A 57,671-nucleotide genomic window follows, 5' to 3' on the forward strand; every position below is an offset into this window, starting at 1 on the left:
GCTTTGTCAACAACCTCAGTTGCCGACAGCGGCAACTCTTTTATTAAGATAACCTATGCTAATTTCTTACTTACTTCTTCCTTGCAATGAGTGTTGCAAAATTTAATTTAATACGATTACCTTGTGAATCAGTGCGGTGTAAATGACCAGGGTTTTCGTTATATTTTAAAATATCCCAATCTTTATAATACCCTTCTAGCTCCCCTGGTTTTAAGAAGCATTTAAATGGCACTAAATCCAGCGGTGCATCTGGCGTTTCAACGGCACACACAATAACGTTAACTCCCCCTGGCAGGGTATGTTCTTGCATATTAGTAATAACATTGGCGATTTTTTCTCGCTGCAAAAACATTAGCACGACAGTGGAAATAATAAGTTCGTAGTTCTCTTGTATTTGGTGACTATTAATATCATAAACAGCCGTATGAATATTCTCTACCCCAGCTTGTTTTTTAACGAAGTCAATTGCTTGGATATGCTGAGGGTTGATATCTACCGAGGTCACGTCATACCCCTGCAAGGCAAGATAAAAACTATTACGCCCCCTTCCCGAACCTAAATCTAATGTTTTACATGGCTTACTCAGGTGATTCTCACACAAATAACGCACTTCTGAATGTGGAGTCGTTAACCCATGCTCTTTATAAAATTTCAGTTCTGGTTTGCATAAAAATGCCAGTTGGCATTCCATGTCATCACTACAAGCAGAAATACGATGCCAAACTTGAGGTTCGATAATAGGCGGCTGGTTATGAATATCAAAGGTAAAGTGTTGCTCGCTGCCGTCTTCATTAAAAATGATAAAATCTAAAGAGCCTTTTAGCACTTTCAACTGTGCGTATGTATCCTCTTTTGTATTATGGCGCTCTTGGAACATTAACGGCAAAGAAGCTTTATTCCAAACTGGCATAGTTTTGTAACACACGAGATCATTCATATCATCACCAATAAGTTGCATTTTAAATACATCTTATACCGTTCGTTTGCTATCTGCAAAACATTCATAAATTAATTATCGCGGGCTTGATTCATATCAACCCCCTATAGACCAAGAGGGCTGAAATGCTTCATGGGCTCAGTTAATAACCTAACTGTTCCGCACTTAACCCTAAGAATTCAAAAGGTTTTGTAACTACATAACTGTTGGTCGCATCCCCTGAATAGATATGGCTCTGCTCTTCACCAAGGTCCAGCTTTTTCACTTTTCCAGTTTCCGCTGAAAAGTCAATTTTTGCCAAATCAGTCCAAAAAATATTTGGAGTTAATGCTGACTCGAAAAAGTAGAGCTGGCGTTTATGGTCAACTAATGTCCGCCAACGTGTTGACGATATTTCAGGCGAATTTTCAGACGTCAATCCGTAAGGGACAGACACATTACGTACGACACTGAAAACACTGGCGACCGCTTTATTAGGCGTTGTTTTCTGAGGAATTGCATTAATATAAAACTGCGCGCGAGCAAATCTATCAGCGGAGCGGTTAGTCCCCGGTAACATTACAGTGCCGCCAATTCCTTGCCAATATTCCTGCATTGCTAATTGCTTCTCATAAGTCGGCGAGTTAGTCATAACTTGATACTTGCGACTGTGATGAATTACCTGCTTACCATCGATATATTCAATAATCGCGCTATCACCACTCGCATCTGATAATGATAAATGTAAAGTCGCTAACCTATCTTGTCCTGGCACATTATCTGTTGCGACTACGAGTGGATTCTTTTCTAGCTCAGCAACGGCTTCTTCCACTGTCGCATAGTTATCTAGAACATATTGCGCCCATAAAGATATCGACAACGCAGGTTGCTTATTATCTATTTGAGGATATTTTGATTCCGCGAGCCACAGTAAATTGGCAACCAGACCTTCCTCGTTCACTCCGTCCGTTGTTGAAATATCATAACCCGAGGCTATCACGCTGCCGTATTTTGATTTCCATTTTAAAGAGTTAGGCCCTGCAATGCCATCACGCTCCATCCCTCGAGGAAAGATCCATAGATTGGTACCAATATCGTATTTCCAATCCATTGTTCTTCCGGTCATTATTTGTTCATTTTCACCTAAATAAACAACTCGAGTACAAGCTTGGCTAACTGTAATCGGCATTGATATCGCAGCAGTTGCGGCAAGTGCTACGATACTTTTCTTAATAAATTGCATGCCATCTCCAAAATAGTTAAAAATAAATTTACATAATAAGCATACTACATAAATACGAATTATTTATGCTCAAAGAATAATGTATTAAAAAAAGTGCGATTAACACAATGAAATATAATAAATAATGACACAAAATGGCACCCATATTAACCAGTGCCATTTTGCTGGAAAGAATTAATTATTTACTGATGAAAATAAAGAACGTAGTAATGCAGCTTTTTTCTGATTATCAGGCATAGATAATATTTCATTATAGAAACTAATAGAAATACGGCACGCTAATGCAGGTGATTTCTTCCCTGCTTCTAAATTTCCAAGGATTGCGGTATCTTCACCATACTTTGCAGAAAGCCCACTAGCAAGCTGTGTTAATTCCTCAGAATACTCTTTTGGGGACATCAACGCCTGTTTTACACCAGCTTCACTTGAAATTAAGAGCTCATTGGTCGCTTGGATTTGTTTCAACAAAACAGCTTGGCTTTTTTGTGGTGGAATAATTTCCGCTGTTTCTCTTAAGTGCGGAAACAATGAATAAAAACACGTTTTTCCTGTTGGGTCTTCTTCTAATAAGATTTTCAGGTAATCATTCACTCTGCTAGTAAAATTAATTACGGAATCATCAGAAGCATATTCCATACGTTCTAGCACCAGCTTCATGACATTGCCAACAACCTGATCAAACAGTTGACGACGTAAATCTTCATTAGCTGGGTCGTATTGCGTGATTAGATGCTCAAAACTTTGATAGGTTTCAGGGCTTATTTTCTTCACCGTCGCGATAATCGGCAGTTCTTTTTCAACTTGGGCAAGTGCCTCTGAATGAATTGCACTATTATTTTCTGTAGATAACACATTATTATCTTTACTTAACCAATAAAAACCGAATGCGAATGCAATAAAAATAATGCTAACAATTAATGCGGTTTTACGTGAGTTATTTGTATTCAAAGTTACCCTGCCTTTTCTTAGTAAAACGGTTCCCACAAACACTTTCAAGCTACTTATATACTGTAGAATCCATCGCATATAATGTCATGGCATCTAAAAACAATAGTCATCACGGAGCTAGACTATTAATGCCACGAATTGACCTATAAAAAGTGATAATGTTTATTTTAGCTTGTATCAAAGTCGTCAAGCTATAGGAATAAGGGAAAATGCGAGGCTAAGACGGGAGAATTTGCCATAAATAAACAATTTAGAAAACGCTGGATATAAAAAAACCTTCAAGACTTGAAAGCTTGAAGGTTTATTATGATAAAAATCTTATTTAACTTGAACACCTTCAACTGAAATCAACAGTTGTGCTTCTTGAGATTTAGGACCCAAATCAGATTTGATGTTAAATTCTTTCAGCTTAATATTACCTTCAGCTTCAAAACCTGCACGGTATCCACCCCAAGGATCTTTACCTTCGCCCATTAATTTAGCATCTAATGTAATCGGCTTAGTAACACCATTTAAAGTGAAATCACCTGTGATTTTGTATGTTTCACCGTCTTTCTTCACTTCTGTTGAAACGAATTTTGCTTCAGGGAATTTTGCTGCATTTAAGAAATCACCACTGCGTAAATGTTTATCACGCTCTGCGTGGTTAGTGTCAATGCTGCCTGTCTTAATAGTTACTTCGACTTTATCTTTTGATGGGTCTTTTGCATCATAAGTGAAAGACCCATCAAAGTCTTTAAAACTACCATATACCCAGCTATAACCTAAATGCTGAATACGAAATTCAATAAACGCGTGTTGGCCTTGCTTATCAAATTGGTAAGTTTCTGCTAATGCTGAACCTGCCGTTAAAAAAAGTGCGCCAGTAGCCAGACCAAGAACCGTTTTCTTCAACATAATTATCTCCACGTTACTTATCGGGGGTAAAACCCAACATTCTTTTTAATGTAATATCACGATCAAAAAAGTGATGTTTAAAAGCTGCAAAAGCATGCAACACTGATAATAGAACCACTGCCCAAGCTAAATATAAATGAACTTCACCTGCTGTATCTGCTTGTGTTGCAGCACCAGTAAATAGTGCAGGAACCTCAAACCAATCAAATACACTGATAGGCTGTCCATCAGCGGTTGAGATTAAATAACCACTGATCAAAATACTGAACAAAATAATATAAATCAGAATTTGAACAATAATAGAGCTAGCTTTCGTTAATTTACTGTAGCTTGCTAATGGCTTCGGTGGCGGTGAAATAAATCGCCAAATCACACGAAATGCCATAACAATAAATAATAATATTCCTATACTTTTATGTATCTCAGGAGCTTGATGATACCAACTATCATAATAGCCTAGTGTCACCATCCATAAACCTAAAGCGAACATTCCATATACGACAATTGCGACTAGCCAATGTATGAGCAAAGAGATATGCCCATAACGACTTGCATTATTTTTCCATTGCATGATAAAAACCATTTAGAGAAGAAGGTAATATTTTATTAACTAAGCCGTAATAATCATAAGGTGAAATTAATTTTATTCCTATCCCAAAGTTAAACAAATATTTTGTTGAAGACATTCAAATACGATCAACATAATGAAAAATAGATTACTATTTGATTTTGTCTAGTTTTAATTATAAAAGTTGAATAAAGATTTTTCCAGTTTTGTAAATGGCCGTAACTAAATACTTAGTTCATTTATTTATTAATTTCAATTAAATCTAGCTTATTCCTAATAGATATAAGCTGTTATTCATAAAATAACATTTGTAGGTCTGCCTTTTTCCCCATACATTGGTATTCTTTCTTTTAACATTGCAAACTGATTGATAGGTTAAATACTATGTATAAACTTTGGATAGCAAATAAAAACTACTCTTCATGGTCACTACGTCCCTGGGTTTTACTAAAGGTATTACAGATCCCGTTTGAAGAAAATTTGTGTTTATTTGAAAACGGCAAAAGCAGCCATGAAAAATTCAGTCGTTTTTCACCTACAGGCTTAGTCCCTTGTTTAATCGATGAAAACCAAACAATATGGGATTCTTTAGCCATCTGTGAATATGTTGCAGAAGACTACCCTCAAGTCTGGCCAAAAGAGCGAAAAGCCAGAGCATGGGCTCGTAGTGCAAGCGCAGAAATGCACTCGGGTTTTAGTGCATTACGCCAGCAATGTCCAATGGACGGTACTCATAATTCGCCACTTAACAATATTTCAATTGAATTACAAACCGACTTAAATCGATTGCAGAAATTATGGCAGGATGGGTTAAACCAATTTGGTGGTCCTTGGCTTGCAGGTAGTGAATTTACGGCTGTAGATGCTTTTTTTGCACCAGTTGCCTTTCGAATTCGCAGTTATCACTTACCTGTAAACCCAGCTGCCAAACAATGGGTTGACCGAATTTTAGTTTTACCCGCAATGAAAGAATGGCATGAAGCAGGTTTACAAGAACCCTATATTGAACACTAAAAATAGGCTAATCGGGAGGCATTATATGCCTCCAGCTTTTATTTGATTAGTAAAAAATCACCTGCTCGAACATCAAAATTAATATTTAACCAATTTGTCGGTCATTCAAGCTACATTAGGTTGTTTAACAGACAAACAGCGGGCTATAATTTTTCATTCCACGGGTCTGCGGTCATAATATCGCCAAGTGGTGTGTGTAATGTAACCTGTTCATTTTTAAACCACTCAGCTAATGAAAACCCACCTTTAGGGGTTTCGATATGAATATCAATTGGGCAATAAGGAGTATTCGCCTTAATTGCAAACTCAGCAAAATCTTCTTTTTCTTGACGATGTGGACAGCGAATGACCACATCAAGGTCGCAGTCTGACAACATACTTTGGATATCTGTCGCTAAAGTGTAAGCACAACTCCCTGTTACTCCCCATTGCCAAGGCCATTTAGTCTGTGAAATGATCCATAAAACCTGCACTGGTGGTAAAGCGATAAACATTGAACGTTGTAGTTCCACCGAATTCGCCACCAAGGATTCCACATTCATAATGTGCGTAATTGCAGATTTTTCAATTTGTGTTGTAACGCGTTGGTGTGGCTTAATTCCTCTAATTGCAACAGTCAGTTTATTCTCATCCGCTTTATTTCGGTATACCGTCAACGGTAACTTACTGTTCCACTGTGAGCCGACCCATTCAGGAAGCGATTCTATCGCGACATCATTATTGCTGCCGACCCAAACAAAATCATGAGGATTGATTATTTGCATTTTATTACCTTTATGATTGCTACAACTGCTCTCCCCTATTATGCCTTTTTTGTCACATAAAAACAGAATATCGCAACCAACAATTCAACACATGCCATTTAATGGTAACTTGTCATAAATACTGAGTTCTCACCTTGAAATTTTATACCGTATATTATTTAATTACGTTATTAATTAATAGGTTAAGCCTCTATTTGTGAGCATCGGATTATGAGAACGTTTCCTGCTATCCACGATGGAATTATTTTTACCAGTTGTATGTTTTTTAGCGCCGCAACCGCTTTTGTGATCTTAGATGCACAAGCTGCGATGTGGGCAACATTCTCAACGCTGTATTCCTTTAATTTATTCAATGCAGCAAAAGAATATAAGAATTATGCCTATACCGCTTGTTGTTTATTGATGATTTTAGTCGCTATTTTTATCGGTGATACGTTACGCCTTGGTACCGCATATTATATTTATCTCGCCATTTTTTCGTTCATTTACTACCAATTGTATGGCACAGATCCTGCTATGGATTTAACCATGAAATTTATGATTATCATGTCGACAATTGGTACCATTTTACCTGATATATCCAAAAGCTTAGCGTTAGGGTTTATTATTGGTAGTGGAGTAACGTTAATTACGTATTATGTCCTTAGCCATAAAATGACACGCCATAGTGTAATAACGAGCGCTTTAGTTGAACAAAATTTGTTTACGTTGAGAAAAAATATTATCCCACGCTCAATGATTTATGCTTTGGGGCTATTACTCGCGCTCGCTATTCCTCGCAGTATAGATCTAGGGCACTTTTATTGGACATTACTGACCTTCGTTTTTGTATTGCATCCAAAATCACAAAGTATCGTTAAAATTACTTTGCAGAGGGTCTTAGGCAGTCTTATTTCTGTCTTATTATTGTATTTTTTATTCAATTTACCCTTTATGCCGTATATCGGTTTAATTGCAGTCGTGGTGTTCGCCTTTTTAATGCCGATGAGCTTTCATCACGGATATACGTTTATGACGTTTGTCGTGACAAGCTTAATTTTGTCCATTCTTGAGCTCGTTATATATTGGCGTCACCCAACCTATGAATTATTGTTTGACCGCGTTCTTGAAACCGCCTTAGGAGGAACCATCGCCATTATGACGAGTATTATTTTAAAGTTATTTAGAGAAACGAAATAAAATTAAGCATATTCCCCAATAAGAACGTTTGTTCTATACTCAAAAAGAACACATTGGGAAAACAAGTCTTAGTCCTAAAGCCTAGCCCTATCAGTATCATTATTCTTGAGTGAGGCACTCAAGCAAAGAGGAACTGAAGATGAAAATATCGATTATTGGCGCAACGGGTTTTGTCGGCAGAGCATTAGTCGCTGAAGCGTTGCTTCGGCACCACCAAGTGACGGCTATTTCTCGTCATAGTAATCAATTATTTCAGCACGCTCTTTTAATCACCGCCGCTGGTGATATTACAGATATCTCATGGTTAACCTCTCGGCTTAAAGGACAGGATGTCATCATCAGCGCGTTTAATGGTGGCTGGCAAAATCCGAATTTGTATCAAGATACCGTGGCAGGAAACCAGGCCATTTTACAAGCAGTACAAAAATCGATGGTAAAACGATTTATTGTGGTCGGTGGTGCAGGAAGCCTAAAAATTGCTTCAGGTATTGATTTAATTGATTCCCCCGATTTTCCTGCCGAAATAAAACCAGGCGCTCAAGCAATGAGGGAATTTAAGAACCAATTACAATCCATTGATTCATTGGATTGGACCTACATTTCCCCAGCCGCAATACTCGAGGAAGGAGAAAGAACAGAAACCTTCCGTCTTGGAGGCGAACAATTGCTGATGAATGGCAACGTTCCTGCGAAAATATCAGTTGAAGATTTTGCGGTAGCTGTACTTGATGAGGTAAATAATAGGCAGTTCATTCGCCAACAATTTACTGCAGCATATTAAGTTTAATCGAAAAAAAGCCGGTAAATATTTACCGGCAAAGATAGATAACAGAACTTAATTCACATATTTCTGCTTTAACTTACTTTTCACTATGTTTCGCTGCATAGATTTCACTATTCACCCAGTTATGGTCTTTTTCCCATGTAAATAACCACTTACGGGTTGGCCCTGCCATCACATTAAGGTAATAATTATCATAACCAGCCACTGTCGCCATTGGGTGATACCCTTTTGGTACCATAACAACATCTTTGTTATACACCGCCATACATTCATCTAACTCGCGATCATCCGTGTAAACGCGCTGCATACAGAAACCTTGGGAAGGATTTAAACGATGATAATAGGTTTCTTCTAGATAAGTTTCATTGGGTTCATTATCGGTATCATGTTTATGGCTTGGATAAGAGCTAGTGCAGCCTTCATCTGTAAAGACCTCCACGACTAATAAGCTATCAGCGGCTTTATCATCCGGCAAAATATTATGCACATAGCGTTTGTTATAACCATGGCCACGTTGTTCCGCACCAATATCATCAGGGCCAATTAAACGAGTTGGGTAAGTTCCTTTTCCTTTTGCCCTGCAAACTGCCAATTCAAGGTCGGTATCCGCCATGACCTCAGCAAACTCTTGCGCTGTAACATACACCGCATACGGCTTTTTACGCTCGAAAGGATCCATACGGTCACCAATATTTTCAAACGCTTGATTCGGTGTTTTAATTGTCGCTTTACCCGCCACCAGCACTAAGCACATTTCATTTTCAGAGGCAGGTAAGGAGATAGACTCGCCTTGTTTTAATTCATAAACATCAAAGTGAACATATCCCCAGTTAGCGATTTTCGGAGTGATATGCTGAGTTCGCTTATGTGCATCTGGAGCATGGTATTTCGACAATAATTTTGACATAACTTTCCTCTGACACTTTTTAGGTTCTAGATATGTAATTCTTTTCAGTTACTAACCGTTTCATCAATTAAACAGTTCAGTTTGTGGCTAGAGTCAGCAAACAAAGCTAACAACGCCACAGACTGAAATATGACGACGACGATTTAGATTAAGCCCGCATCCTTAGCAAATTTAGACAAATTGTTGTAACCCAATGTGGCATAAGTCAATGGATGTGCAATCGCAGGGTCTTGCTCTGCTTCGACCACTAACCAACCATTTTCATATTGGCTATTTTTCAATACTTTAAACACTTCTGGATAGTTAACGCAGCCATCACCGGGTACCGTGAACACCCCTGCTAATACTGCATCTAAGAAGCTGGTTTTACGGTTTTTAACATCTTTTAGGACATCTGCACGGACATCTTTGCAATGTACGTGATTGATCCGTTTTGCCCAACGTTTAGCCACTTCAACTGGGTCTGCACCGGCAAAGGTTAAATGCCCTGTATCCAGTAATAAACCGACCTCATCCCCTGTATGTTTCATTAAATTATCCACATCTTCTGCGGACTCGATCACTGTCCCCATATGATGATGATAGGCAATCTTAACCCCTTGAGATAAAGTATATTTTGCGAATTCGGTCAATTTTTTACCGTATTCTTCCCATTGGTCAGCTGGGAACAATGGGCGCATATGAACAGGTTTGTTTTGGTCGCCATGAATACAGTGAGTCACTTCCGCGAAAACCATCACTTTAGCGCCTAAATCACGTAGCAATGCTAAGTGCTCTTGTACCGCTTCAATTTCTTCTTCCACACTGCGAGATAATAATTCTCCCGAATACCAGCCTGAAACCAGTTGTAAATCATGCTGCTTTAAGATCGGCCCTAAGATTTCCGCTTTACGTGGAAATTTATTACCTAGCTCAAAACCAGCGAAACCCGCTTGACGACCTTCAGTTAAACATGTTTCTAGAGACGTTTCTGCCCCTAAAGTGGGTAAATCATCATTCGTCCATGTCAACGGGTTGATACCAAGTTGGATTGCCATGATGAAGCTCCTGTGTAGGTAAAAGTAATATTATTTACGCTGACGCCATAGGGCTATCAGGTTTAAGTAATTGGTTTTGATTTTCTGCACCAGCTCATCGTCATTGATTTCACCTTTCATCCACTCCAACGAAGGCTTACCAAATAAAGTGCGGCCAACAGCAAATCCTTTGACGATTGATTTCCCAGCGGCTGCGTTGAAGCCTGCTTGTAGCTCAGCTTGTGGTGCGTCAAGTCCTAAGAGCACGACACCGCGGCAATAAGGGTCACGTTCTTGAATTAATTGATCAACTGCATCCCAGTTTTCCGCTTGTAGTGGTGGCAATTTCCACCAATCTGGTTTTATACCTAAGTTATAGAAGCGTTTGATTGCGCGTAAATACAGCTCATCGTTGCGTTCCATATCTGCGGGCAATATCACCTCGAGCAACAATTCATGCCCTGATTGGCAGCAAGCGCTATACACTTCTTGAACCGTTTTTTCTTGCTCTAAGCGCAGTGGATGGTTGTCTTCTGGGTGAAAAAATACCAAACATTTGACAATATGCTCTTTTGGCCAGCTAATCAGCTGAGAGCCAATATTCCCATGCTCTAAGCATAATGGTCTTGATGCAGGTAGCTCAATTGGGCGGCCTATCCACCAACCACGGCCGGTTACATCATTCAATACGTCTTGGCCAAATGTACTATCACAGAGTAATCCTGCTTTCCCCTGCAGATTTGCCTCTTCGGCCACTTCACTGCTAGCGCGGTAAATCAATTTTTTCAGGGTTGGAATGCAAGAGATATCAACCCCTGCGAGGCGTGCCATATCAACAAATTGAATGCGGTGGTCAAATGCCATAACACAAAGTTCATTCCATTGTGTGCTACGTGAAGTCACTCGGTGCAAATGGTTAAGCATCGGGTCGAGATCTGGGCGTGGAACTGCAGCTGCACGCTCAAGGTAATTATCCAACTCGATTTTTGTTGGCATTGCAGGCGCGCAGCCGTGGCGCGAAACCACTAAAGCCCCGCAAGCATTCGCATAAGCACAGGCTTTTTCCCAACCATCGCCGTTTAGATAACCGCGAAGTAGGCCAGACATAAATGCATCACCGGCACCTAATACGTTGAGAACTTCAACTCTCACACCATGAACGGTGATCCCTTCGTCCAACGTTTCTGGGATCTCACCACTAAATACCGAGCAGCCAAGAGAGCCGCGTTTACACACCAGTTCCGCATCCGTTAATTGGCGAATGTTCTTAAGTGCTTGTACGGTATCCGTCGTCCCGCCTGCAATATGAAATTCTTCTTCTGTACCGACAATCAAATCGAACATCGATAATACGTCTTGCAGTTGTTGCGTGACACTATCGGAAGCAATAAAACGCGTTTCACCATCACCCAAAGAGGTCAGTCCCCATAAGACCGGGCGATAATCAATATCAATGGCTGTTTTGACATTATTACGTTTAGCATATTCCAACGCTTTTAGTACTGCCGCGCGAGTTTTCGGGTTAGATAAATGCGTTCCTGTAATTGCCAAGCAGCGTGCAGATGCAATATATTCTTCAGAGAAATCGTCTGGCGTAATCGCCATATCTGCGCAGTTATCACGATAGAAAATTAATGGGAAAGTATCCTGATCTTTAATCCCTAAGATAACTAATGCCGTTAATCTGTCTTTGTCTGTAATAAGATGGCTAGTATCACAGCCTACACGCTGTAACTCCTCACGTAAAAAGCGCCCCATGTGTTCATCCCCCACACGGGCAAGCATTGATGATTTCAATCCTTGTATTGCAGTGCCGAATGCAACGTTTCCTGAAGAGCCGCCTAAATATTTGGCAAACGAGCTCACATCTTCTAAACGAGAACCTATCTGTTGTCCGTACAGGTCAACGGCAATACGGCCCATACAGATAACATCTAACTTCTTCTGCTTATCCATTAATTACCCCTTAACTACAACAGAATTAATTGATTTCTTTAACGTTAACCCAACGTTGTTCGTCATATGAACGTGCTATCGCGTCTAATATTCGTGATACTTTCCAGCCTTCTTCAAAATCAGGCCACATTGGCTGCCCTGTTGCAACGCCATCAATTAAATCACGCACTTCAACTGTTTTTTGGTCATTGAAGCCAATACCATGACCTGCAGCATTACAAAATGGTGCATAATCCGGGTGTTCTGGCCCAACAAAAATTGTTTTAAAACCTTGGCGGTTGCTAGGTTCATCATGGCGATAGAGCTTTAGCTCTGCCATTCTTTCTTGAGTGAAAGACAACGTTCCTTTGGTGCCGGTCACCACATAGGTTAGCCCCATTTTACGGCCAGCTGCGATTCGTGAAGTTTCAATGACGCCCATTGCGCCACCAGCAAAACGTACCATGGCATGCGCTTGGTCTTCATTTTCAACCGTAACCATAACGGTTGAACCCGTTTTTTCAGGGCGCTGTTTAATCACAATTTCCATATCACCACAGACGGTTTCAATATCCCCTACTAGGAATTGCGCCATATTGATAATGTGTGCAGACAAGTCCCCCAAAGCACCTAACCCTGCTTTTTCTTTAAAGCAATGCCAGTGAATTGGAGCGCTAGGGTCAGCCATATAATCTTCATTATGAGTGCCATAAAAATGGATAACTTCCCCGATTTCGCCATTTGCAATGATTTCTTTGGCTAGCTGCGAAGTTGGGTTTTTCATATAGTTAAAACCCACTAACGTTAAGACGCCGGCTTGTTTAGCCGCTTCGACCATTTCTTTGGCATCTTCAGAATTGAGTGCTAATGGTTTTTCACAATAAACATGTTTACCATGCTTAATTGCCTCCATTGCCATTTCTTTATGTAGGAAATTAGGCGAGCAAATATCCACTACATCAATATTTGGATCTGCAACTAATTTGCGCCAGTCATCCGTTGCACGATTAAAACCCATTTCCTGAGCTCGGGTTTGTGCTAGCTCAGGGGTAATTTCTGCAATCATTTCGCGAACCAATTTCCCCTGCAATGGAAAAACGGTTGGTGCTTGTGCATAAGCAATGGCATGAGCTCGTCCTATATAGCCAGTACCTATCATCCCGATACGGATCTCTTTCATCTGTTCTACCTCTCGCTCATTTCTTGTAGTGCAATAGCTGGCCCAATATTCGTTCCAGATTTTATTTCAATAATGATGTTATACGGAACATTCGTTTCATTTTCAATATTATTAGAAACATTAATTTCATTATGTGATCTAACGTTAATTTTTAGTGTAATTAATTAATTTATAAGAAAATAAATATTAAATTTAAAGAAAGGAAAAATAATAGAGTCGTGATGAGATGGAATAAAATGAAATAGAATAACTAAAAATGAAATTTATTGAGAATGGGATCTGGCAAAGATCCCATTCTCTCTTCAAAACTAAAAATTAACGATGAAGAATACTTAAAAACTCTTCTTTACTTGAGGTCAGAGACAGTGCATTGGCAATAAATTCGTCACTAAAAATCAACGCAATTTCCCTAAGTACATCAATATGTTCCCTTGATTTTGCAATCACGCCTATGGCAATAAACATCACATTGGTTCTGTCCCAAATAACACCGTCAGGAAATTGAAAAATTTCAACACCGGTATGCAAGATAATATCATTGGCGGACTTAGGTAGATGTGGCAACGTGATGCCATTCCCCAAGAATGTTGATATCTGTTGCTCCCTTTCCGTTAAGAAATGTACACAATCCCTATCAACATAACCTTTATTTTTAAATTCCGTACCAACCATTTTGAGTACTTCAGCTTTATTTCTTGCCTGACAACCTAAATGCAAATTACTTGTGGTTAGTTGTTCTATCATATCCAACCCTCGATTAAGTTAATTAGGTATATTCACACCACCAATAAGTAATAATTACATTGATGAGAGCTCTTCTTCTAATTGCTCTAATGATTTGTTTGATGTTTCTGGCAATAACTTCACGACAAAAACGATAGCTAAGTAGTTTATTACCGCAAAAATTAAGAATACCGGACCTAAACCAAGTTCTGCTTGTAATACAGGGAATAAATAACTCACAATCGCATTCATAATCCACATAAAAAAGACCGAGATCCCCATGGATAACCCGCGAATTTTAAGTGGGAATAGCTCAGCAAGTACCACCCACGTTAAAAAGCCCATCGTTCCTTGCATAACCCCAACAAACACCGCGCCAAGTAACCAAATTAATGTTGCTTTAACATCCCCGGTTAAAAAGTAGTCTGTAGCTGCAATTAATAAGTGTAACGATGCCATTAGCGCAAAACCACCAACAATCAGTGTCTTACGTTTAAATCGGTCAACAAGGAATAACACCCCTATCACCATACCACCAACAGAAAAAACACCATTTAATACGTTGAAAACTAAAGATGTTTGCTCAGAAAAACCCGCTGTTTTGAGAATTTCTGTGCCATAATACATAATAACGTTAACCCCAGTTGTTTGCTGTAATGCCGCCCACACCATCCCAATTAAAACCAATTTAAAAATCCAAGGTGTATTAAAAATTAACGCTAAATTTTGTTTATTGGCATTCGGATGACGTTTAGCTTCCGCAGCTTCAACATCTAATAACGTCACGATATCTTCATATTCTTGAATTGCACGTTTTTCAGGACGAATTTGCTTCAGTATTTTCAAGGCTTCTTCACGACGGTTTTTACTCATTAACCAACGTGGGCTTTCAGGCGCTTTCCACATACCAAATAGCAAACACAACGCGGGCACGGCTTGTACTAACAGCATATAACGCCAAACATCAGGAAGATGCCCCCAAATTGAACCGATAATCGCATTAATAGCAAATGCTGCTAGCTGCCCGATAACAATAGCAACTTCATTTAACCCAGTGAGTTTCCCCCGCATTTCAGTCGGAGCCACTTCAGAAATAAATGTCGGTGCCGTCACAGAGGCTCCACCCACCGCAAAGCCCAATATAAACCGAGCAATAAGAAGAACTTCAATATTTGGGGCTGCCGCAGATAAAAATGCCCCAAATAAAAACAGAAATGAGAGGTAAAGCAAATAAGTACGGCGCCCGACAAAGTCTGCTACACGTCCGCCACAAACACTACCTAATGCTGCGCCCACTAATAGGACACTCATTACCAGCCCTTCTGTGGTTGGCGTTAAGCCCATGTTTTCTTTCAGTGATGAAAATGCACCGTTAATGACACCAGTATCATAACCAAATAGTAATCCACCAAAGGTTGCAACCAAGGTTATTTGGTGCAACCTTTTTCTCTGTTGTTGATTGAGATTCATGATTAATGACATATTATTACCTTATTATTTGAATCATTATGTCTTACCAAAAAAACAATTTTTCAATATTTAAATAAATGTTTAATGTTAAATATTAAATAATGAAATAAGTTTCTGGCACTCTGGTTTGAATCGCTACTTTGCTAGCTTTAGGCCTGATCGATAAACTCTTTGAAAATAGATTTCGCAAATTTAAAACGATGAATACATCAGTTAAATTAAAGAAAGTAAGATTATAAAAAGCCTCAATTAATCTCGGAATATTGAAAGCCTAAAGAGTATTAAATAAAATGTAATATCAGTATTTTATATACTCATTAATAAATGAATATATTTACTATTGCGGCCAAAAATTAATTTTTAACCGCAAGTCTATAATCAAGTTAAATAGTATTACCGCATTAATTACAATTTAACTTCTTTACCTGTTTTGAGTGACTCCAGTGCTTTGTCTGCAAGATATAAAGCCAATTCACCATCGGTCCCTGTCGTTTCAGATTCCGCACGGCCTGCTAAGATATCAACAAAATGCTGCCACTCTGCTTGGTATGCTTCGTGGTAACGTTGTAAGAAGAAATACTCTGGCTTGGCCGATAAGCACCCAACTTCACTTAACAGCGCAACACTATTCTCTTTAATATTACCAGCCGTTAATAATCCTTTTTCACCATGTAATTCAATGCGTTGGTCATAGCCATAACCTGAACGACGGCTGTTAGAGATGGTCGCCATTGCGCCTGATGGGAATTTTAAGATAATAAACGCGGTATCAATATCACCTGCTTGGCCGATCGCAGGGTCAACAACATTGCTGCCTTGTGCGTAGACAGAGCAAGGCTCCTCGCCAATCATAAAGCGCGCCATATCAAAGTCATGAATAGTCATATCTCTGAACATACCACCGGAGACTTTAACATATTCTGCAGGTGGTGGTGACGGGTCACGAGATGTGATAATTAAAGATTCTGCTTTACCAATAGCGCCTTGTTGGAATAAATTTTTCAAGTGGCGAAATTGAGGATCATAGCGACGGTTAAAACCAATAAACAGTGGAACGTTATGTTCTTTTACGCTTTTTAAACACTGCTTCACACGCTCAAGGTCGAGGTGAACAGGTTTTTCACAGAAAATCACTTTTTTATGTTTGGCTGCTAGTTCGATTAGATCAGCGTGAGTATCTGTGGCTGAAGCGATTAAAACACCCTGTATATTAGGGTCTTGCATTGCTTCTTCTGTTGTCTGAACTTTGGCTTGGTATTTTTCAGCCAAGGCAACCGCATTCGGTTGATAAGGGTCGATGACAGAATAAAGTTTGGTTTCTTTATGGCCGGCAATATTAACAGCATGAACCTGTCCGATACGTCCTGCGCCGAATAGTGCTATGTTGAACATTCAAATGCTCCTTGATACCTTAAATCCACTATTTGGATATTACGGAATATACCAAATAAAACGTTCATTTCAATTTATAATTTTTTGAAAATTATATTTTTGGGCTCTAGATAACAAATGTTATATTAAAGTGTATTTTTAGTGTTATTCAGATCACAAATTGACAATGCAAGCGAATAGCATTTAACAATAAAGTCTGTGTTTGTCGGCATATTAAATTTCCATAACTTCTTTTTTTGTTCTTTCCCTACCTCGCAATAAAACATATATTTCAATAAATAAATTTTTAAACTATAAAAACCATAAAAAAACCCAGCCAAAGCTGGGTATATAATCCAAAATGATTCGAGTTGTATTGGCGATGAGCGTAACGCTATCCCCATTTAACTTGAAGTATGACGAATATAGAACGGCAAGTGATAACCACTATGCAAATAAAAACCAAAGCAATCCCTGCTAAGTTTCCAGTAACTACCCTACTTAGTTACACATCTGACTCATTAAGAAAACGAAAAACATTCCTCGACGGTAAAACACCGTCGAGTTATTTTGACACTATAAGGCACTAGCGCAATATGTTGATTAATAAAGACGAACTTTATGTTCAACCATCTCTTTAATTTTTTCAGCGGAAGCAACTATTTGAGGCTTTTTAGAAACTTGAGCCGTTCCTGTGCGCCACCAAGCTTCATAACCATCGGTCATTGTTTTCGGAAGTACTTTAATATCAATCAATACACAGCCCGAATGGGACTTCGCGTCTTTCAGTGCGGCAATCAATTGTTCCTCATCATGTACCCGATAACTTTTACAGCCATAGCTTTCTGCGTTTTTAGCAAAATCGACCTTCACTAACGGCCCATCCATCAACCCCGTCTGTGGGTTTCGATGTCGGTTCTCTGTACCAAAACTTCCCATGCCTTGGCTCATCTGCAGGTTATTAATACAACCAAATCCCGCGTTATCAAACAATAAGATGGTGATCTTAATGTTCTCCTGAATCGCGGTTTGTAATTCACTGTGTAGCATTAAATAAGAGCCATCTCCGACCATCGCATAAACCGGTTGTTTCGGCGCTGCAATTTTAGCACCAACAGCGGCGGCAATTTCGTACCCCATGCATGAATAACCATATTCAAGATGATAGGTATCTCGCTGTTTTGGTAGCCAAATACGTTGTAAATCTCCCGGTAATGAACCTGCTGCCCCCACAATAATGGCATCGTCTTCCATGTATTGCTGCATCAAGCCTAGCACCCGTGTTTGTGCCAGTTCTGTACCTAGCGTTTTACGGTATTCTTCAAGCTTATCATCAAGATGGCCTGCAATTTCAGGGACAAAATCTAATGGTCGATACTGTATACTAAACAAGCGCTCCAGCTCATTTTTCCACTGTTGTTTAGACTGCTGAATTTCATCCCCCCACTGAGCTTCATAGTGAGAATCTTTCAGCTTTATATCCAGTGCTTGAAGTGCTTCTTTGGCATCTGCAACCACTTTCAAAGCATCTAACTTACTTGCATCGAATTCCGCAACATTGATATTTAAGAAGGTTACATTTGGATGACTAAATAAAGATTTAGATGCGGTGGTAAAATCCGTAAAGCGGGTGCCAACACCAATAACTAAATCAGCCTCTTTAGCTAACAAGTTTGCGGCTAACCCACCTGTAGTGCCAATTCCACCCATATTCAAGGGATGACTGGCAACGACGGCACTTTTACCCGCTTGAGTTTCACCAAATGGAATCTGGTAATCTTCAGCAAACTGTAAAAATGCCTCGTGAGCTTCGGAATAACGTACGCCACCGCCACAGATGAGCAATGGTTTTTTCTTACTGCGGATCAGATGAACGGCTTCTTCGATACTCACCGTTGTCGGTGGTCTACGTTCAATACGATGGATTCGTTTTTGGAAAAAATAATCGGGGTAATCCCACGCCTCGCCTTGAACATCTTGAGGTAGGCAAATGGTTACCGCGCCAGTATCCGCAGGATCCGTTAACACCCGCATGGCATTAACCATGGCTGCCATTAGCTGTTCAGGCCGTGAAACCCTATCCCAATAACGTGAAACTGGGCGAAAACAATCATTAGTACTGATAGTCCCATCACCGTATTGTTCGACTTGCTGCAATACTGGGTCGGGCTGACGTGTTGCAAAAGTATCGCCAGGTAGTAATAACAGTGGGATGCGATTCGCCGTAGCTGTTGCGGCAGCTGTGATCATATTCGCAGCACCTGGGCCAACAGAGGACGTAACCGCAAAAATTTGTTTACGTTTTTTTTGTTTGGCAAAGCCTGTCGCAATATGTGCCATGCCTTGCTCGTTGCAACCTTGATAAACACGTAGATGCCCAGGCGCCTCTTCGAGCGCCTGACCTAAACCCACAACGTTACCATGGCCAAAAATCGTAAATACTCCCTGAATAAACGGATACTGCTCACCATCGACATCAACATATTGTTGGTTTAGAAATTTAACCAACGCCTGAGCGGTCGTCATTTTCTGCTTATTCATACGGGTCTCCGTTTATTCCATGGTTGGCATTGTGAAACTACTTTCATGGTGTTCTAAGCGAACACTTGCAGGCCAGCGACTAGTGACTGTTTTCATGCGAGTATAGAAGCGAACACCATCATTTCCATGTACATTTAATGGACCAAAAATAGAACGTTTCCAACCACCAAAACTGTGGAATGCCATCGGTACTGGAATCGGTATGTTGATCCCAACCATTCCAGCTTGGACATTTTCTTGGAATTCACGAGCCGTTTCACCATCACGGGTGAAAATAGCCGTTCCATTTCCATATTCATGTTGGTTAATTAGTTTCAAACCCGTTTCGAAGTCTGGAACACGCACTACGGCTAAGACAGGTCCAAAAATTTCTTCTTTATAAATGTCCATCTCAGGAGTGACATTATCAAATAATGTTGGCCCTACAAAATAACCATTTTCGAAGCCTTTCACTTTAAAATCACGGCCATCAACTAATAACGTCGCACCTTGTTTTTCACCGCTAGTAATATAGTCACAGATTTTAGCTTTGTGCTGTGCTGAAATGACGGGACCCATATCATTTTCTTTGCCTTGCGTAATACCTGGCCCGACGGACATTTTAGCAATTTGACCTTTCAGGTTAGCAATGAGCGCATCTGCTGTTTCATCACCGACGGCTAAGACTACAGATAATGCCATACAACGTTCGCCCGCTGCACCAAATGCCGCGCCCATAATGGCATTAGCCGCCTGCCCCATGTCCGCATCCGGCATTAAGATACAATGGTTTTTCGCACCACCGAGTGCTTGACAGCGTTTGCCATGAGCAGATGCCGTCGTGTAAATATGTTCAGCAATAGGTGTTGAGCCAACAAAACTAACGGCTTGGACTTCTGGCGCAGTTAAGAGCACATCGACAGATTCTTTGTCCCCTTGAACAACGTTAAATACGCCATCAGGTAAACCTGCTTCTTTTAATAATTTAGCTAATCCTAATGCTAAAGAAGGGTCTTTTTCTGATGGTTTTAAAACAAAGGTATTGCCTGTTGCAATAGCCACTGGGAACATCCACATCGGTACCATTGCTGGGAAATTAAATGGTGTAATTCCCGCACATACCCCCAGAGGTTGCATTAATGAGTGGCTATCAACACCGGTAGCAACATTGGCTGAGTGCTCACCTTTTTGTAAGTGAGGGATACCACATGCAAATTCAACGACTTCCAAACCACGAGTTAATTCACCTACCGCATCAGAAAAAACTTTACCATGTTCTCTTGAAATTAAACGCGCCAGTTCATCCATATTCTCTTCCAGCAATGTTTTAAATTTGAATAAGATCCGGGAACGCTTCAAAGGGGAAAGTTTTGACCATTTAGGGAATGCTTTATTCGCAATCTCAATTGCTTTTTTTGTTTCATCGGCACTGCTAAGTACAACCTGAGCAATTTGCTCACCCGTTGCTGGGTTGAATACCGGTGCAAAACGCCCACTTTTGCTGGATACTATCTCACCACCAATGAAATTATGAATCTGTTCCATGTTGCCTCTCTTTAGCTGACAGAGTTACCTTGTTACTCAATGTATATGAAATATTTGTTTCATTTACAACTAAATTTGAAATAACATTCAATTTATGTGATCTAGACAAAGTTTTTATGAAATTTTTAATCGCGGCTAAAAAACACCTATTTTAAACTTATGTCCATCACTTATTTATTGGCTATTTTTCCTTTGTATTGGGCTAAACATGGCTTTCTTTCCATCAAGAAAATAAGAGAACAAATTGATGTAAGCTGTTCAATTTATTATCCCAAATTCAAATTATTTTAAGATCCTAAAAAAAGAAAATTTTTAAATATGAACTAAGTGTTTCAAAAAGATTCGACTAACGCCGTAAAACAACTACAATTAGAGCCAAATTCTGGAGGTTATATGTCAAGTGCATCAAATTTAAATGAGTTTCAAGAGCAAGTTCGCTCAAGGTATGACGAATTAAGTAAACGGCTACAGCAAGTAGCACGCTATGTGTTAGATAATACGAATAGTGTCGCATTTGATACAGTTGCCGTCATTGCGAAAGAGGCTAAGGTTCCGCCTTCGACTCTAATCCGCTTTGCAAATGCGTTTAATTTCAGTGGGTTTAATGAAATGAAACAATTGTTTCGTATGAACCTCGTTGAAGAAACGGCCAGCTACACAGATAGAGCCCGCATGTTTCGTGAAATGGACGGCTCCCAAGAACTGGGAGATGACCCTTCCCAAATTTTGAAGGAGTTCGCTCATTCTAACGCCCAAGCTTTACAACAAATGGCAGCCAGAACCCCTGCTGAAGATATCGAAAAAGCCGTATCGTTATTAGCAAATGCACAAAATATCTATATTATCGGTTTGCGTCGCTCATTCAGCGTTGCAACGTATTTAAGTTACGCTCTTAGCCATTTGGAATGTCGCCCAGTACTTATTGATGGGCTTGGCGGAATGTTCAAGGAACAGATCAGCAGGATCAGTGAAAATGACGTCGTTATTTCAATCAGTTTCACGCCTTACGCTTCGGAAACTGTCATGGTAAGTGAGAAGGCGGCCCAAGCAGGTGCGCAGCAAATCGTTATTACTGACAGCCAAATTAGCCCTTTGGCAAGTTTTAGCGATGTTTGTTTTGTTATCAAAGAAGCCCAAGTAGATGCATTTCGTTCGCAATCAGCCACCTTATGTTTAGCACAATCACTGACCGTTGCATTAGCCTACCGTCAGGGCAGCAGCTTAGTCTAAGATATATGGCTCTGTAATTAAACACCTCCATTAATTCAGAGCCTCTTCCAGTCCTTTCTCTAATTAACGTAGACGTCATTATTAAAAACTAATTAAGTTTCATTTTTTTCTTTAATTTGTGAGTCTCATCAGAAAATACAAATTCTAAAAAGACAATGAAATGAAATTATTATTTCACCCTGCTATGTTGGGATTATATCTCGTGTTAGATAAAACCAAGAATAAGGGCTAAGCATGTTAAATACACACTTTCTTTATTTACTCGGCCACCTTCGTTTACTTGAAGAGCAGCATTCTGTCACGTCACTTAATCGCTCTGGTATTGGTTTAATCGGCACTGCACCTTATAACCAACTTTATATAAATGCGATAAAATGCTGCGCTCATCATAGTGAGCTAAAGTCAATTTGCCATTTGTCTCCATCTCTACCTTCTATGACTTACTTTATGTGTCAAAAGAAAAAGATAGAAGAGTTGATCAATAATGATGACGTTGACTGCATTATAATGACATCCACTTGCAGTGATGAGTTACTAAGATTTGCAATTCAGACTGCGGTATCTGCCGGAAAAGATATCCTATTGAATGATATCCCCAACTTTAGTGAAAGCGAATTGAAGGAGGTATTAAAACAAGCAATGCGCCATGATGTATTGATTGATTATAACCAACCTCTTAGCTTTGATAACCAGTTCAATCAAATAAAAGCGTCTTTAATGTCTAAACGTGGTACCGAAACAGGGTTATTGCGTATCACAGCGCACCGAATAATAGAAACTGAAAATCAATTACCATTCAATATACTAAGAAACACCATCACAAAAAACATAGAATTATTGTTATCCTTGATGCCTGATTTTGTCCTTTCATCCCCCGCTATTCAATACTCACATCCCTTTACTAAAAGAACCGATGGCGATGTATTGATGATTAATTTACGCCAAGAAAACGGTTTATTGGTTTCATTTGAAATCTTTTTCAATACGGGGAAGATTTTAGACAAACTGTCATTAAAACAATGTAATAACCGATATGAGATAAAGGAAAAACTCTCTTTTAATGAAACATATCAAGAGATTAATCAAAATAATTTTATTGTAGAGCAACTCGACCAATTTGTTTTAAGACTCGGTAGCAACACAAAACTAGCCAAAATTAATCAATGGAGTCGCGCCAATAAACTAACAGATATAGTAATAAAACAGCTAAATACTTATGGATATATTTGATTATTACGAAATATAAAGATAATTCTGATAGTAACAGTTAATATTATTATAATCACGAATGGTATAACAATACTATACCGCTTAATGTTACATTCTAAAATTACTTATAATCAGTGTATTGAACTACATGTGCCACTATTCACATTGACAACGCCATATAAAAAAGAAGCGGGATCAACATTGAAAAGATAAGCAAATTGAAATAGTGAATCGACATCAATACAACTTTCTCCAGTCTCAAATCGACTCATTTCTTCTTCTGTTACACCAATTAAACTCGCCATTCGTTCTATCGATATCTTATGGTTTTCTCGTTGTTTTCGGATTTTTATCCCTAGCATTTTAGCAATGTTTTCCTTCCCCATAATAACCTCTATTAAATATTAAAATGAATATTATTAACCGGTGCGTAAACTATCACCAACCATAAATTTATAAATTGACTTATAATAATAAAACTCTAACTAAACAAGTCATTTAAAGACAATCCATTAATGAATTAAAAAATCAACAACCATATAACATACTGATATGTATGGCTATATCGCTTTCTTATTAACTGTGATTCTGATCACGTTATTTTTATAACCTAATAGGTATAGAAAACTACACGGTAATAAGCCAACGACTTCAAAATTACATTTTCAATTTAACCAAAATTCTAGCTTACATTTTCAATTTAATAAAATTATCTTGACTGATTTAATGTTATAACCTTAAGAAATTCGTGACAATTTGTATTCATGCGTATCAATAAGTTTCCAGAACATAATTATAATAAAGAAATTTTTTTTCAATCATAAAAAAAGGCGCTTTTTTTATTTATTAGTCGAATAACAACATTAAATTTAGGTATTAAATATAAAAATTTTCATATTAGTCTATAAAGCTAAATCACCTTTTCATATTAGTGCCTTACATTAACCTGCTCTTATTCTGAATATCTAAAATTAATTATCACACCTGGCTATTTTCGGTAAAAAAATTCACTCCACTGCATTTATGCCATGTTCATTACCTTCAGTCTATACCACAATACGTAAAAATTAGACAAATTATGTAAACGCCAGATAGGTGTACTCAAGCAATCTACCTATGTTTCCACCGCCCAATACTTACTTAACTTCACATCTTTTTAATAAAATTGTCAGTTAGCATGGTATCCTATTACGAGCACCTATGAGTACTTACAATTCATAACATTGCTATATTATATGGCTTGCTATTTTGTTGGTAAGTAAAAGAGACCTGAAAGGATAATCATGCTACAAGAAAGTGTTATCAGGGAAATCATTCTCTGGATAGAACAAAATTTAGAATCTCGCCTATCCCTAGATACTGTTGCCGATAAATCAGGATACACCAAATGGCACTTTCAGCGCCTGTTTAAGAACCAAACAGGGCTCGCACTTGGTTCCTATATCCGAGCAAGGCGCCTTTCTTGTTCTGCTGTCGCACTACGGCTAACAAATGACAGCATAATGGATATTTCTCTGAGGTACCGTTTTGACTCACAACAAACTTTTTGCCGTGCGTTTAAAAAACAATTTAATCTGACCCCTTCTGAATACAGAAAACGACAGGGTTGGAAAATTGAAGGGTTTTGCTTACCTCTACGAGAGAATAAAGAGCTCAGTGTTCAAGTTAAATTGGCTCAATTGCCAGCCATCAATTTACTCGGAACTAAACATCGTTACACTAAAGATATTAATGAGTGGAACCTAAAAACGGATGAGCTACGCCGACACTATTGGATGGATTTTTTCAATAAAAACCATTATGTCACTCAGCATTTATACGCCATTCACGGTGTTGACCAAAGTACTAATGCAGAAGGCCATTTCCTATATACCACGGCTCTAGATGAACAAGATGTTGATATTGCACTTCCGCAAACAACCAACTTACAGTTGCCCGCAGGAAATTATTTAGAAATCAAGATCACCAGTAGCCTTCATGGTATAGATTACAATGATATTATTTATACTGCTTATGGGAAGGTACTTGCTGAAATGGATATCGTCCGTGGTAAAGGGCCTGATATAGAGCAATATGTCCTAAAATCCAAACCCACTTATGAAGCATTCATTAATGATTCACGCAATTTCATCCAAGAGCTAAATTACTATATTCCTGTTATTATTTAACGACTAGCAGCACCCCATACGAATACTGTATGGGATGCTGGCCTAACAATTAAAAACTCACATTAATTTTTGCCCAGAAATTTCTCCCTGGTTCATTCACTGGTACATTGGATGAATAACCAAAACCGCTATTTCCAGCTAAATTAAGGTGCTCGCTATAGGTTTTATCAAAAAGGTTATCAACGCCTGCGCTTAATTTCATATTTTCATTAATTTTATACGCTGCATTTAATGAAAATATTGTGAAACCTGCACTCTTGCTAAAATCTTTCCCCACCACATTACCATCATTAATCGCAACACGATTTTGACGGCTAACAACGCGTACTAAACCTGTCGTAGTCCAATCACCTTTTTCCCATGATAAGCCAAATCGGCTTTCCAATGGTGGCATTTGCGGTAACGCTTTGCCATCTGTACGATTTTCTCCCCAAGAGTAAGCAAGACTTGCATCGGCTTTCCATTCATCACTGAGTTTCTGTGCTATACCGAGCTCTCCGCCCATAATTAATGCGTTAACATTTTCAACTTGGCTCATTCGCGGGTTTGTCGCGCTATAACGGAAGAGAATAAAATCATCAACACGCCCCACATACGCAGAAACCCATGCATTGGTGTCTTCATGGCTATATTTAGCACCAATATCTAACTGAGTCGTTTTTTCTGTTTTTAGCTTATCAAACACATTATTGCTACCATCTGGTCCGAGTTTAGGCGAAAACAACTCCCAATAATCAGGAAAACGTTCAGTATAGCCGACACCAGCATATACCATAACAGGTGTACCAGATAAAGAATGCTCATAACGCGCAAAGCCCGCTGGCATCACCGTATTACGCCCTGAAGAGCCTACGCCTGTATTATTTTCAACTATGACACGATCTAAACGAGCCCCGCTAACAACTTTACCTTGCTCAGTCGCATGCCAAGTTAGCTCACTAAAGACACCATAATCTTGGAATTGTGCATCTTTTTTCCAGCTATTATTATTGTTTTTACGATGTTTATTGGTCTGCATGTCAGCCCCTGCACGCAGTTCATAGTCTTTCCATAACCATGTTCCCATGGTACGGCCGCCCATGGTTTCACGGTCAACTCGCATTTTCATTGGCATATTCATCATACCGTGACCTCCATGCCCCATATGCCCGCCCCCCATTCCACCGCCTGATGGAGTACGAAGCGAGTAATTATCCATAATATGATCAGCGTAATTGTAGTAAACATTTGCTTCAAATTTATCTAAAACATCACCGATATTACTCTTTTCAAAGCGTAATCCTAAGCTTTCACGTTTAAACTGAGAGCCATCCATTCCCCTCCCTGCATAACGAGCTTCGCCGTCGCCTTTACCAGCGGTTAATTCTAATAATGTATATTCATCTGGCGTCCAGCCGATAGCAATATCAGCGTTCCACTTATCCCATTTAGAGGGAACCTTATCACCATTGCCATCTTTATAATCATTTGAACGTGATTTATTACCAATAACACGAACATAACCCGTTTCATTACCTAAGCTAATATCAGCATTACCATCCCAGCGCTCATTAGATGCCGTTAAGGCACTTGCGTTGCCTTTAATACCTGCTTCAGTAAATAGCGGTTTTTCGCGCTCAAACCGGATTGTTCCTGCTGAATTCCCAGGCCCCCATAAAACAGTTTGTGGCCCTTTAATCATATTTAATACATCAAAGTTTTCCGGTGAAATATAAGAAGTCGGTGCATCCATACGAGAAGGGCATGCACCCAACATTTCACTATCATTGGTTAAAATACGCAAACGAGACCCAAACATGCCACGAAAAACCGGATCTCCGTTAGTTCCACCGTTACGTATCTGTGAAAAGCCTGGGATCGTTTTAAGGTAATCAGAACCATCACTCGCAGGGACGGGCTGCCTTGGTGTTTTAGGGGATGTCGTAATAGTCAATGGTGAATCGACTGGCGCAGTAACAATCATCACTGAGCTATTTGAGATTGGGCTTTGGTTAATTTCAGTTTTAGCGACTGTAGGTGCTGTAAAAATCGCACTAATAACCAGCGTTGCAATAGGAGCCACTTTAAAAACGTATTTGTTCATTTTTTACCTGTTTCTTAGAATATAGGTACGCTGCTTTCGCCTCTTAGCTTGCAAATGCATTTTCAGCCCCCGAGGGTGAACCTCTTAAAAATCAAAGAAATTCAAGATGAACGAAAACGCTTTGCACAATAAAGGCAAAAATAGCAATTAAATTAATTTGTAAGATTTATCATGCTAAGACATCAGTAAATAGGCGGGGCTCTAGCGAGATGTAATGACCATGGTCTAAATAACCAAATGTGAACGTAGCGCTCAAAAGGAACAAATAGAGTCAGCGTGGCGAGTTGTCGAATAACCGCAGCAATAAATAAGATAAGAAATGGAAAGTGGACCAATAACTGACAGTAACCACATGCAATGTCTTCCATCGGAGACTGCCCCATCCCCGTCATTAACATATGATTCATTGGTGTAGAAACGTCACAATTTTCAGGCATTGGCATACTATGATGCGAATGCATCGATTGGTCTGCCATTGATAAATGCTCAACTGCACTATTAGAGCTAGGGCTCACGCAGTGTTCCATCAGCCTCATCGATTTAGAGAACAATGGAGCAATAAACAGCATAGCCACAGCCAATAATGCAAGGTAGGCAGCAAATTGTCTGATTGAAGTGCGCAGGTGCAACGTTTTTCCGTCATCTGAGTACGAATTTATAGTGCAGAATTGTATCTTATTTAGATACCTATTGTTATTGATATTTACCGCAAATGTTAATTTAAGATGAACTTTATTGATAAAATTGATTATCTATCATCAATACAAACCCATTGAAAAATCAATCAATTGACTGATTTATAGCGTCAGGTAATTTTTTAAGTCATCAAATTGTTTTAGAGGTCCCATAGAAAAGCAGCAACCACAAGTGATTGCTGCTTTTCTATTCAAATAATTCTAAAAATAACAAAGGGTATTCTATGCTAATAAATTCGCTGGGTTATCAATACAAAGGCGGTTAATCATCGATTTATCTACCCCTTTCTTGGCCAATAAAGAGAGAAAAACATTGGGTACAAACCCCCAACCATTACCGCCATTTTTTGCCCACATTTGTTTGAGAAAAACATCATGGCTTAACACAATTTGATGCCCATAACCCATTTCAATCAGTTTACAGACCGCATCCGCGGTTTCTGTCACCGTAGGTGCAACACCTTCTTTTGGAAATGAAATATCTAGCCCAATCATGTCAAACTCAAGCCAAACGCCTCTATCAAGCATGCGGCGTTGATAGTCAAAGTCTTTACCTGACGGGTCTGAGTGCGCCAATGAAATTTTAGCAGGATTAACACCCATCTCTTTGATTAAAATATCGAGAACTTCATCTCCCCGACGTTGCCAGCCTGGCATATGAATATTCATTGAAACATGGTTATTCGCCAATTGTGCTACTGATGCCGCTCTTAGACTATTCTTTTCACCATCCGTGAAAAAAGGCGACACCCCGATTTCACCAATCATTCCTGCGCAAATATCCGTTCCATCAATCCCTACATTGAGCTCATCATCAATCATTTTAGCCATAGCATCGATATCATTAACTAAGCGGTCACCTTCAAACTTTTCAATATACAAACCAGAAGAAGCAACCACATTAATACCAGTTTTAATGGCAACTTCGCGCAGTTGATGTACATCACGGCCAATAGCTTTGGAACCTGTGGCATCTACCAATGTTTTGCCACCGAGTTCCTTAAAATTATTGACTTCATAAATCACATCTTCAATTGGCTTTTTATCCATATTGTCACAGCAGCAATATGGGTCGTGCTTCAGCCCCCATTGAATATCTGCACTGACTTTTTTATCAACCAACACATGTGAGAAGTCATAAAATGGCTCATCGACAACTGTTGATAAATCATTAAACAGATGTTCATGTGGTAATGTCAGTCCCATATCTTCTTTTTTAACAGGTCCTGTCACCGTTTGGATATAACCTTTCATTTTTATACTCCTGCGGCTTTTGTCGCTTTGGCTTCTCTAAACTCAGGAATGGTCGTAATTATTGCGCCGACTAATGCAAATACTGTTCCGATAATAGTCACTAAGTACACGGTATTGCCCAAAGAAGGTAACAATAGGTCAATGAGTACTGAACCTAGTAACTGCCCTGCTGTTGAAGCAACACCGAGCATTAACAGGCCTAAACCGCGGACTAAAATTGCCATTAACGCGATTGACATCAAACCTAACGGGCCACCTAGATACATCCACCAAACACCTGGTAAGTCTAAAGTGAGATGACCTAATGCCATACGGATCACGAGAGCTATCGTCAATACGGTAAAACCAACAATAAAGTTCCACGTAATAGAAACCATCATTGAACCTGTTGCTTCTGCAACTTTTGAGTTACCTGCAGGTTGCCACCCTGCTAACAAACCCGCTAAGAAAGGCAAAATAGCTAAATAAATGGCAGAACTTGAATGCCATTGTGGTGAAACTACAAACAAAGTCGCGACAACCGCAAAAATAGCACCTAATACACGGAAGATAGTGAACGGTTTTTTCTCATCGATACCAATACCAAAGCGGTCGCACAGCAAGCCTGATAATAGCAACGCAGAAATCAATGCAGTTTGGAAGGTTGCAATACCTAATGCACTCGCAGATGCACCTTCAGAAAACACCACCATCGCACCGCACAGGCCAGCAAACCAGTTCCATAATGGGATTTTTTTATTTTTAATTAAGCTAGGAATTGCTGCAAATTGTTGCCTAGTTTGTTTCTTCGCAATAATGATAAAAAACATCACCACCAAACCACTGGCAAATGAAATAACGGCACTCGCATTTCCATCTTTTAATACATCACCCAGTTGCCCATTCACTGCAGATTGCATTGGCGATAACATACCGGCTAATACCGTCGCTATCATTAAAAAAGGGGTAGAATAACTTTTAGCACTCATAAAATATTCCTTTTGGATTTTTGACTATGAGTCATTATTTTTGTAATCGGCTTACAAGGTGCTGAATTAACTCAGCACCTATTTTCTTTATTTTAATTTTTTACTTTTAAAGAATTAATTAACGAGCGATTTGCTTAAGAATATTTACCCACATATCTGAATAATGTTCCCAAGCCATAAACTCACGGCTTCCCCAGTGTGGCGAGCAGTCACTCATAAAACAGCCTGTTTTTCCTTTGTCATATTCACCAAATACCAGCAATGGGTCTTCACCAATATTTAAAACAACTTGTGTATTTTCTTTGGCAACAACTTTGTTATAGCCTAAAAACATTGGCCAATTACCAAAGTTTTTAATTGATTCATGGCCTATATTGACCGGTGTTGCAAAAACTCCCTCAGGGGTTTCAACACGGTCGTCACCATCTAACATTTCAACCGGTAATACATCAGCTAATAATGTATTTTTATAATTAGCTTTGGCTTCAATTCCCATAAATGACAAGTAACCGCCAATCATTAATAGACCGCCACCTTGGCTAACATATTGTTTAATTAACCCAAGTGCGTTAGGTAATACTTTCATATTATAGAAAGTGTCATTTTGTAATAAGAAAGTATTGGCACCAATGTCACTAATGACTACAACATCATACTTCTCTAACTCTTCTACAGTTTTAGGGAATGCCATTTGCACGGTATGTGCAGGCATGTAATCAATTTCAACGCCTTTATTTCTTAAACATTCTAATAAGAACGTTGCGCCTTCTTCATATTTACTTGAAGTAAAACTGTCATAACCTTTAGTGTGGATCATATGGATATGCCATGATTCACCAATAAATAAAATTTTCATTTTTTTCCTCTTTTCAGAATATTAATTTATTCAGGGGATTGAGTTACAACCTGAGAATAGGTTGTTTGATTAATACGATGCATAACATTAATATCTTCTGGCATTTCTGAAGCATTACTTGTTTCAACAGCAAGGGATGAAAATGCCGATGCATAGCGTAAGGCATAAGAAAATTGTTTGCCTTTAGCCAAAGATGCAGCAAGAGCCCCATTGAATGCATCACCTGCACCCGCCGTATTCTTAACAACAGCTGTATAAGCCGGAGAATAAATAAACTTATTACCATCAAATGCAATAGAGCCTTTACTTCCAAGTGTAATGACCACCTTTTTTACCCCCTTGTTATAGATAACTCCAGCCGCTTTTTTAGCGCTTTCTAAATCGATAATATTAATGTTAGAAAGCAAACTTGCTTCAGTTTCGTTAGGGGTTAAAATATCAATCTTTTCAATTAACTCATTAACTATGTCATTATAAGGTGCTGGATTCAAAATAATTGGAATATTATATTCATTACCAATATCAATAATTTCCTTTAACGCTTCAATATTAGTTTCCAACTGAAGAAGAATAATATTTGAGTTAACAATTTTATCTTTTTGAATCTTCACTTCGTCAGCAGTAATATCCATATTAGAACCTGGATATATTGAAATAATGTTTTCACCACTATTTTCAGAGACAAATATAGATGCAGTACCTGTTTGATATTTTTCAGTTTGGTATATTGTTGACGTTTTAATTTTAGATGACGATATAAAGTTTATTGCATATTCACTAAATTGATCTGTTCCTATTTTTGTAATAAAGTGGACTGGTGAATCTGAATAACTCGCTGCTAATGCTTGGTTACATCCTTTACCACCAGGAGAAAAAATAAATTTATTTGATAATAATGATTCGCCTGCCTCTGGTAACCGAGGTAAGTAACTAATCATATCTACGTTAAATGAACCTAATACACATACTTTACCTAACACGGCATCATCCTTATCTGTTCTTTCATTAAAACTTTCATTGCACTCAAGAAATTGAATTATTTCTTTTTTAGCAACTTTATCTAGTGTTTCAAATTCGATGTATGCTCCACCATGGCAACGGCTAATAATTCCTTTTTTTGCTAAATAATTTAAATCTGCTCTAATGGTTTCTTTAGTGACATTAAGTTCTTTCGATAAAACAGAAACTTTGGCTGATCCAGTATTTTTTAAAATATTAATTATTTTCTTATGTCGTTCTGCTTTCATGCCATTTTACCTCATGGCATTTACTCTAATTTATACCTTGTTACATTAATGTGATTGTACTCATAGGTTCCCCCTGCAAAGCAAAAAAAAGCAAAAAGCATAAAAGTAAAAACAAAAAAAACCAAAAAAAAATAACCAAAGGTAAATCTTCTATTGTTATCAAAATAATATAAGAATTGATTAGTTTACTTTATGGAATTTAAACTAAGAAGGGAGTACATAAGTAAATATAATAATTCGGATTATTTATTATATATTTCATAAATATAAAAATTTAAAAGTAAAATAAAGTTAAATTAATAATTTATATTTAGAGTTTAATTAATTGAATAAGATAAAAAATCCTGATTAATCGTTATAATCTATTATGGGTAAAATAATGATGAATTGAGAGAAGGATCACAATTTGAACAAATAGGTTATTTGCTAGGTAAACAAAAGGGAGCAGTTGCTCCCTTTTAGTCATAATAATTAGACTGCCATTAACTATTCCGCTTTCGCTGGCAGCCCTTTCTTTTCGTGTACCATCATCAGTGCCTGTTCAACACTACGCTCGATAATAGGACGACGTTGGTCATTCTCAGGCAGTAGTTTTAACATCATTTGCCAAGCCGAGATGGCCTCTGCATAACGCTCTTGCTCAAATGCATTGAATGCAAAAATGCTTAATGCTTTCACATTGGTACGGTCTTCAGCAATCAGCTTTTTAAGTAGCTCTGCACCTTGACGGTTATCTTCTGGGTCAGAAGAGCGCGTCAAAACCTCCGCATATCCCATCACTACATTTTCATTTTTAGGGGCTAGGCGATAAGCACGGCCATAGGCATCGGTTGCCATAGTCGCATTCCCCAACACCATACCAATACGGCCTAGCATTTCCCACGCTTCTACATTTTGCGGGTCTTCCTGGAGGCGAGTACGTAGACCTAAAGCGAGGTGTTCCATTTCCGCATTATTGAGTGGTGGCTCAGACGGGTCTAGCGCTCTGTCTAACAAAGCGGGAGCTTGTTGATAAGCATTATTCCAATCTGCCACTTTCTCGTAGCTACCTACCTGATAATAAGCCCCCCCCGCAACACCTAATGCAATGATAAACCCGGGTAAATAAACCCAGTTGCTAGTGCGAGAGGCCTCAGGTAATACTTCTTCATCGCCCTGCTCAACCTGTTTTAATCTAACGCGTTTTTTAGAACGGGTAAAGATGATCCAGCCGCCTACCGCTATCGCAACAAACGGTAACCCCCACAGTACAATCGTTAGCGGCGTCAGTGGTGGGTTATAAGTGACGAAGTAACCATAACGTGCAACCATGTAATCAACGATTTCATCACGGTTTTTGCCTTCTTTCATTAACTCATACACTTTTTGGCGCAAGTCCAGTGCAATCATTGAATTAGAATCCGCAATGCTGTTGTTCTGGCATTTAGGGCAACGTAGCTCTTCGGTTAATTTACGAAATTGCTGCTCTTGCTGTTCATTATCGAAAGTAAAGACTTCTGTCGATGCATATGTCACCGTTGCACTTAACGCTAACATCAATAAACCTAATAAATACCTCATTGGTTCGCCTCCTGATTATAGCGCTCCCAAAGGGGTTTAAATTCTTTTTCCCAGACGCGCTCATCCATTGCCCCTGCGTGACGATAACGGATCACACCATTACCATCAATTAAGAACGTTTCAGGTGCACCATATACCCCTAAATCAAGGCCTAACATACCTTCACCATCAAATAAGCTTAGGGCATAAGGGTTGCCTAACTCACGCAACCACACAATGGCTTTATCCCGTTTATCTTTATAGTTCAACCCAACCACACGAACACCCTGTGCAGACAACTTATTCAAATATTGATGTTCTGCACGGCATGTAGGGCACCATGTTGCCCAAACATTCAACAAGATAGGTTGCCCTTGTGTTAATACATCGGATTCGTAGTGCTGACCTGGGTTTTCTAGTGATTCAAGGCGAAAAACGGGCACTGGCTTACCAATTAAAGCGGATTCTAATAAACGGGGATCATCCCCTTCTGCATTACGCATCAATTGCCATAACAGGACCGCAGCGATTCCTGCAAAAATAATAAAAGGAATTAAGAAGACTTTGCGGTTCATGCTGTTTCCCCTTGTAATTTACGGCGACGATAACGTGGGTCAAACAAGCAAAATAACGCACCAATAGCCATTAATACGCCACCAGACCAGATCCAACGAACAAATGGTTTATAATACAAACGCATAGTCCACGTATCTTTAGCGACTTCCTCACCCAATGCAGCATATAAATCGCGAGTAAAACCACCATCAATCGCCGCTTCGGTCATAACAGCTCGGCTAACGCTATAAAAACGTTTTTCTGGCATTAAAACACCGATGACTTTGTCTTTCTCTTTCACTGAAATACTGCCAATGACACCTTGGTAGTTAGGGCCATCAGCCTCTCGTACGCCATTAAATACAAAGGTATAAGCACGAATTGAAATGCTATCACCCGGCTTCATTTTCACATCACGCTCAATACTGTAATTTTGGCTAAAGGCAATACCGACGATGGTTACCGCCAAACCTAAATGCGCCAGTACCATTCCCCAGTAACTTGGCGTGAGCTTGATTTTCTTACTGATGCGGACTCGCATTTCTGCGAAGGCAAGAATTGCTATCCAGCACGCCATCATTAAGCCGACAACCGTCAACGCTTCTACCCTATCTTCCATCAGTAATGGTAGGGCAAAAGAAAGAATAACGGTTAATACCGTTGCAATGATTAATAACTTTTTGATAGCCGCAGGGCGGTCACGTCCCCAACGCACGAGTGGCCCAATCCCCAGTAATAAGGCAAATGGCACCATCAACGCTATAAACATGGTATTAAAGAACGGTTCACCAATGGAAATCGTACCCAGGCCAATTTGTTTATGGACTAACGGTAGCAATGTACCGAGTAACACAACTAGCATCGCTGCTGTTAGGATAACGTTATTACCCAATAACATGGATTCACGCGACCATAAGGCATTGTTAACCCTTGAGCGTACCTTGTGCCCACGCAGTGCAAACACCAGTAAAGAGCCGCCAATCACTATCACCATGAAGGCTAAGATAAATAACCCTCGAGATGGGTCTGAGGCAAAGGCGTGTACCGAAACCAGTACCCCTGAGCGAACTAAGAAAGTCCCGAGTAAACACAATGAGAAAGCAAAAATCGACAATAATAGTGACCATGCTTTAAAAGTGGCTCGCTGTTCAGTAACGGAAAGTGAGTGGATCAATGCCGTTCCCACTAACCATGGCATAAAGGAGGCATTCTCTACCGGGTCCCAGAACCACCAGCCCCCCCAGCCTAATTCATAATAAGCCCATGCGGAACCTAACATGATCCCTAACGTTAAAAAGAACCAGGCTGCCATCGTCCAAGGGCGAGCAAAACGTGTGAAAGAGCTGTCTAACCGGCCACTTAACAATGCCGCAATCGCAAAGGCAAATGCCACTGAGAAGCCGACATAGCCCATGTATAACAATGGTGGGTGGAAAATCAGCCCTGGGTCTTGTAGTAATGGGTTGAGGTCACGCCCTTCAATCGGAAAAGCGGGCAGCGTGCGCGAAAATGGGTTTGAAGTAAAGATGATGAACAGCAAAAAACCAACGCTTACCATCCCCATAACAGCTAAAACACGGGCAACAATGTCGAGAGGCATACGGTAACTGCAAATTGCCACCGCAAATGTCCAGCCACTCATTAATAATACCCATAGTAATAATGAGCCTTCGTGAGCTCCCCATGTTGCCGCAACACGATACCAAATAGGTAATTGCGTATTAGAGTTATTGGCAACATACGTGACTGAAAAATCATTAACAACAAAGGCATTCACTAATACTAGGAATGCCCCTGTTACACAGAGAAAAAGTAACCATGCTAATGGACGTGATGATGCCATCAAGCGTGCATCATTGCGTGCCACCCCCCATAGCGGGTAAAAAGACAGCAAAACGGCAAGACCTAATGCCAAACACAGTAAAACGCTACCAATTTCAGGGATCATGATGCATTGTCCTTATAGGCAGCAGCTGGCCTGCGATGGTTTTCTTGCATCGCCTTTTCAACCTCTGGTGGCGTATAGTTTTCATCATGTTTAGCAAGCACTTCTTTCGCTAAAATATGATTATTCTCCTGTAACTCCCCTTGAACAACGACACCTTGCCCTTCTTTGAATAAGTCAGGCAAAATTCCATGATAACTTACGTCTACTTCACCTTCGGCATCATAAACAGTGAAAGTGATATTGACAGCATTAGAGACTGGGTCAGAATCACGTACTACACTACCTGGCATGACCATGCCACCGACACGTAAGCGTTGCCCAACTTCAGGGATTTGCTGAGTTTCTCGCTTACCATAGATGATTTCACCGGGGGTATAAAACAAGTCAATACTTGAGCGCAATGCGTAGAGAATCAATGCGAGGGTTAACCCCACGCCAACCAATATGGAACAGATCAACCAAAGTCGGTTACGACGACGAATATTCACACTCCCTCCCTACGCGCTCTTGCTGCTTTTTGTCTTACTTCACGAGCTTGCTGTTGAATAATTGCATTTATTATCATTTTTCTTTGTATGTATGTATGCAAACAGAGTAACAAAATAGGTATTAATGTCAGCGCAACCGCCAGCCATACATAAAAACCATAGCCGCCCATCGCCCAAAATTCACTCCAAGATGCAAATGCGCTAGTCATGATTGACGTCCTTTTTTATTCACAATATCTAATACCCATGGACGGTTACGTTCTAACAACAATAATTGACTACGTAAACGAATTAACGTTAATGAGATAAAGAGAAATAGGTAACCAAGGATAGCTAAACGTAGTGGCGTACGCATAGCTGGGTTGATACTTTCTTGCATACGCGTCGAAGGTTGATGCAAAGTTTGCCACCATTCAACTGAATAATGAATAATAGGTAAGTTAATCACACCAATTAATACTAAAATCGCAGCGGCCTTTCCTGCTGTACGGCGGTCATCAAAAGCATGCCATAAAGCAATAATCCCCACATAAAGAAAAAATAGAATTAGTTCAGAGGTTAAACGTGCATCCCATACCCACCATGCACCCCACATTGGTTTACCCCATGTCGCACCTGTCACCAAGGCAATAAAAGTAAATACCGCCCCTATCGGTGCCATTGCCGCTATCGCCAATTCAGAGACTTTCATTTGCCAGACAAGACCAACAAAAGCAGTAATTGCCATTGTGGCATAAATGCCCATCGACCACATCGCGGCAGGAACGTGGATATACATAATACGATAACTTTGGCTTTGGACTTTATCGGTTGGCGCAAAGCCAAATCCCCAAATCCACCCCACCGCTAAACAAATTACACTCAATATAATAAACCACGGTATTAGACGCCCACATAACCGGTAAAGGTTAACTGGGATGGCAAGTTGATGAAGCTTTTTCCACATAGTTTAATTACCCTGATTTATTATATTGTTAGTAAATGCTGCGTGACAGAATCATACAATACACATTAAAAAAGCAAATATATTGATTTAACACAAATATAACTTAGGCTGATCATACTCAAACGCATAACCAGCCTATTTATTGATCATTACTTATAATTTATCGGTATAACTCATCATAAAATGATTACCTTAAATTAAAAGCCAGGTTCAACTTCACGCATGTCCGGCAATTTATGGGCAATTCCTTTGTGACAGTCAATGCAAGTTTTACCATCCGTGATGGCTTGGTCATGCATTTTAGCTGCAACCCCTTTTTGTGCCGTGAAATCCATATACTCAAAATTGTGGCAGTTACGACACTCTTGTGAGTCGTTATTTTTCATCCGTCGCCACTCACTTTGCGCCATCGCTAACCGGTGGTCTTCAAATTTTTGAGGTGTGTCAATGATGCCAAAAATTTTCCCGTATAGCTCCTTACTCGCTTGAATTTTACGCACCATTTTGGGGCCGAACTCATGCGGTACGTGACAATCTGGGCAAGTTGCGCGAACACCGCTACGGTTAGTATAATGAATAGTATCCATATATTCTTCATAGACATTCTCACGCATTTCATGGCAGCTAATACAAAACTCTTCCGTATTGGCCATTTCCATACCCGTATTGAAGCCGCCCCAGAAGATAACACCACTCACAAAACCAATCAGCAATAAGGTTCCTAATGCTAAACGGCTTGGCCTACGCCACCACCGCCATACTCGGCCGAGTAACCCAAACAAGCCCTTTTTCTTCGGCTTGTCATCATTTATTTGCTTATCATTGTTATTTGACATAATTCCCCCTTATTTCCCAAAACCTTTGGATGGGGTAAATGTGTTATCAACAATCGGTGCCGTGTCTGATTGTGGCACGTGGCACTGTAGACAGAAGTAGCGGTTTGGTGCGACTTCGCCAAGAACTTTGCCTGTTGCATCCATAAAGTGCGTTGGGCTAACTCTTGGTGCCCCTGTGGTGCGATAATTTTCCACACCATGGCATTGCAAACAACGATTAGTATTAGTGGTAATTTGATAACCTTCAACACTATGTGGGATCATTGGCGGTTGATTCACATAGTTTAATGCCATTCTTTCTTGCTCTTTCGGAATATGAATGCTTCCTTCTGACGTACCGGATACTTCTGGTGATTGGGTCAGGTCTACACCATTAGCAGCCCAAACAAGACTGCTTACAACAAAGGCCATTCCAGCCACCCAACGGCTGATCGTCTTTTTCAGGACAGGATTTTTCATGATTTTGCTCCCGAACTCCATCTTAGTGTTATTTTAAAAACATCCTCAGAACAAACATCAATGCAACGACCGCAAGTGATACAATCTTTATCTGATATCTGTGCTGGAGCTTGTTTATCTAGGACCGGTGCACGCAGAACTTGCGGCTCCGGACAAATGTGGAAACAGTCCATACAACGGCTACAGTTTTCTTTATTTTCCGCTGTAACAACTAGTGCGCCCTTACACCCTGCCACGCCATATAGCGCACCTAATGGGCAAAGGTGACCGCACCAACCATGTTCCACAACTAATAAATCGAATAAAAACAGTGCAACTAAAACCAATGCACCGCTGCCAAAACCAAAAATTAAACTGCGCCCCATTAATGAAACTGGATTAAGCCATTCCCAAAGTAAGGTTCCTGTAATAGCAGAACCGATCAGGATAACCACCAGCAATACATAACGAATATTGCGTGGTATCGTTGCGGACTGGTTAAAATCAAACTTACGTCTTAACCACGCCGCGGCATCCGTCACTGGGTTTACAGGACAAACCCAACTGCAGAAAATACGCTTACCCAACAGTGCATAAACCCCGAATACGATAGCAGCCCCAACTAATGCTGAGATCCCCGGTAAGTAACCACTTGCTAAGCTCTCTAAGGTGATTAATGGGTCAGTCAAAGGTACGGTATCTAACAATAAGCTACTGCTGTAGTTACCATGTAAAATCCACACCCCAAACCATGGCCCACTCAAGAACATCGCTAACACCAGCAATTGGCTTATGCGTCTAAATACCAACCACTTGTGGCTCTGCCACCAACCTTTTTTTGCCTGAGCTTCACGTCCGGCATCACGTTTACGATTCGCCATTGTTACCCTCCAGCCAACCAAAGCGGTAATGGTGTCCTAACTCACCTTTTGCTAACGACCTTGGTAATACCTTGATAGCCGCCTCTTCCAATACACAAGCCTGTTCACATTTACCGCATCCCGTGCAGTAATTGCTATTGACTGTGGGTAAGAAGCGCGCGTGCTTACCTGTTCGGTGGTTTTGTTCAAGTTCCAATGTGATGGCTTCATCAATCAGTGGACATACGCGGTAACATACATCACACCTTAGCCCTTGAAAGTTCAGGCAGTTTTCCTGATCGAGTAAAACGGCTAACCCCATGCGTGCATCGTTAATCGACTCAATGTCTTTATCCAATGCACCACTTGGGCAAACTTTGGCGCAAGGAATGTCCTCACACATTTCACACGGGTTTTCTCGAGCGATGAAGTACGGCGTTCCTGAAGCCAAGCCTGATGCCAATGTCGCTAATTTCAACATGTCATACGGACAGGCTTGAACGCATTGCCCACAACGGACACATGCACTGGCAAATGCTTTTTCATCAAGAGCTCCCGGCGGGCGAAGCTTAACTCCACTCGCACGGGAAGTTTGTTGCTGAAGCCCCAGCACCACACCAACAGCCGCCAACCCACCCGCAGTGCGGGCGACATCGCGTAAAAAGCGACGACGACTGTTCTGGGACTTAGCCTGTTGAGACTTAGCTTTCTGGGGCATGAGCAATTACACCTTTTCCAGTTTAACGGCACATTTTTTGTAATCCGTTTCTTTTGAAAGCGGATCGGTTGCATCCAGTGTTAAGTTATTCACTAGCTGCGCAGCATCGAAGAACGCCATGTAAACTAAGCCTTTTGGTGGTCTATTACGGCCACGAGTTTCAACAATCGTGGTCACATCACCACGGCGTGAAACTACTTTGACTTTATCACCACGGCGTAAACCTCTCTCTTTCGCATCGATTGGATGTATAAACACAAGAGATTCAGGGAAAGCACGGTGTAGTTCAGGAACACGGCGTGTCATACTACCGGTATGCCAATGTTCTAATACACGGCCTGTTGATAACCATAAGTCATATTCTTTATCTGGCGATTCAGCAGCAGGCTCAAATGGCAATGCAAAAATGACCGCTTTACCATCGGGTTTACCGTAGAATTGATAACCCGCGCCAGCCTTAACGTAAGGGTCATTTCCTTCGCTATAACGCCACTTCGTTTCTTTGCCATCAACCACTGGCCAACGGATACCGCGCGCTTTGTGGTAATCATCAAAATCAGCCAAGTCATGACCATGACCGCGACCAAAGCCAGCGTATTCTTCGAACAGCCCTTTTTGTAAGTAGAAGCCTAATTCACGTGATTCATCGTTAAGTTGGTCTTCGGCTAACTCGCTAACAGGGAACTTCGTTACCGCTTGGTTAGCGAATAACACGTCATACAGCGTTTTGCCGCGTAATTCAGGCTTTTTCGCTAATAACTCTTCAGGCCACACTTCATCCGTTGTAAAGCGTTTAGAGAACAACACCATCTGCATTAAGTCAGATTTCGCTTCGCCTGGTGCTTTAACTTGCTGACGCCAAAACTGAGTACGACGTTCCGCATTACCGTAAGCGCCTTCTTTTTCTACCCACATTGCTGTTGGTAAAATCAAGTCAGCAGCTAACGCACTAACTGTTGGATAGGGGTCAGAAACCACAATAAAGTTGCGAGGGTCACGCCAACCTGGCATACGCTCTTGGTTGATATTCGGGCCCGCTTGCATATTGTTGTTACACATTACCCAGTAAAAATTCAATTTACCGTCTTTTAAAGCGCGGTCTTGGGCAACAGCGTGTAAACCGACTTTTTCAGGGATCGTCCCAGCAGGCAACCCCCACACACCTTCCACTTTCTCACGGTGTTTTTCATTAGTAACCACCATGTCCGCTGGTAAACGGTGTGAGAACGTACCAACTTCACGAGCGGTACCACACGCTGATGGCTGACCGGTTAATGAGAACGGCCCACAGCCAGGTTGAGAAATTTTCCCTGTCAGTAAGTGCAGGTTATACACTAAGTTATTTGCCCAAACACCGCGAGTGTGCTGGTTAAAGCCCATGGTCCAATAAGAAACCACTTTAGTTTTAGGGTCTGCGTAAAGTTTAGCGAGTTCTTCTAACTGATCTTTTGGAACCCCTGTCATTTCTACGGTTTTGTCTAAAGTATATTCCGCAACAAAGGCTTTATATTCATCCCACGTCATTGGCTCAGATGCATCAGAACCTGCATTTTTCGCTTTTTGTTCGAGTGGGTGAGTTGGGCGTAATCCATAACCGATATCTGTTGCACCACGACGTAAATTCACGTGTTTATCAAGGAATTCCTGATTAACTGCATTATTTTGAATAATATAATTCGCAATATAGTTCAGGATCACTAAGTCAGATTGTGGTGTAAAAACGATACCGTTATCCGCTAATTCAAAGCTACGGTGTTTAAAAGTCGATAACACGGCAACACGCACGTCAGGGTTAGACAGACGGCGGTTGGTGATACGAGACCACAAGATTGGGTGCATTTCTGCCATGTTTGAGCCCCAAAGGACAAACGCGTCAGCATGCTCAATATCATCATAACAACCCATTGGCTCATCCATACCGAAAGTACGCATGAAGCCCACTACCGCAGAAGCCATACAGTGGCGTGCATTAGGGTCTAAGTTATTAGAACGGAATCCACCTTTGAACAGTTTTGATGCTGCATAGCCTTCCCAAACTGTCCACTGACCCGAACCGAACATACCGATCCCTTCAGGGCCTTTTTCTTTTAATGTGGTTTTGACTTTTTCTTCCATAACATCAAAGGCTTGTTCCCACGTGATCGGTGTGAACTCCCCATTTTTGTCATATTCACCGTCTTTCATACGCAACATTGGCTGCGTTAAACGGTCTTTTCCGTACATGATTTTAGGTAAGAAATACCCTTTGATACAGTTTAGACCACGGTTTACAGGCGCTTCTGGGTCACCTTGGCTGGCCACGATGCGACCATTTTGAGTTCCCACCAATACCCCACAGCCTGTACCACAAAAACGGCAAGGGGCTTTGTCCCATTTAATACTTTCTTGTTGGCCAACCACTGCTTTCGCAATGCTTGGTGCGCCAATACCTGCCGCCGCAGCAGCGGCCGCTATCGCATTGGCTTTCATAAAGCTACGACGACTGAGTTTCATAATCTTCCTCACCTTGCTCTTCCTGCTGGTGGTAAACCAGCGAAACATCTAGTACGCCGTCAATATCGCGTACTAAATCAATAGTATCTAACAACGTTCTACTACCTTGCCCTTCAACAACCACAATCAGTTTTCCGTTTTCTGGGGCGCTTAACGCCACCTCACAATTAGAAAGTTGATTAATTTCTTCGGCCACAGTAGACAGTCGTTCACTTTTTACTTGTACTATTAAACTGCACACTTGATAGTTACTGTGCATGTTCATGCTCCACGGTAATGGCTGAAACTGGGCAACCTGCGACACAAGCACCACAGCCTGTACAACCTGGTGTTTCTACTTTTGGCTGGTATATACCGGCCATTGACGGACGAAAAGAGATGACTTCAGGCTCACAACTGTCTTGGCAACGTCGACATTCAATCGAAAGATAAGCAAGACAATTTTGGCCAATCGAAATTGAGATATCCCAAGGTTGGGAATGTTTTGGAAGGAAAATAGGTTCTGGACATGCTGTTGCACATGCATAGCAAAATGTACATTCACCACGCTTAAAATCAACAACAGGGTAGCCCCCTGCTCCCGGTTGGATAATTGCCGTTTCGCAACTCTCAACGCAGGCATTGCAACGGGTACACAATTCAATAAATTGCGTTTCACTACCACTCCATGGCGGCCGAACCACTGGGGCTGCACTACGCCACGCACCAGTTAATACTCCCCGACGGGTGAGATCAACCATGTTTTTTTCCTTTACATTGCCAACAAAAAAACTAAAACGTATTGATAAACCGCATTTTTTATATGTGTATTTATGAGAAATATTAACGATAGAGGTTATAAAAATACATACTACCAAGTGGGTAAAAGAGGTAATTCCCCGTATACGACTAGAAATGACAACATTTACGTTATTTACTCGCCATTAGCTAAAAATAGCATCAAAATGATAAACAAACAGGCCTTTTTAATTATTTGTTAACATTTTTTTAATATGAATTATTAATTTAAACTCAAGTTTTAATTTTTTAAATTATAATACCAACCAAAAACTACCACTAAAGTAGTATGTGCAATGTCATTTAGAAAAAAAATATCTGTGTTTTTTTTGATATTAAACAAATTTCATTTCTAACTTTATTTTAAAAACAACCATTAAATATTAAACATAAAAAAATTATTTTAAAATCAATAAAATAGAATTGGATAACGCTAAGCATCAGAATAAGAATCATTATTAATTAATTATTGAAACTAACAATTTAAAACTATTGAAAAATAACTATATCAATTTCAATAATACCTATTTTTTATTATTTCTTCACATTCTATTTCCTTATTACAAATTAACTTTTGATCAAAAACAATATTTTTAGTGTGGTTTTTTGTTACACATATAAATTGGCAATGTCTTGGTAGTATCTGTGCGCTTACTATCAAACCTAAATAACAAAAAGATACCCAAAATAGTTCGAGTCATAGGTCACAATACAAACACAACTCGAAAAATGAAGGGATGACTGGCTAAAATTACTCGAGGCCCTTTTTATGGCAAACATAAGAAATAATGCACTATGCTTATTGAGTCTGGTTGCAGGAATATTTCTCTTTACCTCTGTTCATGCTCAAACTCCTACTAAAGATAGTACATCTACCATCAATGCTCGAAATGAAACTTTCGAAGCCGCTCACCCTGACCAGTACCACTCTTGGCGAGCAACATCCGAGCAATCAAACCGTGAAGATGCATTAGCGGAAGACCCTCGCTTAGTCGTACTGTGGGCTGGATACCCATTCTCACGCGACTACAACAAACCTCGTGGTCACGCCTATGCGGTCATCGACGTCCGTGAAACCTTACGAACCGGTGCTCCTAAAGACGCCCAAGATGGTCCACTTCCGATGGCATGTTGGAGCTGTAAAAGCCCCGATGTGGCGAGGCTAATCCAAGAACATGGCGAAGATGGCTATTTCGAAGGTAAGTGGGCAAAAGGTGGCCCCGAAGTGGTTAATGTCTTAGGCTGTGCAGATTGTCATAAAACAGACTCTGCGGATTTTGCAAAAGGTAAACCAGAGCTAACGCTTTCACGCCCTTATGCAGAGCGTGCAATGGAAGCGATTGGCAAACCGTTTGATAAAGCCAGTCGGTTCGATCAGCAATCCATGGTGTGTGGCCAATGTCACGTGGAATACTATTTCTCTGGCGATAAAAAATCAGTGAAATTCCCATGGGATAACGGTACCAAAGTCGAAGATATGGAAGTCTACTACGACAACATTGGTTTCTCTGACTGGACCAACTCATTGTCGAAAGCGCCTATGCTAAAAGCCCAACACCCTGAATATGAAACTTGGAGTGCGGGTATTCATGGCAAAAATAACGTGACCTGTATTGACTGCCATATGCCAAAACTGCAAAACGAAAAAGGCGAACTGTACACCAGCCATAAAATTGGTAATCCATTCGATAATTTCGAACAAACTTGTAGCACTTGCCATACCCAAAGCAAACAACAACTGCAAGATGTGGTTGCTGAACGTAAAGTCGCTATCCAAGAGATGAAAATCAAAGCGGAAGATCAATTAGTTCGTGCTCACTTTGAAGCAAAAGCTGCATGGGATGCAGGCGCAACAGAAGATGAAATGAAGCCAATTTTGACTGATATTCGTCATGCACAATGGCGTTGGGATTTAGCTATCGCCTCCCACGGTATTCATATGCACGCACCGGATGAAGGCCTGCGTATGTTAGGTGGTTCGATGGATAAAGCGGCAGATGCACGAACCAAGCTCGCTCGCCTGTTAGGCTCAAAAGGCATCACCCATGAAATTGCCATTCCAGATATTTCAACCAAGGAAAAAGCGCAACAAGCCATTGGTTTAGATATGCAAAAAATCAATGCGGAAAAACAAGAGTTCTTAAAAACTGTGGTTCCGCAATGGGATGACCAAGCTCGTAAAAATGACCTATTAGCCAAATAACCATGATTTGCCCCAAATAATGGGGCAATACAACCAATGGAGTGAATATGAGCGCACTACGTTCGTTATTAACTGCTGGGGTGCTGGCAACAGGCTTATTATGGGCAACAGCCGCATCCGCAACCCCACAAATGGCCCAAGAAAATGCAGAAGGCCGTTGGGTTGTCACGCAGCAACGCAGCGCTGACAAAGCCTGCTTAGACTGCCATAAACCTGACCAAGAAGGCATGCATGGCACTCACGCAGAAGTGGTTAACCCTAACAATAATTTACCCGTGACTTGTACCAACTGCCACGGTAACCCAGGGCCTGATCACCGTGAAGGTGTCAAAGATGTCATGCGCTTTAACAACCCAATGTATACCGTTGAGCAACAAAACAGTGTCTGTCTATCATGTCACTTACCGGAGCAGCTGCAAAAAGCGTTCTGGCCTCATGATGTTCACGTCACCAAAGTAGCCTGCGCGAGTTGCCATGACCTTCATCCGAAACAAGATACGATGAAGGTGCTGACTGATAAGGGCAAAGTAAAAATATGTGTCGACTGCCACTCAGATCAACGCAATAACCCTGATTTCAACCCAGCAGCGGTGAAATTGCGTAAGGAGCAGCCATGAGTTGTTCTCGTCGTCAATTCATTATCTACTCAGGAGCACTGGCGGCGGTAGGAGGAGTTGCTAGCCATACGCTAGCTAACACCATGAAAATAGATGGCGTTCGCTACGGCATGGTGCACGATGAAAATCTGTGCATCGGCTGTACGGCGTGTATGGATGCATGCCGAGAGGTTAACCAAGTCCCAGAAGGTGTTTCGCGGTTAACTATCATCCGTAGTGAGCCTATTGGCCAGTTTCCTGATGTTAAATACCGTTTTTTTCGCCACTCCTGTCAACATTGTGAAAGTGCACCTTGTGTCGATGTTTGCCCTACTGGTGCCTCTTTTATTGATAAAACGACAGGGATTGTTGATGTCAACCCTGACTTATGTGTCGGCTGCCAATACTGTATTGCTGCCTGCCCTTATCGCGTCAGGTTTATTCACCCCATCAATAAAACCGCGGATAAATGTGATTTCTGCCGTAAAACGAATCTAAAAAAGGGCAAGCAGCCGGCTTGCGTCGAATCTTGCCCGACCAAAGCATTAACCTTTGGTAATTTAGATGACCCTAAGAGCGATATTTCGTTGATGCTAAAAGAAAAACCGACTTATCGATTCAAAATTGCACTCGGTACTCACCCCAAAATGTATCGGGTTCCGTTCAAATATGGGGAGGTTAGCCAATGACAACAGCTTCTGCTTTCCATTTTGAATCCTTAGTGTGGGACTGGCCCATTGCGGTTTACTTATTCTTAATTGGTATTTCGGCTGGGCTTGTGGTACTTGCGGTACTTATGCGCCAGTATTATCCCACTTCGGCTGACAGTGATAGCACTCTAATGCGCACAACACTGATTTTAGCTCCGACGACGATCATCTTTGGGTTATTGATCTTAATTCTCCACTTGACGCGTCCATGGACGTTCTGGAAATTAATGTTTCATTACAGCCCGACCTCAGTTATGTCGATGGGTGTGATGTTATTCCAAGTGTATATGGCAGTGCTTGTTATTTGGCTAGCTAAAATCTATGAAAAAGAACTCATTGTTTTACAGCAAAAATGGCTGCCCAAATTTACCATCATCCCAAGAGTATTAACCCTGCTAAACCGTGCAATGCGTTTTCTGGATATTGTGATGCTCATATTGGCCGTTTTGCTTGGGGCTTATACCGGTTTTTTACTTTCAGCATTAAAATCTTATCCATTCTTAAACAACCCATTATTACCAGCTTTATTCCTATTTTCAGGAATATCTTCAGGTATTGCGGTATCACTCATAGCAATCGCATTGCGCTACCGCAAAAATATTCATAACGGCGAAACCGCATTTTTGCACCGTATCGAAAGCTTTGTTATTTGGTTGGAGATATTCCTATTAGCGGCCTTTTTTGTCGGGTTAGCTTTAGGAGACGATGGGAAAATCCGTTCATTAATTGCTGCATTAGGCGGTGGTTTCTGGACTTGGTGGTTTTGGATTGGTGTTGTCGGGTTTGGTTTTATTATTCCACTTCTATTCAAGAAATGGATGGACAAAGGACAAGGCGCAGCAAGAGTATTGATTATCAGTGGTGCAAGCTTACTGGGTGTCTTCTGCTTACGCTTCTTTGTGTTATACGCAGGGCAGTTGACCGTCGCATAACTCACTAAATAATAAGGGTAATCATTGGAACTCATACTCCCAGAAATTGGCTTTCTCTGCCTTGCATTGGCACTGTGTATTGCCTGTTTTCAAGTATCATTCGGAGTTATTGGTTTCATCCGCCATATTCCGAGGCAAATGCCTCGGAATATTCTTTGGACCTACTTACAATTTCTTTTCTTGCTCGTTGCTTATATTTGTTTAACTATCAGTTTTATTCAAAGTGACTTTTCGGTCGTATATGTGGCGCAACATAGCCATCGGCTATCGCCGCTATATATTAAAATTGCGGCAGTATGGGGAGGCCATGAAGGGTCAATATTTCTTTGGCTGCTGTTTATCTCAGCTTGGAGTTGTCTATTTGCATGGCGTTATCGCCAGCAAACTCATCTCGTGTTTCCTCTCACACTAACGCTTCTTGCCATTATCAGTGCGGCATTATTACTGTTTATCGTCTTTTATTCTGACCCCTTTGTTCGCATTTTTCCTCCCGCTATTGAAGGGAGAGATCTCAACCCAATGCTGCAACATTGGGGATTAATATTACATCCCCCTCTACTTTATTTAGGCTATAGCGGGTTAATGGTCGTAACCGCCTTAGCGCTTGCATCTACACTTTGCGGGCAATTTAACCAAACTATCGCCGGGCTCTGTTGGCGCGTTGTCGTTCCTAGTTGGTGCATACTCACTTTGGGTATCACTCTTGGGTCATGGTGGGCATACAGTGAACTTGGTTGGGGTGGTTGGTGGTTTTGGGACCCTGTTGAAAATGCGTCATTATTGCCATGGCTAAGTGCAACTGCCCTATTTCATAGCTTAACAGTCTCACGCAAAACTGGGCACTATCGCCACTGGTCTATATTGCTGGCAATTCTTACGTTTATTTTATCTTTATTAGGCACATTAATTGTACGCTCAGGGATTTTAATGTCTGTCCATGCGTTTGCTTTGGATAACGTTAGGGCTGTCCCCCTCTTCTTATTATTCAGTTTTCTGAGTTTCGGGGCTTTATGTATATATGGTTGGAAAGCTAAAAATATCGATAATTTACCAACTAACATGAATCGCCGTCAGCTTTACTTATTACTCACTTTAATCCTATTTTCTACTGTATTATTTATTGTTCTGACGGGCACGCTTTACCCAATGATTTACACGCTATTTGGTTGGGGGAAAATATCGGTTGGGGCACCTTATTTTAACCAAGCGTTATTACCATTTGGTATTTTAATGCTAATCATAATGGCAGTGAGTGCCATTTATCCTCTTAGTAAAACTCGCATTAAACCCCAATGGCGTATTCTTTTAATTCTACTTCTCAGTGTGTTATTAAGCTTCTTTCTTTGGTCTAAAGGACTTGTTATCGCCCTTTCTTGTGGCTTTTTATTTGCAATTTTACTTATCTTTTGGCTACGTCCTATCGATGCTATTTGGCAACATTTCCCTTCCCTTATCGCTCATACAGGAGTTGTAATTTTTGCTGCTGGTATTGCCTTGTCAATTGGTAGCCACCACGAAACGAGTGTTAGTCTTTCTGTTGGGCAATCTATTTCACTCGCCGGTTATCAGTTCCAATTCAACGAACTGCAACTTGAAGCTAAATCTAATTACACGACCGAAAAGGCTATTATACAAATTAGCAAAGCTAGCCAGCCATTACACCAGTTAATCACCGAGCGCCGCCTTTATACCGCTCGCCAGCAATTAATGATTGAACCTGGTATATATTGGGGATGGTTACGCAATTGGTATGCGGTATTAGGTGAGAAAACAGGAACAAATAGCTACGCGATACGCCTTTACGTGCAAGATGGCATTCAATGGATTTGGGGCGGTGCGTTTGTGATGTGTTTTGGCCTATTAATAAGCTGGGTAAAAGGGAGAATAAAAAATGCTTAGAATCCTATTAGCACTATTTTTCCTATTTTTCTCTTTTATATCCAATGCTCAAATCGTTGATGTGTGGGAATTTAATTCCATTGAAGAACAAGAGTATTCCTTGCAGATCGCCTCACAGTTACGTTGCCCGCAATGCCAAAACCAAAATTTACTTGAATCTAATGCCCCCACAGCAGTAAGTATGCGCCACCAAGTTTTTAAAATGGTTGCTGAAGGGAAAGATAAAGCGCAAATCATGCACTATATGACTGAACGATATGGTGATTTCGTGCTGTATAACCCACCGCTAACGATTGGAACTGCGCTGCTTTGGGGATTGCCTGCTATTGCTCTGATTGGCATTTTTTATTTCATTTTCAAATTTACTCGGTCACAAAAACAGCAACTTATAGAGAACAATTTTAGCCATCGACAAATATCCGAGCAATTATTACCCCCAGATATAACAACACCCTCGACTATCCTGCAATGGCATTTTAATAAATTACTTGCCATATTAATTGTGTTGGTTGTTATTGCTTACTTCTTCTCACCTCGATTTGAATTAGCTTATCAGGAATATCAACGTATATCCGATCCACTGCTCTCATTCACACCATTGCAGCAAGAACAAAAGGATTTATTACGCTTACAGAATGATATTCGTCAATCGCCTAAAAATAGTGAGCTTTGGGCTATACTGGGTGAATATTATCTTTATCAAAACAGTTATGATAATGCGTTAATTGCTTATCAAAGAGCACTAAAATATGGCGGGGAAAATGCTCAAATATACTCTGCTATTGCAACCGTTTTATATTACCAAGCAGGTCAACAGCTAACCGAAGATATCAGAGCGGTAATCAACAAAGCATTAACCCTTGATAATCAAGAAGTTACCGCATTAATGCTAGTTGCTTCTGATGCCTTTATGAATGCAAATTATGAGCAAGCGATTGATATTTGGCAAAAGTTATTAGATAGTAATAGTTCTCGTATTAATCGCTCTCAGCTCATTGAAGCTATTCATATGGCAAAAATAATGAAGAATAAAAAATAATAATCTTATCTTTATTATTAATTTTATTACGCTAGGGATTAATACATACTAAATTATCACAGTAGTGATAAAATATTCTTTTATGAATGTCTATTTATTTAAATGTGTAATTTTTCGTTTCTTATTGATTACCATTGTGTCCCCCCTATATTACTTCAAATAATCTTATGTTAGATTGGCAACAGTAAATTATCCCAAATGTAATCCAAGTATATCTCCGTAAGTGAAATTATCAATTGAAATTTAGCTTATGGTGATAAATTTTATTTACTTTTATATTTTGGCATTCATTGGGAAGTTCAAAAATAATAACATAAGAAATAAACACTATGAAAAATAAAATATTTTCATTTTTAGTTATTGGCCTAATTGCAGGCGCGTCCTTTATAGGAGGCGTTGTAAGTAACTATACACCTGATTTAGACATTGTAGAAAAATCTCAAAAAGCGGTTGAAGATTTTTTAGCATTTCCCAAAACAGCCGAGTATAAAAATGTTAAATATCATGAGATAAGAGAAACCTTAGACCATGGTATGCTAGGCTATGTATGCGGTGAAGTACTTATTTTTACTAGCCAAAATTCATATTCATTTAAACGTTTTGTGGTCAAAACTTATCTTCATAATGATGGACGTAATGTTGTTTCCATTCCATTAATCGATAGAGATGATAAAGAATTTCCTGATAATGACTTTAATGTTATTTGGAATAAGTATTGTAATAATTAAGTAAATATAAAACCCAACTGTTTAAATAAGATATTTCCGAGCCCTTTAAAATTTCATTAATATATCAAAGGGCTCAAATTAAATATTACATAAAAAACTATATTCTCTTTAGATATCTGTCATTCCGTAAATCAATCCTTTAATGATGATTACATTTTATCGCGGAGACTCTGTACTAACAGAGCATCTAGGCAAAATGCGATCAATTCAGACTATCTCCTTTTGAGCTATCCCTCATATAGAATTATTTTTCAATAGTAATTCATCCCTGCTTGATATAAAGTCTCAGCCTTTTTTCAAAATAGTTACTCTTGGAGGAGAAATGTTTATCGGTTTTGATTACGGTACATCTAACTGCGCTATTGCGGTCATGAAGAACGGGATACCCACATTATTACCATTAGAAGGCGATAACGTTTATATCCCATCAACCTTATGCGCACCGACAAGAGAATCAGTCTCTGAGCATTTATTTCGCCATTGTAAAATCGCCCCCTCGAATGAAATCGGGCAGCAAATTTTAAAAAGATCTATCGCATTTAACCGTGATGAAGAGATCGATTTAATGCCTGAAGACATCGTATTTGGGCAAGCCGCTTTAGATTTATATTTAAGTGATCCTAGAGATGTATATTATGTGAAGTCCCCTAAATCATTTTTGGGAGCATCTGGCTTACATGAGACTCAAATTAGTTTTTTTGAAGACCTTGTCTGCGCCATGATGAAAAATATAAAGAATACCGCAGAAAATAATTTACAACAGATTATTGATGATACTGTGATTGGACGCCCTATTAACTTTCATGGTCGTGGAGGGGAACTCTCGAACCAACAAGCAGAATCAATACTCTATCGCGCGGCAAAACGCGCAGGATTTAATCATATTACTTTTCAATTCGAACCCGTAGCCGCAGGGCTTGAATATGAATCAACATTAAATAAAGACCAGATTATCCTAGTCGTTGATATTGGTGGTGGAACAACGGATTGTTCATTAATCCAAATGGGGCCCACTTATAGAAATGCACAAGACAGAACACAATCCTTACTTGCTCATAGTGGACAACGGGTGGGTGGAAATGACCTTGATATTTACCTTGCATTAAAACAATTGATGCCGCTTTTTGGGATGGAAAGCCAATCTTTATCAGGCATTAAAATGCCATTCCTGCAATTTTGGAACCCTATTGCTATCAATAATGTTGAAGCACAAAAAGAGTTTTATTCAAGACAAAATTTGACAGCGTTAACACGCTTAAAACAAGATGCAAAAGAACCTCAAATAATATCTCGATTACTAGAAGTTTATAATGAAACATTAGGTTATAGCTTAGTACGTAAAGCTGAAGAAGCTAAAATTGCTTTATCAGACGCCTCAAGCTATTTAGCACAAATTAAATTAATTTCTGAAAAATTAGAAGTGAATATTCCCCATGAACAAATGGTGGAATCAATTGAATCACCAAAAAGTAAAATGATTGAATTGGTTAAAGAAGCAGTCAACCAAGGCGGGGTCAAACCTGATGCTATTTACGTTACAGGTGGGAGTGCTCGCTCCCCAATATTACACCAAGCTATTAGCCAAGAATTACCTAATATTCCGATAGTACGTGGGGATGATTTTGGTTCCGTTACTGCAGGGTTAACGCGTTGGGCTGAGACTTGTTTTAAATAAGCGACAGAAACACTAATAGCGCAGAATAAATAAGATTCATATTTAGACTGCGCTATTGGTACAAAATATTATTTCTTAACTTTATGAACAATATCAAAGTACTTATCTTTATTATCTTGCTCTGGATAAATACGATATGTGTATTCTTCTGGGGTTACTGTGACATTTTCAACAACACGAGTAAACAAGACTTTACCCTCGTCATCTTTCGCTGTTAATGAGCGAGTTTTGCCATTTTCATCAAATGACCAGTCACCTTTCATTTTAGGTTTTCCATCAAACGTGGTCATATTAAATGTACCGTCTGGATAATACTCAGCTAAACCAAAAAAGTTAGCGACTTGTTTATCATCTGCATTAACTTCTTTTTTATCTTGATCTAAAGCTTCTGTCGTTGTCCATACTTTGCCTACCATAATTTCTTCGTAAGCATTTAATTTATGTTCCGCATTCTGTGATTGGCTTGCTGCTGGAGTTGTAGCTGCTTGAACAGCAAATGACATAGTAGATACAACAGCAAAGAGTGTAGGTACTAATAATTTTTTCATTTTTATCCTCTAATAAATTAACTCAAACAACAATTTGATTAAGTTAAGATTAGCGATATAAAACCAATTTTGAAAATTATATTACGTTTATTTACAAGATAATATCTTATTACAATTAGTAAATACTATTTTACAATAAAAAATATATCGAAAATTCATGAATTTTAAAATTAATACTCTTAATTTTAGCTATCAAGCAATTTATTAATCAACCAGTACCCCGCTTTTCCGGGTGGATTATTCTTAGACCAAACTAAATCCACATCAATTTTACGTGGCCATAAATCATAATTAATACTCACTAAACGGTTATGTCCAAATTGCTTAACTAACCATGTTGGTAATATTGCCCATCCAGCCCCTTGTTCTGCCATTTCTAATAATAATAAATAATTAGGTGCAAACCAGTTCTTTTCACTATTAATAATAATTTGGCTGCTACTGCTTAGCCGTAATTGACGAGTCATCGTTAAATGTTGATAAGTTATTTTTTTCTCTTTAGCTAATGGATGACTATCTAATACATATAAACCTAATTCACCTTGAATAGGTAAACGAGAAAAAGAAATATCCGCAGGATATTCTGTACGGGACTCCATCATACCAACATGGGCTTGTTGGTTCTGGATCATTTCGATAACAGCATTATTTTCTGCAATTAAAAACTCAAACTCAAGATGCGGAAATTGCCTATCTAATGTTGTTACAATATGCTCAGCATGAGGTGGCTGATAGGTATCTGAAAAAGCACAACTTAACCTAGGCTCAATATCAGGGAGCAACTCAACTCTAAGCGCTTGAAGACGCTCATCTGCTGATAAAATATCCTCAACTAAGCTCAAAACTTTTCTACCTGCAAAAGTCAATGTTGATTCACGCCCCTGCCTATCAAATAACGCAAACCCCAAATCGTCTTCAAAACCACTGATTGTCGTACTGACAGTTGATTGGCTTTTATTTAATTTACGTGCCGCAGCAGAGAATGACTTTAAGGATGCCGCTTCCACAAAGGTACGCAATGTTTCTATAGAATAGTTCATAAGGTATCGCTTTTTTCGATGGCTGCCATTTTGTATATATATAAAAAATAGCAAATAATTGCACCCGATTTTTACCTAAAAATTAATTTTCTATATCTTTGAGGTAGTTATGAGCAAGTATACAAAAACATTAACTGAGCGAATTTTTCATGCAGTTTCATTTGAGGTCATCGCAATTGCGATAACTGCACCGGTCAGTGCGTGGCTTTTAGGACGCTCAATTTTCCAAATGGGAACAGTAGCTATTGTCTTATCGACGCTGGCAATGCTATTAAACTTATTTTATAACATGGCTTTTGACCGTTATTGGCCTTTATCCAAGGGGTCTCGCCCAGCCAAAGTGCGTGTTTTTCATGCTGTTGGTTTTGAATTAAGCTTTGTGATCATGGGTGTCCCAATGCTGGCGTTTTTACTTCAAATGTCATTCTTAGATGCATTCTTACTTGAAATCGGCTTTTTTGTCTTTTTCTTATTTTATACTTATGCGTTTAATCTTGGATATGACCTTTTACGTGTCCGTTGGTTTGCAAATAGAGAGAACGCTGTAAGTATCTCTGAAGCGGTAGCTAAACGCTCTTAATTTTACTCTTAATAAATATTCGAACACCGTGTTGCTTATCTTCACGGTGTTCTTTGTATATTAAAACCCCTATAAACACGCCGAAATAATCCTCTTTTTTTTGCAAAAAATAAAATAGAGAATGATATTTAACTAATTTATCACACAATTAACCTCATTAAGGCTTGGCTACTCACCAAGCCTTTTTACTTATAAATAATATTTCATTAAAAATCAAAATATTAACAAATTATAATATGCACCCACCAAAGTTGATAATAACTATCATTTGCAATTGATAATTATTAACATATAATTCGAATCGTTATTTTACCTTATGAGTCATAACTCAAACATAACTACTTAATACCTGAATTGGTCTCCCCTCTTTAGGTTCAACGAGAAAGAATATTGAGGTTTTATGATGAGTCGAAAATTAATCACTTTTATGCTATCCATAACACTTCATGTTCTTGTTATTGGGTACTTAACCTATGTTACGGCTCAATCATTATCCTTAAAAAACCAAGCACAACAGGATGCGCCTATTATATCGATCGCATTGACTCAAGCTGTCAACGTTGCAGAACCTGAAGAGCTCCCCCTTCCTATAGACACACCTAGTGAGGTAAAAATTGCTTCCAGCCCAATAGTTGAACACGCCGTCATTGTTGCGCCTAAAAAGCAAAAAAAGGTGATCAAAACCCCAAAAGAACCTGTGAAGCCCAAAGAACTCACTAAAAGAACTGAAAACGCTCACAAACCAGCTAATACAGAAATTAAAAATGATTTGCCAATCGCACAACAACAAAAGGCTGGAGCCCTTGTATCGTCTCAATCCGCAGGAATAAAAGGCCCCAAAAACCAACATGCGACTAGTGATACTAATAGCCAATTAATTAATGCTTACCGTGAAAAACTACGCCAAGAAGTTGAGAGAAATAAACAATACCCTCGCCGCGCGAAAAAAATGAAAAACCGTGGTATTGCAACAATACAATTTCAATTAAGCCAAAACGGGGAAATTAGCTTAATTCGCTTAGCAAGTAGCTCAGGAAATGATTTATTAGATCAAGCTGCTTTGCTTGCAGTACAAAAAAGCCGCTCTGTAGGTAAACCACCTGCAGGTTTTGCTCAATCTATAACACTTAATATTGAATTTAATTAACCTCAGTTGAAAATAAATATTATTCCCACTAAGAAGTTACGTCTTAATTAGGTATTAGATATTCATCTAATAGACAGTTATTCCGTATTTGCTTTTTATTCCGAAAAATAATGATAATCTTTATTGATTTTTTAGAACAATTAATGACTCTAGAGAAATTTATTATTATTTTCCAACTATACTGCTAGAAATATTCTCCCTATTTTTCGAAAACTCCTCACCTAGAGAAATATTTTCTCTACAAAACCAAATATTAACATTTCTAAATTTTCAACCTCCAGCAAGG

General features: G+C 39.7%; 53 protein-coding genes. 16 read left to right on the forward strand and 37 right to left on the reverse strand.

Translation table 11 applies throughout. The annotated features are described in order from the left end of the window. Positions 1-70 precede the first annotated feature (70 nt). The 5 genes from tehB to PSF31_RS00025 form a co-directional block, all read right to left on the reverse strand. Positions 71-958, reverse strand: a complete 888-nt coding sequence (gene tehB, locus PSF31_RS00005) for an SAM-dependent methyltransferase TehB (RefSeq protein WP_004262097.1) — start codon at positions 956-958, stop codon at positions 71-73. A 121-nt stretch (positions 959-1,079) separates the two neighbouring features. Continuing rightward, positions 1,080-2,159, reverse strand: coding sequence for a linear amide C-N hydrolase (locus PSF31_RS00010; RefSeq protein WP_004262105.1), 1,080 nt, complete (start codon positions 2,157-2,159; stop codon positions 1,080-1,082). A gap of 174 nt (positions 2,160-2,333) precedes the next feature. After that, positions 2,334-3,107 carry a hypothetical protein gene (locus PSF31_RS00015; RefSeq protein ID WP_036958473.1) on the reverse strand — a complete coding sequence of 258 codons (774 nt, stop codon included), beginning with the start codon at positions 3,105-3,107 and terminating at the stop codon, positions 2,334-2,336. A gap of 318 nt (positions 3,108-3,425) precedes the next feature. Further along, the gene (locus PSF31_RS00020) at positions 3,426-4,004 is read right to left on the reverse strand and encodes a YceI family protein (RefSeq protein ID WP_004262112.1); all 579 of its coding nucleotides are present in this window, start codon (positions 4,002-4,004) and stop codon (positions 3,426-3,428) included. A 13-nt stretch (positions 4,005-4,017) separates the two neighbouring features. Continuing rightward, positions 4,018-4,575, reverse strand: a complete 558-nt coding sequence (locus tag PSF31_RS00025; RefSeq protein ID WP_036958474.1) for a cytochrome b — start codon at positions 4,573-4,575, stop codon at positions 4,018-4,020. A 381-nt stretch (positions 4,576-4,956) separates the two neighbouring features. Here PSF31_RS00025 and PSF31_RS00030 point away from each other — a divergent pair, with 381 nt between their 5' ends. After that, the gene (locus PSF31_RS00030) at positions 4,957-5,586 is read left to right on the forward strand and encodes a glutathione S-transferase family protein (protein WP_004262116.1); all 630 of its coding nucleotides are present in this window, start codon (positions 4,957-4,959) and stop codon (positions 5,584-5,586) included. A gap of 143 nt (positions 5,587-5,729) precedes the next feature. Here PSF31_RS00030 and PSF31_RS00035 read toward each other — a convergent pair whose 3' ends face one another. Beyond that, positions 5,730-6,350: a malonate decarboxylase holo-ACP synthase gene (locus PSF31_RS00035; RefSeq protein ID WP_004262117.1), complete on the reverse strand. Its 621-nt coding sequence runs from the start codon at positions 6,348-6,350 to the stop codon at positions 5,730-5,732. Between the two features lie 210 nt (positions 6,351-6,560). On the opposite strand from PSF31_RS00035, the gene PSF31_RS00040 reads away from it, so the two are divergent. Next, positions 6,561-7,529: an FUSC family protein gene (locus PSF31_RS00040; RefSeq protein ID WP_004262118.1), complete on the forward strand. Its 969-nt coding sequence runs from the start codon at positions 6,561-6,563 to the stop codon at positions 7,527-7,529. 139 nt (positions 7,530-7,668) lie between these two features. After that, positions 7,669-8,310, forward strand: a complete 642-nt coding sequence (locus PSF31_RS00045; protein WP_096863199.1) for an NAD(P)-dependent oxidoreductase — start codon at positions 7,669-7,671, stop codon at positions 8,308-8,310. 79 nt (positions 8,311-8,389) lie between these two features. Here the strand turns inward: PSF31_RS00045 and iolB are convergent, their stop codons facing one another. The 9 genes from iolB to PSF31_RS00090 all read right to left on the reverse strand — a co-directional run bounded on the left by iolB (position 8,390) and on the right by PSF31_RS00090 (position 20,980). Beyond that, on the reverse strand, positions 8,390-9,220 hold the full coding sequence (gene iolB, locus PSF31_RS00050) for a 5-deoxy-glucuronate isomerase (protein WP_004262120.1): 831 nt from the start codon (positions 9,218-9,220) through the stop codon (positions 8,390-8,392). Positions 9,221-9,363: 143 nt separating this feature from the next. Beyond that, positions 9,364-10,257: a myo-inosose-2 dehydratase gene (iolE, locus tag PSF31_RS00055; RefSeq protein ID WP_096863200.1), complete on the reverse strand. Its 894-nt coding sequence runs from the start codon at positions 10,255-10,257 to the stop codon at positions 9,364-9,366. A 30-nt stretch (positions 10,258-10,287) separates the two neighbouring features. Then, a complete protein-coding gene (locus tag PSF31_RS00060; RefSeq protein WP_094961344.1) occupies positions 10,288-12,192 on the reverse strand; it encodes a bifunctional 5-dehydro-2-deoxygluconokinase/5-dehydro-2-deoxyphosphogluconate aldolase in 1,905 nt (634 codons plus the stop codon). 25 nt (positions 12,193-12,217) lie between these two features. Beyond that, positions 12,218-13,351, reverse strand: a complete 1,134-nt coding sequence (locus tag PSF31_RS00065; protein WP_004262126.1) for a Gfo/Idh/MocA family protein — start codon at positions 13,349-13,351, stop codon at positions 12,218-12,220. Positions 13,352-13,666: 315 nt separating this feature from the next. Further along, on the reverse strand, positions 13,667-14,095 hold the full coding sequence (locus tag PSF31_RS00070; RefSeq protein ID WP_004262128.1) for a PTS sugar transporter subunit IIA: 429 nt from the start codon (positions 14,093-14,095) through the stop codon (positions 13,667-13,669). Between the two features lie 54 nt (positions 14,096-14,149). Then, positions 14,150-15,556, reverse strand: coding sequence for a sugar porter family MFS transporter (locus tag PSF31_RS00075; protein ID WP_004913304.1), 1,407 nt, complete (start codon positions 15,554-15,556; stop codon positions 14,150-14,152). 393 nt (positions 15,557-15,949) lie between these two features. After that, positions 15,950-16,936, reverse strand: coding sequence for an inositol 2-dehydrogenase (iolG, locus tag PSF31_RS00080; RefSeq protein WP_004262138.1), 987 nt, complete (start codon positions 16,934-16,936; stop codon positions 15,950-15,952). Positions 16,937-17,518: 582 nt separating this feature from the next. After that, entirely contained in the window at positions 17,519-19,456 is a 1,938-nt protein-coding gene (gene iolD, locus PSF31_RS00085) for a 3D-(3,5/4)-trihydroxycyclohexane-1,2-dione acylhydrolase (decyclizing) (protein ID WP_096863201.1), read from the reverse strand. A gap of 12 nt (positions 19,457-19,468) precedes the next feature. Next, positions 19,469-20,980 (reverse strand): CoA-acylating methylmalonate-semialdehyde dehydrogenase, encoded by a 1,512-nt coding sequence (locus tag PSF31_RS00090; protein WP_096863202.1) that lies wholly within the window; start codon positions 20,978-20,980, stop codon positions 19,469-19,471. A gap of 393 nt (positions 20,981-21,373) precedes the next feature. Between PSF31_RS00090 and PSF31_RS00095 the strand changes: the two genes are divergently transcribed. Continuing rightward, positions 21,374-22,210 (forward strand): MurR/RpiR family transcriptional regulator, encoded by an 837-nt coding sequence (locus tag PSF31_RS00095; RefSeq protein ID WP_036958475.1) that lies wholly within the window; start codon positions 21,374-21,376, stop codon positions 22,208-22,210. A gap of 234 nt (positions 22,211-22,444) precedes the next feature. Beyond that, the gene (locus PSF31_RS00100) at positions 22,445-23,440 is read left to right on the forward strand and encodes a hypothetical protein (RefSeq protein ID WP_232062909.1); all 996 of its coding nucleotides are present in this window, start codon (positions 22,445-22,447) and stop codon (positions 23,438-23,440) included. 110 nt (positions 23,441-23,550) lie between these two features. Here PSF31_RS00100 and PSF31_RS00105 read toward each other — a convergent pair whose 3' ends face one another. Beyond that, positions 23,551-23,805, reverse strand: coding sequence for a helix-turn-helix domain-containing protein (locus PSF31_RS00105; protein WP_004262164.1), 255 nt, complete (start codon positions 23,803-23,805; stop codon positions 23,551-23,553). A gap of 897 nt (positions 23,806-24,702) precedes the next feature. Here PSF31_RS00105 and PSF31_RS00110 point away from each other — a divergent pair. Then, on the forward strand, positions 24,703-25,587 hold the full coding sequence (locus PSF31_RS00110) for a helix-turn-helix domain-containing protein (RefSeq protein WP_096863204.1): 885 nt from the start codon (positions 24,703-24,705) through the stop codon (positions 25,585-25,587). 49 nt (positions 25,588-25,636) lie between these two features. On the opposite strand, the gene PSF31_RS00115 is transcribed toward PSF31_RS00110, so the two are convergent. From PSF31_RS00115 to napF, 19 genes are all read right to left on the reverse strand, one after another. After that, positions 25,637-27,670, reverse strand: coding sequence for a TonB-dependent copper receptor (locus PSF31_RS00115; protein WP_096863205.1), 2,034 nt, complete (start codon positions 27,668-27,670; stop codon positions 25,637-25,639). A 182-nt stretch (positions 27,671-27,852) separates the two neighbouring features. Continuing rightward, positions 27,853-28,299, reverse strand: coding sequence for a DUF2946 domain-containing protein (locus PSF31_RS00120; protein WP_036958478.1), 447 nt, complete (start codon positions 28,297-28,299; stop codon positions 27,853-27,855). A gap of 288 nt (positions 28,300-28,587) precedes the next feature. Continuing rightward, the gene (locus tag PSF31_RS00125) at positions 28,588-29,619 is read right to left on the reverse strand and encodes a phosphotriesterase family protein (RefSeq protein WP_096863206.1); all 1,032 of its coding nucleotides are present in this window, start codon (positions 29,617-29,619) and stop codon (positions 28,588-28,590) included. A 2-nt stretch (positions 29,620-29,621) separates the two neighbouring features. Next, complete coding sequence (locus PSF31_RS00130) at positions 29,622-30,587, reverse strand: DMT family transporter (protein WP_004262178.1); 966 nt, start codon at positions 30,585-30,587, stop codon at positions 29,622-29,624. Positions 30,588-30,705: 118 nt separating this feature from the next. After that, a complete protein-coding gene (locus PSF31_RS00135; protein ID WP_096863207.1) occupies positions 30,706-31,443 on the reverse strand; it encodes a glutamine amidotransferase in 738 nt (245 codons plus the stop codon). A gap of 26 nt (positions 31,444-31,469) precedes the next feature. Next, the gene (locus PSF31_RS00140; RefSeq protein WP_096863208.1) at positions 31,470-32,690 is read right to left on the reverse strand and encodes a PfkB family carbohydrate kinase; all 1,221 of its coding nucleotides are present in this window, start codon (positions 32,688-32,690) and stop codon (positions 31,470-31,472) included. 486 nt (positions 32,691-33,176) lie between these two features. Continuing rightward, positions 33,177-34,250, reverse strand: a complete 1,074-nt coding sequence (locus PSF31_RS00145) for a cytochrome c-type biogenesis protein CcmH (protein WP_096863209.1) — start codon at positions 34,248-34,250, stop codon at positions 33,177-33,179. Next, positions 34,247-34,804, reverse strand: coding sequence for a thiol:disulfide interchange protein DsbE (gene dsbE, locus PSF31_RS00150; protein WP_004262204.1), 558 nt, complete (start codon positions 34,802-34,804; stop codon positions 34,247-34,249). The genes PSF31_RS00145 and dsbE overlap by 4 nt, the downstream gene beginning before the upstream one ends. Further along, entirely contained in the window at positions 34,801-36,732 is a 1,932-nt protein-coding gene (locus tag PSF31_RS00155) for a heme lyase CcmF/NrfE family subunit (RefSeq protein ID WP_094961337.1), read from the reverse strand. The genes dsbE and PSF31_RS00155 overlap by 4 nt, the downstream gene beginning before the upstream one ends. Further along, the gene (gene ccmE / locus PSF31_RS00160; RefSeq protein ID WP_036958480.1) at positions 36,729-37,220 is read right to left on the reverse strand and encodes a cytochrome c maturation protein CcmE; all 492 of its coding nucleotides are present in this window, start codon (positions 37,218-37,220) and stop codon (positions 36,729-36,731) included. The genes PSF31_RS00155 and ccmE overlap by 4 nt, the downstream gene beginning before the upstream one ends. Then, the gene (gene ccmD, locus PSF31_RS00165) at positions 37,217-37,429 is read right to left on the reverse strand and encodes a heme exporter protein CcmD (RefSeq protein WP_004262214.1); all 213 of its coding nucleotides are present in this window, start codon (positions 37,427-37,429) and stop codon (positions 37,217-37,219) included. The genes ccmE and ccmD overlap by 4 nt, the downstream gene beginning before the upstream one ends. Beyond that, entirely contained in the window at positions 37,426-38,166 is a 741-nt protein-coding gene (locus PSF31_RS00170; protein WP_004262222.1) for a heme ABC transporter permease, read from the reverse strand. Before PSF31_RS00170 ends, ccmD begins: the two co-directional genes overlap by 4 nt. Positions 38,167-38,363: 197 nt before the next feature. Further along, a complete protein-coding gene (gene napC, locus PSF31_RS00175; RefSeq protein WP_094961336.1) occupies positions 38,364-39,002 on the reverse strand; it encodes a cytochrome c-type protein NapC in 639 nt (212 codons plus the stop codon). Positions 39,003-39,011: 9 nt separating this feature from the next. Continuing rightward, positions 39,012-39,461: a nitrate reductase cytochrome c-type subunit gene (gene napB, locus PSF31_RS00180; RefSeq protein ID WP_004913351.1), complete on the reverse strand. Its 450-nt coding sequence runs from the start codon at positions 39,459-39,461 to the stop codon at positions 39,012-39,014. Beyond that, entirely contained in the window at positions 39,458-40,321 is an 864-nt protein-coding gene (napH, locus tag PSF31_RS00185) for a quinol dehydrogenase ferredoxin subunit NapH (protein WP_004262229.1), read from the reverse strand. The genes napB and napH overlap by 4 nt, the downstream gene beginning before the upstream one ends. After that, the gene (gene napG, locus PSF31_RS00190) at positions 40,308-41,018 is read right to left on the reverse strand and encodes a ferredoxin-type protein NapG (RefSeq protein ID WP_004262231.1); all 711 of its coding nucleotides are present in this window, start codon (positions 41,016-41,018) and stop codon (positions 40,308-40,310) included. The genes napH and napG overlap by 14 nt, the downstream gene beginning before the upstream one ends. 6 nt (positions 41,019-41,024) lie before the next feature. After that, positions 41,025-43,511, reverse strand: a complete 2,487-nt coding sequence (gene napA, locus PSF31_RS00195; protein ID WP_272683170.1) for a nitrate reductase catalytic subunit NapA — start codon at positions 43,509-43,511, stop codon at positions 41,025-41,027. Next, on the reverse strand, positions 43,492-43,770 hold the full coding sequence (napD, locus tag PSF31_RS00200; RefSeq protein ID WP_036958482.1) for a chaperone NapD: 279 nt from the start codon (positions 43,768-43,770) through the stop codon (positions 43,492-43,494). Before napD ends, napA begins: the two co-directional genes overlap by 20 nt. After that, positions 43,760-44,251, reverse strand: a complete 492-nt coding sequence (napF, locus tag PSF31_RS00205; RefSeq protein WP_004262238.1) for a ferredoxin-type protein NapF — start codon at positions 44,249-44,251, stop codon at positions 43,760-43,762. Before napF ends, napD begins: the two co-directional genes overlap by 11 nt. Positions 44,252-45,057: 806 nt before the next feature. Between napF and nrfA the strand changes: the two genes are divergently transcribed. The 8 genes from nrfA (at position 45,058) to yegD (ending at position 54,070) form a co-directional block, all read left to right on the forward strand. Next, positions 45,058-46,491, forward strand: a complete 1,434-nt coding sequence (nrfA, locus tag PSF31_RS00210) for an ammonia-forming nitrite reductase cytochrome c552 subunit (RefSeq protein ID WP_004262239.1) — start codon at positions 45,058-45,060, stop codon at positions 46,489-46,491. A 47-nt stretch (positions 46,492-46,538) separates the two neighbouring features. Continuing rightward, on the forward strand, positions 46,539-47,108 hold the full coding sequence (gene nrfB, locus PSF31_RS00215; RefSeq protein WP_096863210.1) for a cytochrome c nitrite reductase pentaheme subunit: 570 nt from the start codon (positions 46,539-46,541) through the stop codon (positions 47,106-47,108). Continuing rightward, positions 47,105-47,776: a cytochrome c nitrite reductase Fe-S protein gene (gene nrfC, locus PSF31_RS00220; protein ID WP_094961333.1), complete on the forward strand. Its 672-nt coding sequence runs from the start codon at positions 47,105-47,107 to the stop codon at positions 47,774-47,776. Before nrfB ends, nrfC begins: the two co-directional genes overlap by 4 nt. Next, positions 47,773-48,729, forward strand: a complete 957-nt coding sequence (gene nrfD, locus PSF31_RS00225) for a cytochrome c nitrite reductase subunit NrfD (protein WP_004262263.1) — start codon at positions 47,773-47,775, stop codon at positions 48,727-48,729. Before nrfC ends, nrfD begins: the two co-directional genes overlap by 4 nt. Before the next feature lie 24 nt (positions 48,730-48,753). Further along, positions 48,754-50,628 (forward strand): heme lyase CcmF/NrfE family subunit, encoded by a 1,875-nt coding sequence (locus PSF31_RS00230; protein ID WP_096863211.1) that lies wholly within the window; start codon positions 48,754-48,756, stop codon positions 50,626-50,628. Then, positions 50,621-51,667, forward strand: coding sequence for a heme lyase NrfEFG subunit NrfF (nrfF, locus tag PSF31_RS00235; protein WP_096863212.1), 1,047 nt, complete (start codon positions 50,621-50,623; stop codon positions 51,665-51,667). The genes PSF31_RS00230 and nrfF overlap by 8 nt, the downstream gene beginning before the upstream one ends. Positions 51,668-51,996: 329 nt before the next feature. Then, a complete protein-coding gene (locus PSF31_RS00240; RefSeq protein ID WP_004262270.1) occupies positions 51,997-52,395 on the forward strand; it encodes a hypothetical protein in 399 nt (132 codons plus the stop codon). A 322-nt stretch (positions 52,396-52,717) separates the two neighbouring features. After that, positions 52,718-54,070, forward strand: a complete 1,353-nt coding sequence (yegD, locus tag PSF31_RS00245; protein ID WP_272683171.1) for a molecular chaperone — start codon at positions 52,718-52,720, stop codon at positions 54,068-54,070. Between the two features lie 68 nt (positions 54,071-54,138). Here yegD and PSF31_RS00250 read toward each other — a convergent pair whose 3' ends face one another. Then, positions 54,139-54,618, reverse strand: a complete 480-nt coding sequence (locus PSF31_RS00250; protein ID WP_004262272.1) for a DUF4822 domain-containing protein — start codon at positions 54,616-54,618, stop codon at positions 54,139-54,141. A 185-nt stretch (positions 54,619-54,803) separates the two neighbouring features. Continuing rightward, complete coding sequence (locus PSF31_RS00255) at positions 54,804-55,658, reverse strand: LysR family transcriptional regulator (protein ID WP_004262273.1); 855 nt, start codon at positions 55,656-55,658, stop codon at positions 54,804-54,806. Positions 55,659-55,767: 109 nt separating this feature from the next. On the opposite strand from PSF31_RS00255, the gene PSF31_RS00260 reads away from it, so the two are divergent. Both PSF31_RS00260 and PSF31_RS00265 read left to right on the forward strand, forming a co-directional pair. After that, complete coding sequence (locus tag PSF31_RS00260) at positions 55,768-56,238, forward strand: multidrug/biocide efflux PACE transporter (RefSeq protein ID WP_004262274.1); 471 nt, start codon at positions 55,768-55,770, stop codon at positions 56,236-56,238. A 400-nt stretch (positions 56,239-56,638) separates the two neighbouring features. Further along, positions 56,639-57,385 (forward strand): energy transducer TonB, encoded by a 747-nt coding sequence (locus tag PSF31_RS00265; RefSeq protein ID WP_096863214.1) that lies wholly within the window; start codon positions 56,639-56,641, stop codon positions 57,383-57,385. Positions 57,386-57,671: the final 286 nt, after the last annotated feature.

The sequence above is a fragment of the Providencia sp. PROV156 genome (assembly GCF_028480905.1).
In the GTDB taxonomy this organism is placed as follows: Bacteria; Pseudomonadota; Gammaproteobacteria; order Enterobacterales; family Enterobacteriaceae; genus Providencia; species Providencia hangzhouensis.

Coding starts and splice junctions, on each gene's coding strand:
- PSF31_RS00135 (WP_096863207.1), bottom strand. CDS start 31,443: ATGAAAATTTTATTTATTGGTGAATCATGGCATATCCATATGATCCAC.
- PSF31_RS00130 (WP_004262178.1), bottom strand. CDS start 30,587: ATGAGTGCTAAAAGTTATTCTACCCCTTTTTTAATGATAGCGACGGTA.
- napG (WP_004262231.1), bottom strand. CDS start 41,018: ATGCCCCAGAAAGCTAAGTCTCAACAGGCTAAGTCCCAGAACAGTCGT.
- PSF31_RS00035 (WP_004262117.1), bottom strand. CDS start 6,350: ATGCAAATAATCAATCCTCATGATTTTGTTTGGGTCGGCAGCAATAAT.
- PSF31_RS00115 (WP_096863205.1), bottom strand. CDS start 27,670: ATGAACAAATACGTTTTTAAAGTGGCTCCTATTGCAACGCTGGTTATT.
- PSF31_RS00060 (WP_094961344.1), bottom strand. CDS start 12,192: ATGGATAAGCAGAAGAAGTTAGATGTTATCTGTATGGGCCGTATTGCC.
- PSF31_RS00065 (WP_004262126.1), bottom strand. CDS start 13,351: ATGAAAGAGATCCGTATCGGGATGATAGGTACTGGCTATATAGGACGA.
- PSF31_RS00045 (WP_096863199.1), top strand. CDS start 7,669: ATGAAAATATCGATTATTGGCGCAACGGGTTTTGTCGGCAGAGCATTA.
- iolE (WP_096863200.1), bottom strand. CDS start 10,257: ATGGCAATCCAACTTGGTATCAACCCGTTGACATGGACGAATGATGAT.
- napC (WP_094961336.1), bottom strand. CDS start 39,002: ATGTCAAATAACAATGATAAGCAAATAAATGATGACAAGCCGAAGAAA.
- PSF31_RS00020 (WP_004262112.1), bottom strand. CDS start 4,004: ATGTTGAAGAAAACGGTTCTTGGTCTGGCTACTGGCGCACTTTTTTTA.
- PSF31_RS00025 (WP_036958474.1), bottom strand. CDS start 4,575: ATGCAATGGAAAAATAATGCAAGTCGTTATGGGCATATCTCTTTGCTC.
- PSF31_RS00075 (WP_004913304.1), bottom strand. CDS start 15,556: ATGTCATTAATCATGAATCTCAATCAACAACAGAGAAAAAGGTTGCAC.
- nrfD (WP_004262263.1), top strand. CDS start 47,773: ATGACAACAGCTTCTGCTTTCCATTTTGAATCCTTAGTGTGGGACTGG.
- PSF31_RS00265 (WP_096863214.1), top strand. CDS start 56,639: ATGATGAGTCGAAAATTAATCACTTTTATGCTATCCATAACACTTCAT.
- PSF31_RS00030 (WP_004262116.1), top strand. CDS start 4,957: ATGTATAAACTTTGGATAGCAAATAAAAACTACTCTTCATGGTCACTA.
- napD (WP_036958482.1), bottom strand. CDS start 43,770: ATGCACAGTAACTATCAAGTGTGCAGTTTAATAGTACAAGTAAAAAGT.
- nrfF (WP_096863212.1), top strand. CDS start 50,621: ATGCTTAGAATCCTATTAGCACTATTTTTCCTATTTTTCTCTTTTATA.
- PSF31_RS00070 (WP_004262128.1), bottom strand. CDS start 14,095: ATGATAGAACAACTAACCACAAGTAATTTGCATTTAGGTTGTCAGGCA.
- PSF31_RS00260 (WP_004262274.1), top strand. CDS start 55,768: ATGAGCAAGTATACAAAAACATTAACTGAGCGAATTTTTCATGCAGTT.
- napB (WP_004913351.1), bottom strand. CDS start 39,461: ATGAAAAATCCTGTCCTGAAAAAGACGATCAGCCGTTGGGTGGCTGGA.
- PSF31_RS00255 (WP_004262273.1), bottom strand. CDS start 55,658: ATGAACTATTCTATAGAAACATTGCGTACCTTTGTGGAAGCGGCATCC.
- napF (WP_004262238.1), bottom strand. CDS start 44,251: ATGGTTGATCTCACCCGTCGGGGAGTATTAACTGGTGCGTGGCGTAGT.
- yegD (WP_272683171.1), top strand. CDS start 52,718: ATGTTTATCGGTTTTGATTACGGTACATCTAACTGCGCTATTGCGGTC.
- tehB (WP_004262097.1), bottom strand. CDS start 958: ATGCAACTTATTGGTGATGATATGAATGATCTCGTGTGTTACAAAACT.
- dsbE (WP_004262204.1), bottom strand. CDS start 34,804: ATGAACCGCAAAGTCTTCTTAATTCCTTTTATTATTTTTGCAGGAATC.
- iolD (WP_096863201.1), bottom strand. CDS start 19,456: ATGAATAAGCAGAAAATGACGACCGCTCAGGCGTTGGTTAAATTTCTA.
- PSF31_RS00090 (WP_096863202.1), bottom strand. CDS start 20,980: ATGGAACAGATTCATAATTTCATTGGTGGTGAGATAGTATCCAGCAAA.
- PSF31_RS00125 (WP_096863206.1), bottom strand. CDS start 29,619: ATGAAAGGTTATATCCAAACGGTGACAGGACCTGTTAAAAAAGAAGAT.
- PSF31_RS00250 (WP_004262272.1), bottom strand. CDS start 54,618: ATGAAAAAATTATTAGTACCTACACTCTTTGCTGTTGTATCTACTATG.
- PSF31_RS00100 (WP_232062909.1), top strand. CDS start 22,445: ATGTTAAATACACACTTTCTTTATTTACTCGGCCACCTTCGTTTACTT.
- napH (WP_004262229.1), bottom strand. CDS start 40,321: ATGGCGAATCGTAAACGTGATGCCGGACGTGAAGCTCAGGCAAAAAAA.
- PSF31_RS00145 (WP_096863209.1), bottom strand. CDS start 34,250: ATGAGGTATTTATTAGGTTTATTGATGTTAGCGTTAAGTGCAACGGTG.
- PSF31_RS00155 (WP_094961337.1), bottom strand. CDS start 36,732: ATGATCCCTGAAATTGGTAGCGTTTTACTGTGTTTGGCATTAGGTCTT.
- nrfA (WP_004262239.1), top strand. CDS start 45,058: ATGGCAAACATAAGAAATAATGCACTATGCTTATTGAGTCTGGTTGCA.
- PSF31_RS00040 (WP_004262118.1), top strand. CDS start 6,561: ATGAGAACGTTTCCTGCTATCCACGATGGAATTATTTTTACCAGTTGT.
- PSF31_RS00010 (WP_004262105.1), bottom strand. CDS start 2,159: ATGCAATTTATTAAGAAAAGTATCGTAGCACTTGCCGCAACTGCTGCG.
- PSF31_RS00140 (WP_096863208.1), bottom strand. CDS start 32,690: ATGAAAGCAGAACGACATAAGAAAATAATTAATATTTTAAAAAATACT.
- PSF31_RS00110 (WP_096863204.1), top strand. CDS start 24,703: ATGCTACAAGAAAGTGTTATCAGGGAAATCATTCTCTGGATAGAACAA.
- iolG (WP_004262138.1), bottom strand. CDS start 16,936: ATGTTCAACATAGCACTATTCGGCGCAGGACGTATCGGACAGGTTCAT.
- nrfC (WP_094961333.1), top strand. CDS start 47,105: ATGAGTTGTTCTCGTCGTCAATTCATTATCTACTCAGGAGCACTGGCG.
- nrfB (WP_096863210.1), top strand. CDS start 46,539: ATGAGCGCACTACGTTCGTTATTAACTGCTGGGGTGCTGGCAACAGGC.
- ccmD (WP_004262214.1), bottom strand. CDS start 37,429: ATGACTAGCGCATTTGCATCTTGGAGTGAATTTTGGGCGATGGGCGGC.
- PSF31_RS00105 (WP_004262164.1), bottom strand. CDS start 23,805: ATGGGGAAGGAAAACATTGCTAAAATGCTAGGGATAAAAATCCGAAAA.
- napA (WP_272683170.1), bottom strand. CDS start 43,511: ATGAAACTCAGTCGTCGTAGCTTTATGAAAGCCAATGCGATAGCGGCC.
- PSF31_RS00170 (WP_004262222.1), bottom strand. CDS start 38,166: ATGTGGAAAAAGCTTCATCAACTTGCCATCCCAGTTAACCTTTACCGG.
- iolB (WP_004262120.1), bottom strand. CDS start 9,220: ATGTCAAAATTATTGTCGAAATACCATGCTCCAGATGCACATAAGCGA.
- PSF31_RS00240 (WP_004262270.1), top strand. CDS start 51,997: ATGAAAAATAAAATATTTTCATTTTTAGTTATTGGCCTAATTGCAGGC.
- PSF31_RS00095 (WP_036958475.1), top strand. CDS start 21,374: ATGTCAAGTGCATCAAATTTAAATGAGTTTCAAGAGCAAGTTCGCTCA.